Genomic DNA, 57,671 nt, shown 5'->3' on the forward strand with positions numbered 1-57,671 from the left:
GGCTCCCTACCCTCCTTCACCGACAGTGACCGACTGGCCGAGCCGCCGCCATTTCGGGACCTCTTTTGACATGTAGTCGAAAAAGTACGCGGCGTCACCCGAGACCGGCTCGCAAAAGAGCGAATTTCGCATCCGGCTGGCTACTTCCGGAGAACTAGATACTTTATTCACAGCCGCGCTGATACGCTCAATCACGGAGGGAGGAACGCCCTTCGGTCCGATGACTCCGTAGAACGTATAGTTTTCGATACCGTGCAACGAAGCGTTGTGAGATTCAGCGAGACTCGGGACTTCTGGCAAAGCGCTTAGCCTGTGGTTACCCGTGACTGCAATAGCCCGCAAGTTACCAGCCTTCAAAAGAGGAATGACAAACTGCGGCACGCTCAGTCCAACCTGGATATCGCCCATTGCGATTTCTTGAGTCAGTTCTTGATCCGACCTGTACGGAATGTGGGTCATCGAAATTCCAGCGACGCTTTTCAGGTACTCGACTTGGAGATGGCTGGCTGCGCCAACGCCCGCAGAGCCAAAATTCAACTGTCCGGGGTGTGCTTTGGCGTAGCCAATGAGATCGTCGATGGAATGAATATCTGTCGTAGGGCTGACCACGAAGACGCCTGGCGCCGTCGCAACCATCGAAATGAGACTGAAGTCTTTGAGAGGGTCATAAGGCAGGTCTTTCCTGACTCCCGGCCCCTGAGCCAGCGCGCTTCCGCTTGCGAGCATTAGCGTGTACCCGTCGGGCGGTGACGCCATCAGCATTCTGATCGCAACGAGAGACGACGCGCCGGGTCTGTTCTCGACAATAACCGTCGTATGCAACTCTTCTTGCAGGCCGCGAGCATACAGCCTTGCAATCGTGTCGGTACCGCCGCCAGCGGCAAAGCCGACCAGCAATCTGATGGTTTGAGCAGGAAAATCCTTCGCACCCACGCTGTCGAGCCCGACTAGACTCAACGAGAGCACGACAAGCATCCGAGCAACCTTCCTTCCGAGCATCCCCAACCTCACACGTCTTATCTGTTCATCACACTCGAGAGCCGTCGTACCTGCACCGCTACGATCCGTCGATCATGAATGTAAACACTACGGCCGTCACCGTCAATACTTTTGAAATTGGTTCCACTGATCGGAACTATCCACGAGCATTTATCGACGCCTGTCACGCGTGTAGGCAAGGGCGGGCATCTTAGGTGAATGGAACGGTAGAGCCGGTGGACAGCAGACACGGGCGTGGCGCCGCTGGAGCTGTTACCATCGGAACGCCATTCCATGTCGAACTTCGCATTGGAGCAAAGATGAAAGTCGATGGTCAATGTCACTGCGGTGCGATTAAGTATGAAGCAGAGGTAGAACCGGGCAACGTGGTCATCTGTAATTGCGCGGATTGCCAAAGGCAGTCCGGCTCGGTCTTTCGAGCTAATATCCCGGCGCCTGCGGGGTCCTTCCGAATTGTCTCGGGCACGCCTCGGAAATACCTAAAAATTTCCGACAGCGGAGCAAAGCGCATCCACGCATTCTGCGAGAACTGCGGAGGGCCGGTTTATGCCTGTGCTGCGGAAAACCCGCAGACATATTCACTGAGAATCGGGGCGCTGAATCAACGATATGAGCTAGGGTCTCCCTCGCGGCAGATCTGGATGAAGCGTCGATTCTCTTGGCTAACTGAACTCGATGACGTGCCTGGGTGTGAAGGTCAGTCGTAGTTTGCCTGCTCCAGCGCTTCCATGACTGGGCAGCACTTCAAGCGATTGCTCGCGGTGTTGTTCGCCGGGTTCGCCTGGTTCGTGCTGCCGCATACGAGTCTTGCGATCGCATCGCAGGTGAATCACGTCGGCAGCTCAACAGAGTCAACTCACGGAGGTTGCGAGCACCGGCTTTATGCGGAGCAAGCGTTTTCGCTTGGCGAAGCGCGGGATCTAGCAGGCGTGGACGCAATCGCTGTAAGGGTGCCAGATGAGGCGTCAGCCAGCTTGACAACAGCAGTCGGTGTTCGCGAATCCTCGCGTGTATGGCAAAGCGGCGCATGTTAGCCGATCGATGCAGCGCGAACAACTGGTGCCCGTGTAGGGGCGACCACATCGAACTTGGCTACGGGCACCAGTGCTGCATTATCTCGTCGAAAATCGGTACACTGGAACGGCCCGACGCCGACGCGTATCGTTAAGTATGCAGCGGCCTCTATGATGCGACGTGCTGAGTTAGCCACACCCCGATTTCGTGGCTATCTCTCAATCGCGCGAAGAAGCAAAACGCTGCTTCCCCCTGCCGTACTTCGTCGAGGCCGATACGATCTGAATTTCATCGTCCATCAAGCGGCCAATGTGTTCCACAACCGCAAGCGGCCGACCATCGAGGGTGATAGCGTCGCTACAACGTATGACCAGCGCGAACCCAAGCCGAATATTTATCAAATAGCGTGGAACGCCCTGGCCACTACAGACTGAGTGAATGTCAATCCACGCCCTTTCGGACAGCGTCGCTCAATTTCTCCAGTTCCTTCGATCGGCCAAATGCAGCGACCAGGATTTCTAGGTCGCTTTCGCTCAGGTTCTTTCCTTTAAGCACGCTCAGCGCAGCGTTGCCCACGAGACGGTTCGCCATTGCGCTAGCGCCGCCTTTGATAGTTGCCGTCCCGAATTCATCGAATCGATTCATCAAACCTCGTGCGAGTGACGAGCGGGAGTCGCTTTCTGTCAGCAGCTCATTGATCGTACGCTCGCTATCGAAGATTGCAGTGGAGGTCAACTCACTGTTTGGGACTGCAAGTGCATGCGGAATCAGGTCAATGAGCACGCTCTTTCCAAATTCTTGCGACCGAACAATCATTTGCCTCCAAAGACGCGAACGTTGTTCGTCCGCGATGCCGCCGTCGACCAGAAGGTTCCTTTGTAGGGCAAGTCCACCGTCACCCTGCGCCATGAGCCACAGGTTCAACGCGAGGTCTGCGTCGTCAACTACCTGTACGGGCCCTCGACGAAGCAGCGCCAAGGTAACTGCACGACGCGGTTCGGCTTCCATTTGTTGCGAAATCGCGCGCCATGCCTCGCGGAGAGATGATATATGTTCCGATTCCCGGACGTTTATCGTACTGACAAGCGCGTCGACCTGTTCGACCGATAAGTTCGGGTATCGTTTGATGAAGGGCAACGCGAACTTAGGATCCGCTCGCCACGCCGCGCACGCGACATCAACGATACGTGGGCGCCTATCCGCACCAACTATCTCACGGTCGAACATATCGGAAATGGAGAACAGCACATCGTCTTTCGCTGCGGCCGGCTGCCCAATCGCAAAAACACATGCTTCGTCGAACAACACAACTGGATCATATGGCGCGAGCGCCTGTGTTCGAGAAGGCCATCGACCGACCATTTGTCGATGGAGCATCCCGTAGTGACCAGGATGATTTTTTGCCTGTTGGAAAAGCTGCTGCAGTGAGTTGCCGAGGGTCGCCGGGGTCGCATGCGCGAGTGTTTTTACCACGGGCGGGAAGATGGCACCAAGGTATTTGGCACTCCCGCTTCGACTAGCGACATTGGCTAGTGCACTGTCCAGATGGCCCTTGAATGGGGCCTTGTCCCAAGTCGAATCGGGAAGCTCATCGACAAATGCTGAGTAGCGCGTTTCAGCGGCATCGCCAATCGGGTCCCGACTAAGGACGCTCGTCAACGCGTTCGCCGCCGCTCCCTCAATCTTCACGTCGCAGTCAGGTAGCATTTTCGCAAGTAGAACAAGGCAGGGAATCGGCAAGTCCGAAACGACTCGCGGTGCCCAGTTGCTCAGCACCTCTGACGCGACGGTGTTGTCTGCGCCTTGCAGTTGAGATACGACATCACATGCGAATTGGGCCACATCTTCGTCGAGACTCCATGATTTCGCGAGTTCAACGAGACTCTCAAGCGCACCCTCATCAAGAGAACCTACCCGAGCGACCAAGAGCTTGATGAGTTCAGGATTTGCGTCTTGCAGGCTGAGTTCCTCATCGTCGCTCTTATCCTGCTCTCGTAAGCGGTCCGCGAACGATCTCACGAACCCCGAGATTTCGCTGTCTGTGCCGAGTGTCTCGTTAGAGACGGCCGCCTGCCAAGCCATGCGGACTGCAGTCGGTTGGTGAAGGCTCACAAAACGAGCCAAGATCGGCCACATCACCCGTCGCGCCTCCTCACCGAGCGGCATCTGGGCGGTGAAGACGGAAGCCGCGCGTTGCATTGCAGTAGCCAGATTAAATGTCGCAGGTTCGTCCTTTTCAAGTTCGCTTGCGAGGGCCTCGAGATAGCGCGCGCCGAGCGAATCTGCAATGCGGCCGGTATCGGTGGCCAGCCACTGCTCCAGTTCATCAAATGCCAGCTGCTTGGACGAACTTCCGCTATGTACGTTGCGAGCTAACAACCAATCAAGAAACAACGCGTCGTCGGTTGCTTCGAGGCCTTCCCTCGACCGTACATCGATGGCAAGACTGACAATGGTCCTCACCATTTCAGACGCCTCATCTAAACTCGGCGTTTGACCCGAGTCCAAACTGAGCCTGACGTTACCGTCGCTCGTCATGGCATCTCCAACGAGGCGCGACGTCACGGCTCGTTGATCCGGACCGGCGGCTTTCGAGAGCAAGCCGGTAATTCTCGTCGGCCCCAATTGGGAACGCAGATTCGAACTCGCATCCAGTGCGCGACACAACTCATTCAGCACTTGCGTTAGTGGAGGGTCTGGAATCCGGTCGATCAAATCCGCAATGACACGTGCGCCGCTCGTGCGGCGAACTTCGGTCTCTCCCCGCAAGTTCTCGAACAAGTTGTACAGGTTTTTCGCTTGTTCAAGACTGAAAGGCGAAACATCATGCTGCCTTCCCAGTCCTTCCAGCACGCCGTCGGTGTCGCCAGAAATGAAAGCGTCGCGCAATGCGGCAATCTTCGGTCCCAGGCGTCGAGCGACTGGATCCTCCGAAAGAAGGAGCAAGCTCCCCAAAGGCTGAGCCCACCGGACCCCGACAAGCCCCGCAAGGAACTGGCGAAGCGGCCGATATTCTGAGCGCAGTTGTGGCTTTTTCTCAGTCGTCGAATCGCTGCCACCTGAGGCCGGCTCAGGCAGCAAATACTTGTCTACAAGGATTTGGCGTACAGATTCGGGACGTTCGGACAAACTCTGCCCCCTCACTACGACCTCTGTGAAATGGAAAAGAAGCTCAGGGTCGTCTTGGAGTTCACGATAGAAATCCGGGAAACTTACCTTCATGGCCGAGAGCGCACCAAGTGAGACAGGGTGGTCCGTCACGGCGCCCTCGTGCAGGCCACCTGCCCGGTCGCTCCCGACTCCATCGGCTTCGCGCCTCTTGGCCAGCCACCAGGCTTGCTCAAACGCGTTGACGATTTGCAGCGCATTTCGGGGATCCTGCACACCCGTGTGAATCATACGATCGATAATCGGGGCCAAAGGAACGCCGCGCTTTGCGAGGTCAGCTGCAGCGCCGTTCATACCTTCTAGCTTCCGAGTCGCGAAGTCCCGCATATCGTTCCGCGGCGGCGGTGGAATCTCGAGGCGGAATTGGAAAATCCGGTCCAGGTAACGACGGGCATCGAAACGATTGAAGACCGTCGCTGGCAGGTCGGCGGAACGGCGTCCTTTGGCCAACGCATCGGCGATCTTCCCCTCGTCACAGGAAATCACGAACACCAGGCCAAGTCCTTCTGGCAGCCGATCCTTCGGAATCTCCATGAACGTTCGAACGCCGTCCAGACCAAGCACCATTTCTTCGGCCGATAGTCGATCGAGGTCGTCGACGAACACAACGAGGCGTTCACACTTTTTCCCGTTACGCCCATCGGGCGACCGATCCTTCCCCTGCTTGTATCGAGCCAACTGCGCAAGGAGCATGTCCTCGTACTGCTCCGAACTGGTACTCGGGAGCGTGACACGAGTCATGGCGGAGGATGCCTTCACCTCAGGCGGCTTAACATGCTTGAGTACGTATGCAAAGAGGGCCGAGACGCAAAGAGTTAAAGTCGCCTTGACGGCGTCGTGTCCATCGCCCAGCGCCCAATTGCTCACAGCCAGTGTCAAGATCAATGCGAACATGACCAGCAACAAGGCCGGAAGCGGTCGCAGCCAGGAGCGCAGCGTTTCCAAGGAATAATCGAGCGTCGCCTTAGGCTGCTCTGTGACGCGGCTTATCTGGCGAAAAAGCCGATCTTGCAGATTTTCCTCGTGCCCACCCAGTTCGAGAAAGACGTGACGCAGAAGCGCCCGCTTGATGTCCTGGTCGCGACCGCCGAAGCGCCAAGCGTTGAAGGTGATGCAATTAAATTTCTCGGATCGCGTCCCGCCCAGCAGTTTCGTGACGTCGTTCTTCAACTCCGTCATGTACAACTCTTTAATACTGCTCTTGCCTGTGCCCCAGCCGCCCAGAAGACCGATACTGAACGGTGTTGGATGGCCTTCAAACTCAATCAGGCTGCGTAACGCCTGCGCAAAGTGACGGTGACCAAACGCATCTTGTTGGGTGTCCGAGATTTCCCGGTCCAGAACGGACGGCATCCCTTCGGCAGGCGGCACTTTTTTCACTTTAATTTTATTGTCTCGTTATTCTTGCGGAGGAGTCGAGAATGCCCGCGGGCCACAATCCGTTCGCTGGACCAGTCAAGGATTCCGACGTGCTTTTTATCACATTCCGGACGCAGCGTCGCCTACCTCAATCATCGACTACAAAGAGGCGGCATGGGAACACTTGCGGGACCTTGCCTAGAATATCCGCGCCGCTGTAGACGTGACAGCAGCGGTGGTATCAAAGCACCGGCATGCCGTGGGCATTTTGGAGCCGGCATTCTAGATTATTCGTGGATAGCCATCGGTGGCCGACCGCATGGCGCTCGCGGTCGCACCAAGGTGCCAGGAGCTGGGCACCTTCGATCTTCCGGTGGCTGTGCGCCTAACACCATCTCGACAAAGGCGGCGACCGCAGCGTACGTCGACGCGCTTTAACGGCGAGCCAAACTTCGTCGGGCGCCGTTTCGAAATACCGTCCGCCTTCTTCAGATACCATGGACAAATCAATCCAGGTCCCCTCATAAGCGACTTCAATCAATGAAGCGTCGGCGGCTTAGCGTAAACACAGCGTTCGCTGCAGAACAACCGCTCGGCTGCGCTGATATTGATTCGACAGCACACTTACTCTTCCAACTGCAGGAATGGCTCTCGAACGTATCAAGCCGCAAACCTTGAAGACGTCTTTGAAGGCATATCGCGCAACCATTTGAGGCGCGTCGTATTCCGCGGTATCTTCGAGCCTTGTCCCTCCGCACCAACCGACTCCCAAAATATGCAAGTGTCATCGGCAGTCGCAGACCTCGACCATCAGAGCCCGAAAGTCGGCACGCCGGCGTGGCTCCGATGCGAAGTGAAGCGCTACCTCGATAGTGGCGACTACGACAGCAACTTCACGGGCTGGCCGGGCGACAACTTTGTCGACGTTACGCAACGGACCACCCAGCGTCTGAAGACTGCGCTGGTGGAAGAGACACTCCGCCGAACGTACGGTTTCCGCGATCAGGCGCGGGTGCCGGGCGACTTGCATGCATGGGCCCGCGACAAGCTTTCGCCGATGGTCAATGGGCTGTTTCCCGCCGACGAACACTGCATCATCTTGGACACACTCGCTCGCAGCGTCGTGTTTCTCACCCCGGAAAACATCACCGCGATCCTCGCGCAGCAAACGTGGTTGTCGACAGCATGGGACGTGGCCAACATCTATCTTGCCAGCGTCGGTGCCCCTGCTCTGTCGCAAGAGGCGATCGACATCGTGGGGCTGAGCGAAGAGACAACTTGTTTCGTCTCTACGGTGTACTTTGAGGAAACTGACCCGTTTGCAGATTTCCTCGTCCACGAGGCGGCGCACATCTTCCACAACTGCAAACGAGCGACCGTCGGGCTGAACGAGAAACGTCACAAGGAATTCCTGTTGAACATCGACTACTGCAAGCGCGAGACTTTTGCTTACGCGTGTGAGGCGTACAGCCGGATCATCTCGCTGGCTGAAGGCACCCGACAACGGCAAGCGGCGCTCGCGCGTCACGCCAAAGCCTCGTTGCCGGCGGATGATCGTGTGGATCACGATGAGTATCTCGACATTCTCGGTGAGGCTGTGCGCGCCCGTAATGGATGGCAAAAAATCCCAAACGGTGTGCGCCGCGTCAGGAACGATGATCCTCACGTCTTGAGGTGCCGGAAGCGACACGTGGGTCTACCGACTCTCCGACCGGTGCTAGCGCGGACCAACGACCGGTCAGCGCTTCCGTTTTTCACAGGCTTGCCAACAAGCTCTGTGGATGAGCGGATAACCTCAAGGCGGGGCGGCGCCACACGAAAATCCGATTAGCCTTTGATTTCTACCTTCTCGCGCGAGTAACCCCAAACTGTGCAATGGCCACTGCTCGGATGACCTTGTCTTCGTTCACCCGCCGTCTACAATCCAAGCTATCGAGTGGTACCGTCGCTCCTCACCATACCCTACGCTAACACGCGTCGAAAAGGCCTACGGATGGGGCTACGAGATGCGTGTCTTTAGTCCCGGATTAGACTCCGGCAACAACAAGGAAAATTGCTTCCAGAGGAGCGGGAACCGGCAGGCTATGCTCAATTCGCTCCGAGATTCCATCAGGTAGGGTATGTGTTCTAGTTGTTCACACCCATCATCGGCTCAGCCTGAAGGTTGGGCCGTGCAAACACCGTGAGCTTGTTTTCTCGGCTGGCCATGTTGTTCTCAGAAGTTCAGCTCGTCGAGCTCGGCCGCGCTCAAGCCGCTCACTCGAGTTCTTCGTTCACGAGCAGCTTGCGCAAGTAATGCAGGGTCCTTTTGTTCGTAAAGACTCTCGAGCGTCGTTCCCGGCGCGATGCCTTCGAGGTAGCGGAAAATCTGCCCTACCGCGAGACCCGGATCTCCGTGCTCCAGCCGGTAGACAGTGTTGCGCGACAATCCAGCCCGTGCGGCTGCATCAGTTTGCTTGACACCGCGCGCGACGCGCAGGCGACTTAAAAGCTGGCCGAGTTGTCGGCTTTGTTCGAGCAAGAAGGGCGGAAGGCTAGCTGTCTGATCAACTTTCATGTTCGTCAAATCGGCCATTAGAGTCGATATGCTCGATTTAACGAGCAATTGGTCGAATAGAGTGCAAGCTTCAGCTGACGCTCCAATTGCATGTCAAATCTTACAATTTGGCTCACTACTCGAGTCGCGCGAGTTTCGGTGTTTGGACCCTGTCACCTTCGGCCGGGAGTCTGCTCAAAATGTTCTTTCCGAAACCCTATCCCGACGAACTCTTGGGAAGTCTATTGATTCGGTCTTCGCGTCGTCTCGGTCTTTCCTTGAGAACGATGGTTCAGTTCGCTGGACTGGTGCCCCCAGAATACCCCTCCTTCATAGTCCCTGGAAATCTGTCTCGAATAGCAGACTATACGGCTACGCCCGCTGCTGAACTGCTCGAAAAGCACACGCTCTTTGCGTTCGTATGTTTGACCTACGATTCGTCGGAGATCGCAATACTCAGATGTGCAGCAATTCATGGCGACGGAATTCAGTCGAGTTCTGCGTACCGGGCCCAATTTACAAATCGAAGTCGACGCGTATCGTTCAGGCGATATTGTTCAGCTTGTGCGGCTGAAGATGAGCGTGTGTTCGGCGAGGCTTATTGGCATAGGATGCACGCCGTTCCTGGCGTGCTGACATGTCCGGAGCATAATTCGCGGCTACTAGAAACCTCAGCATATCTTCTTGATGGTTTGCGCAATGAAACAGTTTTTCTGCCGAACGAAACTTGTGCATCACGTCCTTGGTTTTACGCATCCAAGCCCGTTTTACGGCTTCTGTCCGTGCTCGCTTCTGATGCCCTGAAACTCGAGCCGGGAAGTTGGCGGGACTGTGCCGACGCGTACGTTGCTGCGCTGCGCGCCGCAGGGTACGAAGACCTTCGCGATCGCGAGACGCGGCGGCGACTCATAATCGATTGTAAGGAATTTTTCGACGCGCGGTTCCTAGATGCCTTTGACCTGTCACTTGCACAGCCGGCTGCAACAACTTGGCTTATGCGAGTCACATCCGGTGAACGCCTGCATCGACAGTCGACTCTATCGCACCTTTTTCTTCGGTGCTTCCTGGAGGCGGCAAAAACTCTTCCCAGTTGACGGATCGGGCCATGTCCGTCTTGAAATCTGCTCCCTTCGAACCGCAACCTTCAAAATTGATTGGCTCCGCCGGTGACTGCGCGTGATGCAGACCGATTCACGAGAGACTTCGAATTACGCTGAGAGAGCGTCGAACCTTTTTTCGCGAGGCTGTCGGCCAACTCGTTCAGTTGGTGACCGGCGTAGCCACGGAGGTGGTGGAAATTGACGAGGCGGTGACGGTTGACTGCGTCGGAGAGGACATCCCAGTGCTCGAGATTCATCCCCTTCCTGAACTGACCGCGCATGGTTTTAACAACGTAGAGCGAGTCGGTATGGACGTCGACGGTCGAACCTTTTGGTAGGTCGTCCAAGCCGTATGCGGCAGCCCGAATCTCGGCGATTTGATTCGTCGCGTATCCAATGGCCTTAAAGCCCTCGCACACCACCGCTTCTTCACTCACCACCACCCAACCGCAGCCGGATGGTCCCGGATTCCGTATTGTTGAGCCATCGCAAAAGAGTGCAAACTTTCCGGCATCCCCATTGCGGAATTCCGCACTAGCTGTGGATGCCCCCGTTCTGCCCTCTGGCGTTTCCGGGACCTTCTGCTTCTTCGCAAGGAAGTCCGCCACAGCCCTGCTTCGTTGATGCACTAACGCATCGACGGCTTCCCGCAGGGCTCGCCTCGTGCGGCCGCTCGGTAATTTGTGCCACGCTAGCGCGGCTTGGACGATGTTGTCGGAGAGCGACGGAGAATATTTCACGGCAGCGATTTGCATGATTTTCTAAGTTTGCACAACACGATTGCGAGCTTCGACGTAACAGCGATCGACGAAAATACTCGGGTGTTTCGAGAAACGCTGCGAAGTATTCCGAGACAGCTTGGTTCGTAACGGGTACAAGAAAATAGCGAAACGAATTTATCTGGTCTCGCCCCGTTTTTCGATTCCGCGTCGAGCGCATTGTTGTGCTGTAGCATTCAGATAACGCTCCCCTTTTGCGAAGCTGCCATGTCGCCGCCGCGTAGAGGACCGCAAGCCCGTTGCCGCGCTCAACCCGCGCTGGAGACTCATCATGTCATTCCTGACTCAATTCGAATCTTTGATGCTCCAGCGAGGCGTCACGCTTGAAGCTTTGGCCGATCGCATGAGCATGTCGGTGCCTGTTATGAGTTCTGCCCTAGTCGGGATGGACAGCGATGCGAGCTCAGCATTAGCTGCGCTCGCCACGGCGATGGAAGCCGAATGGATCCTTGTTCCGAAAGAACATGTCCGAGAGTTAAGGCGATTGCTGGAGAGAGACGGAACAGCCCCAGACTATTCAGCGCTTAGCGCCGCTGAACTGTTTCTCCGGTCGATTTCTGACGGGCATCGTCCCTAAGCTTGCACTCCCGCTAAGCTGTTCAACTGCCTTTGTCATGATCGTTCCGGCATCGGGCCCCGGTCACCGATCGTCGATGCCGCCGGTCGTATGTCCGTCTCCTTGCATAGTGGTGTTTTGTCTCTTTCGCTTCCTAACCGATGACCTCGCAAGCGCATCCTGATTAAGCGAAGCAAAAGGAAAAGCTGCACGGCTATGCGCCTGCCGTCCAGGCAGGCAAAACCATTGTAAACAAAGACTCTTTTGAATAAACAAGAGACTCTTGAGTTTTGGGCAAAACTCCCCCTTAGCCAACCGGGATGCGGTTGAGCCGGGGGGAGTTGCGCCGTTTGATGGGCACCACGGTCGGCGTACATCACCGTGACTCAATCGAATTGTTCGAGGACATGTGCGCCTCGCTGTTCCCCTTTCGACTGTTCCTCCCAGGGCTGCACCCGTGAACGTCCGCTTGGTGCACTTCGCTGGCCGCGGCGTGTTGAGCCCCCTCCTCCAGCAAAGAAGGTAGGGAAGCCGGTTTATACCGTCCACGAAATCGCGAGTTACGCCGCGCGACGGACCGCGTCACACGGCGTATCTGTCGCGTTCTCGCGAAGCCACGACTGCAGTTGCCGCTGGGTGTTTATCGAACCCAAAGCCTCGTCGGCACGCGTCACGAGGAAGTTTTTCCAGCGGGCAAACGGGACCGCCGACACTGTCACATCAAGCGCAAGCCAGCGGCGGACACCCGAAGTTCGTGCGTGACGAAGAACGCGTAACACACGACGCTGTCCCTCCTCGTGACCGTCCAGCCCTTCGCTAAATAGCTTTGTGCTTCCGACAACCCGCTTTCGCAAGTCCGTCGGAAGAAGATTCGATGTGACCGTTTCTCCGAGGGTATCAATCCATCCGCAACTTAGAACGATCTGCACGGACGGATACGGGCGCAACAAATCGGAGAGCAACCGCGCATACTCGAAGGTTTGCTGTCCGCCGCGGAGGCGAATGTTTCCGTTTCTGTCCATCATCGCAGCGCCAACGTGAAGAACCCCGCCGAAGCCCAAGTAGATAACCGGCTTGCTCCAGTCAGCACAGTTCGATATTGCATGCATATCGTCGATTCCCGAGTCCTGTAGTTTGCGAGCACGGAGTGCTGGCAATGCGTCCGTGGAGGCATGCCTCGGTGTCGCGCACCTGAACCAGCGCATGCCGCTATTCCATAAACGACATAATCATCTCATATATGGGATTATAGGCGACATGTTTAGCCTTTGCAGGCGTTTTGCCTGAGTTAGATATGAGTCGTGGAGTGAGTCGAAAGCGGGTCAAGCGTGCTTATGCCGCGCTGCGCCTGCTGCGGCGAGCGCCGCCACAGGGCTACCCTCAGGGACGGTGGGTGAGATCGACTCTGAAGTCGGCTCTTCCAAGCGCCCGCATGCATTGGAGGAAGAACGCGAAGCTGAAGCTTCCGCGAGACAGTTTGTTCGCGATGGCGCGCTCTGTTTCTTCCACGCCGATGTCGGTAAGCATCCGCGCTAACTGGCGATAGCTCACGCCTTGCCGAGCGAGCTCTGCACGCAGGACGTTGCCAGCCATCTGATACCAGTCGGTCATCCGCATAGGGGCGAGAGAAAACGCACATTATTCCCCGCCCCAAGCTGCGTCGGCTGTACAATCCCATATATGGGATCAAAACATCTGAAATGGGATTTTTACATCTAAGCGTAGCCGCTGGACTTGGCTCGACGCTGCCCTGGCGTTGTTTCGACGTTCCTCCGAGCTTTCGCGCCGCATTACGCCGACTATCTCTCCCAATACCTCAACGACATTTAGGCGGTCGGCGCTCAGCATCAAACGATAGCGACCTGGAGCTCGCTCGTGAAGTTGGACGCCTGCGAAGCAGACACGCCCGAGAACCGCAATGTCGAGCCTTGCGTCGACGAGTTCCTGCGAGCATCCGGCCGATCTGCGGGTGATGAACGCCGTCGTTCGTCTTGCAAAGGGATACGGCGCTTCGGGTGCGATGTAGCCACCAGATTGCATCGCGCCTGTCGCCCGAGCCCAGATGCAGCGTCGAGGATCGACCTCGTCAATAGCCACATACGCTGGCGTATCTTTCAGCGCCATCGAATGGGCTCCAATGTAGATCGTCACAATCGTTCGGCTCCATTCTGACGCCCAGGCGCTTGCTACCTCACGTAACAAGCGGAATCGCACCCCGCTTCGCAACGCTTCGAGCGGAGCTTGTCCTCCCAGTGCTTCATGACCCGAGAGTAGAAACGAAAGCCGTACACTGGGCGGTGCAGGTCGGATGATCCTGCACAAAGAGAAAAGCTGGCGTCGGTCGACCTTTGGTTCCGACAGAATTGCTGGAAAGGACTTTTCTCCGCTGCCGAGGGAAAAGACGCTGCCCTTGGAAAGCAGCGAGTTGAGCACCTCCTCGCTTATACCCAAGCGCGCACGAAACTTCCAGCGAGTGATGATTTCTGCGCTAAGGTTCATTGGCCGTAGGCTTCGGAGGATGTGGCATAGCCCTGTTCTCATGTACCGTGCCGCAGTGTTACACGCAAACGGGCACGATCGCCTTGCGTTGCCCAGTCACTCGTCCGCCTCATGCAGCGCGATGACCGTCAGCGTCCCCGGACCGAAATCACAACAAAAATTGCAGCGCTCGCCGCGCCATGACCACTGCATCGTCGCCAACCACGTACTGAACGCAATAAGCGAATTTAGTCGCGCCAGACGGTCGAACAGTTACGTGCGCTACATCGACACCACACCGTACGTCAACGCGGGTGACGACTGGATCGACATCACGCGCAAGCATATCTCCAACTGTTTCGTAGACGAACAGCGTGGTCTGCGTTGCCGACGGATAAGGACCGGGTGGCGAGGGCTTCGCCAGCGCATCGAGCGCACGCGCCCAAATCGAGTCCGCAGTCGCATCTGACACACCATCGCATACAAGACTGACTGAGGGGCCATCGCAGTCGCCCAGATATAAAGAAACATGGGTGTAGCGATTGCAATCCGAGGAGATGCTTTCCCGCTCACTGCTCATGACCATCCGGAACAGTTGGACAGACGCGCCGTGCTCGCGATCAATACTGCCGGTTCACCCCGGTTCATCGGGGCGACTTCTCGACTGGCGCCGACCAGATCGTCGGAGCGACGGTTGCTGAAACAGCCATCTCCGCATCCGTCGGATAGTGCCGGAGCAGTCCGACGGCAACGCTGCGCACCAGCCCAGCGATGGATATCTGCTCGTCCTCGGCCAGCATCTGCAGAAACCAACGCGTGTCGAGCACCGCACGCGTCCGGTCACTTGGCGTAGTCATGCGATCCTCCAGGGCGAAAAGGTGCGTCGCGTCGAAGTGATCTTCGATGCGATTTCGAAAACAGTAAACGGACCACACGGATTCAGCTAGCCGGGACGAACCACTTTCGCCGTTTAGCCGATAGCAACGACCGGAGGTGGTGAGCCCCCTTCCATCCCTAGAGTCAAACGATAAGATTGGCGAACTTACGCGACCGACAGAAGTCGCTTCGTTGAAGCCGACGAAGTGGAAACCACCGCCTGGCATGACAGCCATCACACGCCATTCAATCAGCCTGATTTCCAGCTCGACCGACACCGAGCAAGTATCTGACGTTGACATGGAGACTCGAACCGGAACGAGCAAGGCCTGCCCTTCGTCTGCGAATTCGCTTCGAATTGCGGGCAGCCAGCTAGATGGGACGCGCGAGCTTGTGTGATTGGACTTGTAGCCTGCGACGAAGCGTGTATTTCTACACGTCATTCGCATTATATGCAATGTGTCGAAACTTGCAAGAAATCGAAGTCATCTGAACTTCAGGGGCTCGCCCTGCCAGCGAAGGCAGCACTGTTCAAGGATGAGAAGTCGAGAAACGACCGAACGCCCCCAAACCGGCAAACAGTCGCGCATTGAAAAAACAACGCCGCGGAAAAGGTCCCTTCCTCACCTTGTGCTTTCAGATTGTCCGGCTGAATCTCGATGCCGATCTCTGAGAGTCGCTGGGCAAGAAGCCGCCAATCAAGCCACGGCTGCTGCGACATCAAGTGACTCAGAAGGTTAGAGGCACGCTCCTCCCACGTACCTGCGCCCGCCAAACTTTGCGACCAAGCATCCGGGCAATCCACCCGCGCGGCCGCGAGCGCCTGAACGAAGAAGGTAAAACGAAAAGTACCTCGCTGTACTTTTCCTTCAACCGATCGGGCGGACTCTGGGACGCCCATTCGATTAAGCTCTGAGGCCAGTTGTGCATAGCTCACATCCTGCCGCGTGAGCGCGACACGAATCGCGCGAGAAGCCAGCCTCGCCCATGCCCCCTCCGACCCGTCCGCGTCTTTCGCTTGCATTTGCGTCGACATGTACTACCTTGGTGTGTATATCTGCACGCGTTCTCTAGAAGTCAAAGTCAAATTCAGAGAGCCCTCGACGTCGCTGTCTTAGCCGCCCCACTCGTCACAAACTTCAGCGCACGTCGCTTCACAGAAAACCGAGCCAGGTCTTTCATGAGTTCCGTCCTATATTTGGGCGTTGAGGGTGTCGTCTTCCCATGGCGGACACGCCCATTGGTCGCATGCGACACGTCAGCGTCTCGTAGGTCAGTCACAAACTCCGAACTTCTAGACAAACTCTCAGCCATAGCCGAGGCAGCATCTGACTTGGAAGTGGTTCTGAACGGTTCCTACGTTGTCGACATTGGTTACCGCAGAATTCTCAGCTTTTTGCCCCATGGGCTGGCCTCGCGGACGGTGGGTGCGACGACTTCTGGAAATCGGCTGCATCGGAAAACCGACCTGCGAAAGCGAGCGGACGTTCTTCGCGCAGACGTGACCCGCCGCAATCCCGGCACATTAACGATCGTCGATGCCTCGCGAAGCGCCATACCTTTCGAATACGTCTCCCGGTCAGTGCTCGTTATCCACAACGACTCGGCAGCACTCAAGCAGACGCTCGACCAAATTCAGCGCCTTCTGTTACCCAGCGTGACGGGCCCAAGACCAGAACCCTGACGACGCCCGTTAATACTCTCACATCTAAAGCCCTTGCGGAACCACCGACCTAAAACGGTAGTACCGGGCCGGCTGTCTCGCACCCGCGACTACTGGCGAACGCCCGACGATTCCAAGCTGCAGAACGGCGCACATAATTGTCCTACGCTGGTCACCGCCTGAATCTCCAGCGCTGTACACGGCCCACTTGCGACGCTTTCTAAAACAAATCTCAGGGTTTCGCGGCATCTAAAACGGTCGGACCTTTTGATGACCCGAAGCTGGCAGCGCTATACGCTCTATAACGCGGCGCCGCCGCGTGTCTTTGGTGGAGCTATGCGCAATGCCACGTGGTATCAAGAAGTGGACGGAGGAGGTAGTCGCACGCCGGATCCGAGAAGGGTATGGCGAAGGCGAGGGAGCACAGTACAAGCCGTGGGTCGGCACCGCTGACTTCTCCTCTTTGGGACGCACTCACCGTGCATACAGCCAAAGATTTGGCCGCACCATCGAGATGGTGTCGGATGTCGAGTGGAACACCTTCGTTTGCCTCGAATTCTGCAGGGCGGTGACAGCAGTCTACGAGGGCTTTCCATTGCCGCGGGAAACTACCATGGAAGTGGCGGCAGCCTTGGGCGTCAAGCACCCTACATACCCCGGCACTTCGGTTCCTGCGGTGATGACGGTTGATTTCCTAGTAGCGATCGAGCAAGACGGTGTGCCTTGTCTAAAGGCGTTCGACTGCAAGCGCTCCGAAGACGCCGAAAACGAGCGCGCCGTCGAGAAACTACAGATAGCCCATGCGTATTTTGCTGGCTGCGACGTAAAGCATCACCTTGTCTTTCATTCGTCGCTTCCGATGCAGAAGGTCCGAAATATCGAATGGTTCCGCGGAGCGATCTGGAAGCCCGGGCAAACATCTCCATCGTTTGAGCAACTGCAGGAACTATGCGCGCAGATGAAGAACGATTTCTCAGGTTCCACGCGGCTTGACTCACTTGCTGAGTATTGCAGCAAGTTTGACCGTCGTCACGGGATTACGTCCGGCCTAGGCTTACGTGTCGCACGCGTGCTGCTTTGGGAGCAAACGCTGCGCTGCGACTTGAACGTCCCCCACCTGGAACAGGCGCCAGTCAGCAGTTTTACGCTGAGAGCCGATGACGAGCGGCCTCCAAGCAGAGTTTCGATTGCCTGAAAACTGCTTTTCTTCAACGACTCGACACCAAGCCATGCTGCTCAGGAACGACCTCTTCGATGCTGCCGACCAGACGCGTTACCGCGTTCTCTCCATTGACCCCGAGGGGCATCGCGGGTGGGTCATGCCCGTGAGCGGCGCCGGTCGGTGGCCTGAATATCGGGACTTCGGCGTTTTGACGGGTCACGTGTCCGTCAAGGCGCTTCGCGGGTCGGACGCCGGTCAACAACCTGACCTCGCCTTTTATTCAGAAACGGCGAGAAGGCGAGCGTACAAGGCATATGACGCTATCGAGCCGCTCATCAACCATTCTCAAATTTTCGTATCGTCCGCTCGCGGCCCATTGGTCGAGGCGCGCGCGAAAGAGCTAGGCATATCCGAAACGACGCTGTATCGATACCTTCGACTATATTGGCGTAACGGGCAATCTCGGCTTGCGCTCGTCCCTGATTTTGACAAGATCGGGCGCTCGACCGAGAAGCTGACTGCCGGTCGCGGACGTCGGCCCAAGGATGGGAAGTACCGAACGTTTCAGATGACGCCCGCTGACGCCAAGAACGTTCAGACCGCAATCAGGAAATACTATCTTGACGGCGAGATATCGACCCTCGCCGGCGCGCACTTTCGCATGCGAGAGGAGTTCTACTCCTACCTCGACGGCAACGGCACGAGATATCTGCGTCCGGACGGAGAATGCCCGTCGATATTTCAATTCCGACATATTGCCCGAACGAAGTTCACGCTCACGGAAATTCTCCGGAAAAAGCGCGGATCGAAAGAATTCGACCGCGAGCATGGCGCTCATCTCGGAAGCGCGCTCGAAGAAGCTGTAGGCGTCGGCCACATCTACGAAATCGACGCAACCATCGGTGACGTGTTCCTTGTTGCGCTAGAAGACCGCTCGACCATTATCGGAAAGCCTACGCTCTATCTCATCTATGACCGCTGGAGCCGACTCGTAGTTGGTTTCTATGTCGGCCTCGAGAACGCCTCGTGGACAGGCGCAATGCTTGCGATTCTTAGCGTTGCAGCGGACAAGCAAGCGTTGTGCGCTCGGTATGGCATCCCATACGACCCGGAAGATTGGCCTGCCGACGCTACTTTTCCGGAAAAGTGGGTCGGCGACCGCGGCGAGATGAACAGCAACAACAGCTATCGGATTTGCGATGGAATGCAATCGACTGTCGTTAATACCCAGTCCCTTTTGCCGCATCGAAAAGGTACTGTCGAATGCGGGTTTAGGCTGCTTCACGCGTCGATCGCAGATGTGACGCCTGGATATGAGCCGCCAATGAACGCCATCAAGCGTCGACAGCGGCGCTACTATCATGACGCGTCTCTGACGTTGGATGAATTCACGTCGATAGTCATCAAGCATGTCATCGCGCACAATCGAAAGGTCATGAAGGGCTATCGGCTGGAGCCGCGGCATGTGCTCTCTGGCACGCCTGCCGTACCGCTTGATTTGTGGAACGACGACGTCGCACGCCGCAGTGGCGCGCTTGCTCGGTATGACTATGATTTTCTCCGCCTACAACTGCTGCCGAAAGACAAGGCGACAGTGACGCAAGACGGAATTAAGTTTAGGCGGCTGGTGTTCGATTGCCCGTCGGCAAGCGAACTCGGATGGTACGTACAAGCGGGAAGGCGAGGCAACTTTGCCGTCGAAGTGTCGTATGACCCTCGCTCCGCGTCCTCCATCATCGTTTATAACCCCGCAGACCGTCGACAGACGTTTGAGTGCAAGCTCGCGCCTGTGAGCAAGGAATTTTCTGGCTACTCGTTCGCCGAAGTCGAGTATATCTTCCGTCGAGCTGAGCTTAACAATTTTGAGAATAAGGCCAGTGCCGATCAGGCGAAGGCCGAGTTGCGTCAGCACATCAGACTTCTGAGTGCGAGCGCGGTTGCAGAACGCAAGGCTGCAAGCAAGGGTAAATCGCGCTCTGGAAGACGGGCGGACACTGCTTTCGCTCGCGCAGCCGAACTCGCGGCGCGTCGGCGCGAAGATGCCGCTATGCCGGTAATTCCCGAATCGCTTCCCCAAAACGTCATCCCTTTGCAAACGCAGATGACGACCGCAAACCCAGTGCATTTTGACGGTGGCGAATCCCAGCCGACACCGGGGTTGGAGCTAGGCGCCACTGCGAGTCCCACCGGGGGTAAAACGTCATCGCCTTTGCGCGACATGTTACGCCGCAAGGCTCAGGAGAAATTGAATGCACGCAATGAATAACAAGGTTGTTGTTGAGGCACAGTACTCGCCCCAACGTATTCCACGCTATCGTGGAAACCCTCTCATTGAAGCGTTGCCTCCGTCTGTGGACGATGACACGCTTATCGATAGGCTGATGGTCGTCCCTGATTTTGACGAGCAGCAGCGAGAATGGGAGACGCACGAGCGACTTCAAATGGTTGCCGGTCTGTCTTCGTTTCTCCGACCGATGGAGCGGCACGTCCAGCTCGCACGTGCGTTCGACACTCTTATTCGTTCCGGCTATGTAGGGCGACGCCCTTCATCAGCGGAACACGTTCGCGTATTTCAACAGCTGTACGAGGCGATGCAGGCCGGTCGAGCCTTCAACGCCCCCTATCTGCCTCCTACCGAGGAGCAGCTGTCGTCGCGTGTCGTGGGGATGTCTGGTACGGGAAAGACGACGACGATACGTCGAATTTTTTCGTGGTATCCGCCAGTGATTCACCACGAGAAATGGCATTGCTACCAGATACCTTACCTGCACATTGAGGCTCCCCACGATGGCATGTCGACGAAGGGACTCGCTGCCTCGATACTGCGCAAAATCGACCAGCTCGTTCCAGATGCCGGGTACTTCGACATGCACGTCAACCGACGTGGCAACAGCGGAGAACTGCTTCTAAACCAGGCCGCTCGCGCCATGCATAACCATTTCGTCGGCGTAACCGTGGTCGACGAAATCCAAAATCTGAGCAATGCTGGTACGTCGAAGCAGACGCTGATGTCTGCCCTGGTCACAGCGTCGAACGAATTGGGCGTTCCGATGGTCTTTGTAGGTACCCATAAAGCGTCCGAACTTCTGGGGCTCGATTTCAGACAAGGCCGACGCAGCGCGGGGCACGGTTTTCCCACTTGGTCGACCTTTCAACCGAGCGGTGACCTCAATGAGCCCGGAGAATGGGAAGATTTTGTTACCGAATTGTTCGCGTATCAATGGAACAAGAAGCCCGTCACCCTAACTCAGGGCATGTCAAACACGATGCTGGCTTGCTCGCAGGGAGTGCCCGACATCGCAATCAAATTGTTCGCTTGTGCCCAATGGAGAGCGATGCTTGATCGCAGTGAGACATTTTCTAGCGCGACCATTACCTCCGTATTTGAAGCCGAGCTCGAGCCAGTGAAACGGATGCTGAACGCAATGCGCACTGGTGACGCGCAAACGCTGCGTACATATAAAGACATCCCGCCTGTGCACTTGACATCGCTGCTCGATGACACGCTTGCCACCTTCGAGGGCACTCGCCAGCGTGGCGCCAGTGTGCGCCCGGGAGATAAAGCATTCGTGCCGGCAGTCGCAAGTGTTTTGCAGAAGGCGGGCGTTGAAGACGACAGGGCGGTCTGGGCGGCAAGGAAGGTCGATTCTGCCGGCAAGGTCACCGGCATCGCTGCCGGCGCAGAGGCAGCCTTGGCGTTGACGAAGCCGCGCGCTATTACGAAAAGCAGCAAGAAGAAGCTTGACGAGCCACCCGTGACGCTTGCTCCGGACGACTACCGCCAGGCGATATTACGGGCAAAGGCTGACGGTAGCAGCGCGTTCAGTCATCTGGTGGCGATGGGAGCGGCGTGCCGACTGGATGAGGTTTTGGGCCTCTGAGGCTGCATATCGCCTGTCCCAGTTGAACGTTTTTGCGGCGCCAGGCGAGGCCCGCAGGCGCCGACGCTTACAAGCCTGGCTTCGCATCAAAACTGTGCGGAAAAGGCTAAAACGGATCCCTTACACGCCGAGCCCAACCACACTGCAAGGACACAGAAAATGACCCAAGCCATCAACCAAAGTGCAAGTCGTCAACGCGACGCCATTACTATTGTTGACAACATCGCGTTGTTCGACGAACTTGTAGCTTGTGCGGAGCACGCTGGTTTGGCCGCGTGCGCTGCAGTAGCCAAGGTTTTTCTCCCAAAAGAGTTGCAGCAAGCGATTTCAGAGACACATGTTTTGGCTTTTGCCGTTCCTTCCAACGAAGACATTGACTGGGACGCACAAGCTGCGAACTTGCTCATCCCGCATAACGAAATCGACTTCGAGCACCGCCAAGCAACATCCTTGTTTCTTCTTGGGAACGGCCCTATCGCGTTCGAGCCGAAGTACGGATTTCAACCTCTCTTCGGCTCCGATGGCTCACTCTTCGTTTTCTTCCTGCATCGGGCCATCACCTATTTGGTCCGCTACAACTGGAGCGAGCGCTTCCTCAATACGTGGGAGGCACTGGAGGTGTCGGCCGGAGAGAACTATCAACACGACGACGAAAGAGCGGCACGGAGCATCTTAGTCCTCGGGTCACCCGTCAGCGGAGCGGCCGATAATATCGCTATCGTACCGGCCGCATATTTCGAAATCGGAAACGATGGACGGCTGGCCCAGTATTTCGCATCGGCACGTGCTCGGTCGGCACCCGACCTTTTCGCTGAGCAGTGTCCCGACGTGTGTTCTTGGAACGAATAAGCGTCACCAGCGTACGACGCTCGGTCGTGCACGAAGTCCCCGCTGAACTATCACGTTTCTTTTCGCGACCGTCGTGCCTCGAGCTCGGCGGTCGTTTCTTGCGAGTCAATGCCGACGAATCGCTTACGCCAACCGCCATAGGTTGTTACGTCAGCGACGAAAATTCGTCGCTCACTACACACGAGTGCGCGTCAAAGGAAGGACAGCATCAATGCAATCACATCAGCGAATCAGCGATAACGCCATTCATCCAGCCGATCTGGAAAGCGGCATTACAACTAATAATGTCGTTGAGCTTATTCGCGCGACTAGCGGCACAGAAAGGCAACGAACGTTTTTTATTGCGGCGAAAGATCTTCCGGTTGGCGTGGGTCAGCAAGACGACAACCCGCCCTGTGTCGCAGTTCTCGCAGAGCCTTGCGACATCGCCAACATCTCTAGATATTTTGAAATTAAGTGCTATGGCCCCCCGGAAGAGCCGAACCGGAATGTTTTAATCCTGTTGGGAAACTCGTCAATCGCGATGGACGTTGACTCGCTCGAAGTCAACCTGCTCTCTCGGCAATGCTTTTCGGTCCTCTTCGTGCATGCAGTCGGGTGGACGATCGCGAGGTTCGACGTCACGGACGGTGACCGGCAGCGACTGCTTGCAGCCTTTTTCGGAACGTTTGGGGACATCGACTGCAGCTCCTTCAGTCAGTCGGAGTCAATGCTTCCAAAAAATGTCCGATTCGGCTCGCTTGAGGTTGATTGAATCCTCTTCTATGCGTCGGGCGGCTTACCGTCTAAGCCGAGAGGCAATACCGCACGATCTCGGCCTGAACACGCTCTTTGCAACAGAGCGGGACTACCCGATTGGCGGCAGTGGCGCTCCAGGTCGGAATACGGCGACCGTCGCATCGCCCATCTCGCCCGCTTGGTTCCGAAACGCGGCATGTCACCGAACCAGTCTAAGCGGTACCGCGAGCGGAGGAGCGCACCGCCCGGGTGGCTGTACGCGTGTCGGCAGAGACTGTCGTCGAGCGTCTGAATTTGTGCGCGCTCGGTCTGAGACGGCGGCTGAACCGACCCATCTTGGACATGGGACGCCGTGCGATCAGGCGGCAAAAGGCTAGACAATGGCTTAGTCGGTTCAGTCGGTGTTTGGCTGCCACGGCTCCTTTCGCGATAGATTCGCTTGCCATCTGCATTGGGACTGCCTGGACTTTAACGGCGTCTTTTGATCGCTCGACTGCGCAGTCATCGGCCTAATTTTCTTTTGACAAGGCATACGGACATCCGGCTGCTGCAGCCATTTTAGATGAGGCGGTCGCTATACGTTCCACAATCAAGGAGCGAAAACATGTGGCTGCATTCGATTGAACGCAAGGACGGGCGACTAGAGGGAAAAGTCATTCACAGCGACGGCGACATAAGTTGGGTCGACGCATCGTCGTTATGGCAATTGCAGATGCCAGAGTCTGGTAAGTCTAAGCTTAGGCTTACGACGAATCTTGACGATTGGCAGGCCTCGGACTCAACCGAATATTTAGCCTTATCGGGCATGCAATACCACCTGCGGGATGACTCTCATGAAATCTACGTCGCTCGCCATTTAGGCTTGCGCCTGCTGATCCCTGCTTTAGTTTTAACGAGGGCGCTCTTTATGCCGAATGCTATCTTTTTCAATCATCTTTATCGTCCGTCAAGCCTCGACCAACTTGTCGCGCCGGTATTGCAGGCAACAGGCCTTGTTTGCGCACCGTTACATCGTGACTTAAGGCGCCGCATAGGGGCGGCAGCGTCTGGACCAACGCGTGTGCAGTGGATGTACTGTTTTCCATCGGCACGTGAGGCGTTTGCTTCCGTCTACGCGAACGCTCTGCGTAGAGCGATTCGCCTTGCACTGCCGAAGCTGGTCGGAGATGCAGTGCTCACTGGTACGCTTCATGGGCGGGTTTTTGTCGCCTCAGCGATGTCTCTGCATCGCTTGGAACCGAACGAACACGCTTTCTCGTGGGCGGGCGAACAACCGACTCAATTCATCCTTCCGTCTGCCGATCGCTCCGGCACGCAACTAAATCCCGTGTTGAAGAAATCCGAGCTCATTGAAGGACCAAATGGCTGGCGCCTCGCAGACTCCGAATGGTTGCGATTGAACCATATCATCCGCGCCAACCCCGCAGACGGCCCAAACGATGACCGAGCGATAGTCGATGCGATACTCATCAAACTTGCAACGGGCATGGGATGGCGCAGCGCGAACGGAATGGTAGAGGGTGCAACTAGAGTCAGCTCCTTTTACCAAAATCTTCGACGATCTGGTCGATGGGAAGATTTCGAAGCCGCGCTACTCTGTTTGCGACAAGGAAAAAAACTACCCCCCTTGAGGCCGCGCCAAGACGCTGTGCTGTTCCCGCATAATCCAAGAATAAGGTTGCGTCCACGCAAGACGCTTTAGTCTGACCTCTGGTGCTTTCCGTACTGAAGCGACATCCTTACGAGGCAGCCGCGGCCACGCCAGAGCATATGTAATGGCCTGTTCTTAAATTCGTTTGCTGATGATTGACGGCTAACGTGCCGGACGTTCAACCTAAGCACGTCCGTCGAGCGCGGCGTTGACGTTTGATTCGATTGCAACTTTTTGGCACCAGCGAGACTGAGTGTGGCATAGTCGCACCATTAAGTTCACTTGAGCGGAGGAAAGTCATGGCCACTCTCGGGGCGTTGCGCGAGAAAATTGCAAAACTAGAAGCGCAGGCCGAAGCGCTTGCGAAAAAGGAATCGGCGAGCGTCATCAAAGAGATTCATGCTTTGATGAACAAGCATGGGCTCACTTTTACCGACATCGACAACGGCAACGCATCAATGGCAAGCGGTCAAAGAACTAGCGCCAAGGCAACGTCAGGCGGCAAACCAAGTCCTGCGCCAAAGTATCGCGACCCGAAGTCTGGGTCAACCTGGAGTGGTTTCGGTCGAGTTCCGGGTTGGATTGCGAACGCAAAAACCCGCGACGCGTATTTGATTGTCGACGGTGGGGCCAGTGCGTCAGCTGCCTCAAAGGCTCCAAAAAAGTCTGGTAATTATCCGAGGGGGCCGCAACCTGCGAAGTACCGGGATCCAAAGTCTGGTGCCGAATGGAGCGGTCGGGGAAAAGCCCCGGGGTGGCTTGCCAACGCGAAGGATAGAACTAAATTTTTGATTGAGGGTGCAGCCGATGCGTCAGCCTCAGGGATAGAAAACACGGCGTCAAAAACGTCTTCTGGAAAGCGGATTGAGCAAAAGCTTGCTACGAAGTCCGTCGCAAGCAAGAAGGCGCCAACAAAGAAAGCTGCCACGAAAAAGACGTCTGCCAAGAAAACTGCGAGCAAACGCGCGCCTGTTGCACAGTCCGTCGGGAAAGAGTCGGAAGCTGGAATTGCTTCGAAGAAGACGCCCGCTAAGAAAGTCGCCTCGAAGAAAGCATCGGCGAAGTCAGGCGATACGCCAGGTACGGGTGCCGATTTTCTGCAGGCAAATGATTCCAGCGACGTAACATCAGCAAGCTAAGTGCAGGCTGTAGTCGACTGATCGCAAAGGAGTTTTGCCCAATGGATGCTTTTTTAGCGGCTCATTCACGAGGTGTCGCTATCGAACGAGTGACCCGTTCGCGAAGGCGCAGAACGGGTCATTGTCGCAGCTAGTACGACACCTTGCACGCACCGGGCAACTAAATTGGGATACTCACTGCCCTAAACTCGTCGGGGCCTATGAATCTGCTGACAGTTCTTCGATGTTTGCCTCACGCAGAAGAGAGGACTCTATAGCCGCGATACAGGATGCAGTGTTAAGCAGATAGTCAAATACGAGCTTTCTCTACCCAGTCTTACTCTTCGCGACCGTGGTGCACAAGTGTGCAAAACAAAGCGTCGTCGCCCTCTCCGAGAGCACACTCAGCATTCTTAATGAAGCGTCTTCGCTACGTAGTTCGCAGCAATCGTTCGCTCGTTCGACGGAGTGTTTCTCATCTGCTGCGCGATGCGACTTGTCATCAGTACGTTGATTGAATCGCACTGGTTCGAAGCTGTTTCATGCTTTTTGCGCATCCGAATAACATCGCTTCGTGCTTCAATCATTGCCCGTACCAAATCTGAATTACTCGTCTTCGTCGACTCGAGACTGGCTGGCCGCAATTCTTCCAACTCGGCGGCAACAGCAAATTCGACCTTGCTAAACAAACAATCGTAGGGCGCACTTTCTGGTAGCATGAATGCGAAAGCACACTCGTTGGACGCTTCCCAGACTTTAAGGGCCGACCAAAGTTCTCTGGCACCAGCGTCACACAACCAATGGACGCGAAATGCGCCACTTGTCAGCGTCAAATGAAACACTCCGGAAGAGGTATCCTTCATTTTCTGCGCCTTCAGCGACACCGGGCCGTTCGCATCTACCGCGTCGGCCAACGCTAAGTAATCAAGATGCTCCAGCGACGCGGTGAAGACCGGAAAGTCTGCTGGCACCGACCGTGCGATTGGAAATCCTTCTTGGAAAAACTTTGCTTCGACCACTTGACCTACCGAAAAAACGCCGCTGTTGTCATCGGGCTTGTATTTCATGATGCGTCTCGCATTGTGTGGAATGCCGCTGTACGCGGTTTTAAAGTTACCCTTTTGGTCGACGTACTCCGCCGTGACGGCGCAGTTGCTTCCTACCTCATATAGCGATCGACCACACTCGCGCGCATCTAAAATGCGGACCCCGGCGTTTCTAAGATGTATTCGTCGGTTTTGACGGGCATAGTCGGGAAGTGCTTTCAAGATTGTGGACCTTCCCAGCAACCGTGCGACCTTTCGAAACGCTTTGGAGCACGGTACCCATCAGCACATCCCGTGTTGACCGGACTTCATCAGACATCGAAGATTTTTCGTAATAGACTGTAGGAGACGCGCCAGTGTCCTTCGGAGTCTGTCACGGCGATCGACGCCGTTTTCGAGTTCAGTCTGACGACAGTGCCGACACGCTCGTTCAGATGCTTGTCGGTGAATCCCACGGTGTCGCCGATGAAGAACTCTTCGGAGCGCGGACGCGCTGGCGGCGCTTCATTTTGAATTGGGGCTGCAGTGACATCGAGGAGAATCGCCGCATACAACATTGCGCATCGGCGTCGAGTCATGTTGTCCTGTACGACCGCTTGCGTATGCCGCAGCTCGGTGATAGTGCCTTCCGAAGGCGGTCCCAACGGATTGTCACCGATGTATCGGACAGTCATGCCGATGTGCATTCGTTGACGGACCTCGAGAACGCGTCGGGGGTCATCGAGCATTTTGCCGATGGTCAGATAGAGGCGATACAACTCGGCGCTGGGCGCCTGCCGAAGGGAGTCCAGGATATTCATGAATGTCGGGGTATTTAGCGGACAAGCGGCAACAGTTCATGCACGCGATTGACGGGATGCGATGGCAACTTCTCCAGTGTCACTTTCAGCCACGCATAGGGTTCTAAGCCGTTCACCCGAGCCGTGCCGAGCAGCGGGTACATGGTGGCCGTCGCACGAGCGCCTCGCGGCGAACCTGCGAAGGTCCAGTTGGGTCTTCCGGGAGCATTCCGCCTGATCTGCCGATCCAACGCATTCTTGTCCGGTAGCAGGACTCCGCTCTCTGTATAGCGAACCAGTGCTTGCCAGTGCCGTAACGCGTAGCCAAACACGTTGGCGAGCGGTGCCTGAGCCGGCAAGCAGATGATGTTGCCTTCCAGCCATTGACGGACCTTTGCAAGTACCGGTAAGGCCTCAGTTTGCCGCACTGCATATTTAACGTCGGGCATCCAGTGGTTGATTCGCGGCTCGATGGCGTATAGCTGGGCGATCCACTGCAGCGCCTGTGCCGCGAGCCCCGGGTTGCTTTGGGTCTTGGCGGTTTCAAAAAACCGACGGGCGCAATGCGCCCAGCAAGCGACCGCGATGATGTCGCCCGCGCGCGACTCTGCGAACTTGAACACGACCGCCGGAGGGTGATCGACCCAGACGCCGTTCCCCTCGAGTTGGCCCGTACCAAGGTAGCCCCATAATCGCGCAGTGCGGATGATCTTACGACCCTTCTCGAGCAAAGGCAGTATCGTGTCGTCGACGTGCATGCCCGGTGCCTGCAGTTGGTGTGAACGCAGCGACGGCATTAGCACGCCGACCAGGTCTGCTGCGGCCAACTTCCATTCACACAGCGTGGCCCGCGGCAGGTGAATACCGCGACGCGCAGAGCGCATCTCTTGCCGATTCAAGGGTAAATGATCAACGTAGGTATTGACCAGGATGTTCGCGAGCAACCTCGCGCTCGCGTTACTCTTCGGCAACGGCGAGGGCTGAGCGCTCGCCGTCACGATGGTCGACTCGCCATCCTTCTTCGCCGCATACTTGAAGCGGATATGTCCATGACTGTGAGCTGTGACGGCTCATAATGCAGCGTCTCCCTACGCTCTTCGCCGATACACTCAAGCGCGTCGAATGCGGCCTTCTGTTCCTCGCTAAGGTCATATTTGACGCGTGCGCCTGGCAGGTCCTTTCCTTTGACAATGCGGGGCGTCCCCGGCGGGCGTACCTCGTGACAGGGACCTTCGCCGGCTCCGGAGGGATAGGCATGTCCATGGCAGCGTCGAACAATTCGGACTGACCCGGCAGGCGCTCAGAACTCGCGCCGAAGCGAGCGCGATTGAGCTGCGACATCTGACGCTGCAGGCTCTCCAGTTGCTCCCACAAAACGCATGCGAGCCGGTTCTGTTCGAGTGCGAAGGCTTACAGCGCCTCGAGCTCGAGTGCAAGATCCCCGGCAGCGATGGCGGCGGGCAACATACCAACCATAATGCCGATTTCGTGCGACGTTCACAAGCTCCATGAGCCCTGAATTACGCGCAATTCAGGCGCTTACCCAACGCGCGTCACCGCGACGGCGAGATGAGGTTCGCGCGCTGGAATCTCTGTACCTTGAGCCATGCATTGATGCCTTCTTGCGAAATTGGATGAGTCACACAAGCGTCACCAAATGCAGCTCGCCAAAGGTCGAACGCATTCCTGTCTTCTACTTGGGCGATGCTGAGGCGGAGCTCTGGCAGGCGCAATCAAAAACTGGTTTTTACCGGCTTTGGGCGGGTTGACCCCGTCGCTGTCGTTTCCACGCACACTCCTTTGCGGCGAGCATGAGCCCTTTTATACTCTGCTGTTGAAATTATCCGACGTTAACAACAATCGCCGAGAGGGCCCATGGAAGAGTTTGAGCAACAACCGTTCGTCGACGCGGAGCTTTTGGAGAATCCGGAGCCCCGCTGCCCGTGCATACTCTTGCTGGACACGTCGGCATCCATGCGCGGCGAGCCGATTCGGCACCTCAACGAGGCGTTGTCACTTTTTAAAGACGAGCTGTATGCGGATTCCATGGCGGCCAAGCGGGTGGAAGTTGCGATCGTCACGTTCGGGCCTGTCGCGGTTCGGCATGACTTTGCCACTATGGATGGCTTCTTCCCGGAGGCCTACGAGGCGAATGGGTCGACGCCAATGGGCGAGGCGATTACGCAAGCCCTTCAACTCCTGCGCGAGCGCAAAGACCGCTACCGCGCCAACGGCGTGAAGTATTACCGCCCATGGGTGTTTCTTTTCACTGACGGCGCGCCGACCGACCGCTGGGAAGAAGCTGCGCAGCAAGTGCGCACGGGCGAAGAACGGAAAGAGTTTATGTTCTACGCGGTCGGCGTCGAGCAGGCCGACATGACCCTGCTCTCTCAAATTGCTGTTCGCCAGCCTCTGAAGCTCCGTGGCCTCGCGTTTCGCGAATTCTTCTCGTGGCTGTCGGCTTCCTTGGGTTCGGTATCCAGATCCAGCCCGGGTGACCAGGTGCCGCTGGCCAATCCGACCGCGCCGGACGGGTGGGCAGTTGCAGGCTGACAAACGCTGGCGCTGGGCGGCGGCGTCACGCGTCGGGACGTCTCACGTTAGGCAGGGGACGCGAAAGCAGGACGCTTTCAGCGTCTCACTGTCTGCTCAGGGCTCACTTTGCGCGGTCATCTCCGACGGTGCGGGCAGCGCGAGCCTTGGCGGAGAAGGCGCTTCGCTGGTCTGTCGGGCTTTGTCTTGCCACTTTCGCGAGTGGTTTGATCGGAAGGAGCGTCTTCCGGGCGACGGCCGAATCGTGTGCTGGATCGATGATTTGCGAGATCGCTTGGGACGCGCCGCCTCCAACAGAAACGTAGAACGCCGCCAACTCGCCGCTACGCTCGTTCTTCTGGCTGTCTGCGGCGATGAGGCGTTGTGCCTGCACATCGGCGACGGCGCGGTGGTCGCAAGGAAGGGCAGCCAATGGGAAACCGTGTCGACTCCGGAGAGTGGCGAATTTGCATCGACCACGTTTTTTGTGACGGACGACCCTGAGGCGCGATTGCGCGCCCGTCGTATCGACACGGGATACGACGCTTTCGCGCTATTTTCTGACGGCATTGAGTCTGTGGCCTTGGAACAAGCAACACTGGCGCCCTCGCCGCGTTTCTTTGAGCCAATGCTGCGGCCTATCGACCAGGCGAGCGAGCAAGGCCGCCTCGGCGCCCTGTCGGGGGCGTTGGGCCGCTACCTGGACAGTAAAGCAGTCTGCGACCGGACCGACGACGACAAGACCCTCATTCTGCTTTCAAGCCGATGAGCGCGCCGTCAGTTTTAGTCTCGGGAAAGAGAGTGCGCCTGGGCGGCCTGCTGGGCCGCGGCGGAGAGGGCGACGTCTACTTCATTGAGGGACGTCCCGGAGAGGCCGTCAAGCTTTACAAGAGCGACTTGCGCGCGCCGCGCGAAGACAAAGTGTCGGCCATGGTAGGGAGCCGACTGTCGGAGCGCACCAGCCTTGTCGCCTTCCCTTTGGAAATCGCCGAAGACGAGTCGGGGCGCTTTGCCGGGTTCGTCATGCGGCTGGTGTCCAAGCACCGGCCAATTCACGAGCTGTATGGGCCAAAGTCCCGAAAGATTCAGTTTCCAAGCGCGGACTATCGATTTCTCGCTCGGACTGCTGCCAACGTCGCGCGCGCAGTCGCTGCGGTCCATGAAATGGATTGCGTGATTGGCGACTTCAACCATTCCGGAGTGCTCGTCAGCCCGAGCGCCACCGTGGCGCTCATTGACGCCGACAGCTTCCAGTTCCGGGCGCAAAGCCGTCTGCATCGCTGCATCGTCGGAACAGAAGACTTCACGCCGCCCGAGTTGCACGGCGTGCGATTGGGAGACATCGAGCGAACGAAAGCGCACGACCATTTCGGGCTCGCGGTCGCGATTTTTCAGTTGTTGGCGATGGGGCGGCACCCCTACGCCGGCCGCTGCTCGGACGCTGATCTGAGCCTTGGGGAATCTATCGCGCAAAACCGGTTCGCCTTTTCGATCGCCCGCCGAGCACAAACCCGGACTGTCCCGCCTCCGGGGTCGATTAGGCTTGAAGATTTTCCTGCGCCCTTGACCGCAGCGTTCGAAGCTGCCTTCGGCCTCGATCCCGCCAGGCGCCCAACAGCGGCTCAGTGGGTGAACCTCCTCAACGGGCTCGAAGCCGATCTGCGGCAATGCGCGGCGGTTCCCGCCCATTACTTTCCGCGCTCCTCCGGCGATTGCCCGTGGTGCCGACTGCTTGCGCAGTCGGGCATCGACATGTTCCCGGCTTTGTCCTTCCCAGCGACCGGTCAATCGAACGCCGATCAGTTTGACATTGACGGCGTTTGGGTGGCCATCAAGGCGCTCGCCCTTCCGCGCCCGGAGGACCTCATCCCCGTTTCGTGCGCCGACGCGGGCGTCTCGAAACCCACGGCGCAAGAAGCCTTGGCGGAACGGCAGAAGCGCAGAAACGCGCGCTTGTTCTGGATCATCCCCGCTTTGATCGCATTGGTCACGCTGCCGAAGCTGTTCGTAGTCTGGGCTGTTTGCGGCTTGGCCGCGGCCCTTTCCGCCGCAGCGGCGAAGGTTGACCCCGAGCCATTAAAGAGAGCATTCGTCACAGCGGACGAGCAGGTGCGCGCAGCGGCTAGCGATTGGTTAAAGCGGATCGGCTACGTCGACGCCTTGGCTCTTCGGGCCGACCTCGAAAGCGCCGTCGCCGAGCATCGAACGCTCAACCAGGAACTTGCGCGCGCGCTCAGCGATTTGCAAAGCACGCGCGAGTCGCGGCAGAGGGCTGCCTATCTCGACGGTTTTCTCATTCGGCGCGCGAAAATCTCCGGCATCGGCCCTGCCAAAACGGCGACTCTGGCATCTTTCGGCATAGAGACCGCGAACGACGTTACGCGCAACGCGGTTTTACTAGTGCCCGGCTTCGGCGAAGCCTATACGGCGCGATTGCTTGCGTGGCGCCAAGGCCATGAGAAGAACTTTCGCTACAACCCGAACCGCGACGCCACCGACGCGCAGGCAGAGAGCGCTGCGAAATCGGCGTGGGCGGCCAAGCGCGTCGCCATCGAGAATAAGCTGCGGGCAGGAATTGTCAACCTGAAAGCGGCGCCGACAAAGTTCGCCGCGGCCAGCCCAATCGCATTTCCTCCACTCAGAGAGGCGCTGGAAAACCGCGAAGCCGCCCGGCGCCACTGCGAGCAGTTAGGCATCGCCCCCCCGTCGACGCGACCCGTCGAGATCGTCGTCCCAAAGCGGTCGCCGCCATCTTCTGTTCCGGCTAATTCGCCTCGAATCGTTCCGTCGACCGCTCGGGCGTCGCAGCCGACCACAGCACCGCTGTGCCCCAAATGCTCGTCGGCCATGCTTCTTCAAACCGCCCGTAGAGGCCGAAACGCTGGAAAGCAATTCTGGGGCTGCCGCCGATATCCACAATGTGACGGTACTCGAAACGTTTAAGCCCACTCAATGAAGGGTATTTGCTCCCAGGTTTGCGAGCGGCGCGCTCGCAATCGAGCCGGTATGCCCAAAAAGCTGCGCAATGCTGCTCGTCAGCAGCACGGTGACCAGATGGTGCGGACCTGACGCCCCCTTCCCTTCGGCCTTGCCACGTTTAAGACGGTTGCCAACCTCAACCATGGCGGTCATCAAATCGTGCGAGCGTGATGCTGCCGACTGGGCTTTCTCGGATTGTGACGTTCCAGTCAGTGCCGGCATGCTAGTGTCCAGCGTGCTGAAAACGCAATTGTACGGGGCACTGTCGGGCAGCAACAGACCAAAAGCAGTTTTCCCGAGATTGCTCCAGGTCTGCATCGCGGAGTAAATTTCCGGGGCGTTCGGGTCAGACAACCAATGGACATGCAGCTCTGGCATCCTGAGCGTGTGCTGCCGCAACGTAGCCGAAGGATGCGGAACTAACTGAGACGCGAACGACACGGGACTGTCTGCGTTCAACGAGGCATCTAAAGCGATGTAATCGGGATGCTCAAGTGACGCGGTTAGAACAGGGAAATCTGCAGGTACAGACCGGGCCGCCGGGAATCCGTCTCTGAAGTGCCAAGCTGCGGCAATCTCCCCCACCGCGAAAATTCCGCTTTTCTGGTCGAGTTTCTTTTTCATAGCTTACCTTAATTTCGTGTTGACTTCCGGTTGTCCACCGGTCAAGAAATTTACGTCTAGGACAGCTGTCGTTTTTGAGAGGACGAGGTTGCTTCCTGGGACATATAGCGATTTACACCACAATCGTTCTTCTAAAACCAAAAACAATGGTTATCTAAAACGGATGGGGTATTGCGAAGCAGCGCCATGAGCAATCGATGCCTTTGCAACATCTTTTATTTGGAGGCGGAGTAGCCCCTAGCGCTGCACCTTGCCTACAAGTTGAAGGTCACAGCACCGGCATCGTTGATAGAGCCGTAGACTTGGCGCTGGCGAATGCCGTCCTTCGATAGCTTCGGGCGCTTACGGTAAGCCGCGCACTCCGCGACCATGGATGCGTACAAATTCGTCGCCAGGAACAGTCCTTCGAGGGCGTCCAGCAGCAAGGCATTCCATCGGTAGCGTACCGATGCGACGCAATCTGGAAGCACGTAAACTACGGTTAAAGCGTCAACCGCCCGCTCGAGGATTGGTGAGGCCGCGACGTAGTCGAGCGCGATTGAGCCGGTGCCGAGCCGAAGCATTGTTTGCACTGGCCCACCGTTTCAATCAGACGAGTTGAATGGAATGAGCCAATCTGCAGTTTGGTGAGGCCAATCAACTTCGACGTGCTGTGGAACGGTCACAACCATCAGGGCATCGTCTTCTACCGCGAGACGCGGTAGTCCGCGGAAGAGCTCCCCACAAGCAGTGAAGATCCCGACGTCGCCACACTCAGTCGTGGTGCTGAGTAGGTCATTGAACTCCGGGGTCTGGACGAGGGACACGCGTTGCGCATCGGTAGAAGCGGCGGCATATCCAAACGGCTGTATTCCGAGCATTGAAATAGTCCTCTTTGTTGGCGAGGACGTATAGGGCGGCGCTTTATATGCATTTCGGTCGAAACTTTTGGGGCGTGTCCACGAGTACCTACTCAGACCTCCGTCTGCTTCTCCCCTGTCACATTTTAAGGACGATATGCCCGTTGGAGATGTAGTTGGATGGCTCTCCGCTACATTCACTGATGGCGACGAAGCCCCGTCGTCGTGCCGTAAGTCATCGGCCCGAGACCCCCTAAGTTCGGACCGGCCCCTTCGAGTGAAATCCTAATATAATGCCGGCGTTAACGTCTCCGTCCCGTGTTTCAAGCCGCAATAGCGTCAGAATTAAGCTTGCGCGACGGAAGATAATTTCATGTTGATAAGCGGAGCTTGAACCTCAAGGTCAATAAATTTCAGCAATTCGTCATCAGCCCTGAAATCCAGATAGCCGCTCGGCCAGACTGCTTCACTCAAGTGCTTTTGATGTTTCGAATATTCGACATCTGAATCGGTGCCAGGAAAATTGAACGACAGCGTCGAAAATTGCCTGTCTATTGCAACAAACTCACAGTGTTGCCCCGGCGCCTTCTGTTTTTGCGTCCATGGGTAGCTGATGAAGCTCCACTTATCTCTTCCAACGAATAGCACTGGCAGACGCTCTACTCGGTCGACAAGAGCATTTAGCACTTTGGAAGCGCGGAGCGCGACCTGCTTGCCTCCCAACAAGAGTGTTGTGAACGAAAGCTTCTCTTCCAAGTCGAGAAATTCCGTACGCACGGCCTCATCGTTTCTCAGTCGCTTATGACTGTGGTCGAAAGAATCCGGCACAAACACGCACAAACAGTAACGCTCAGGTGTAACTCGGTAAAGCATATCAGGCAGCCAACTTGCAGAAGCGACTTCACATTTAGGCTGTGATGTGCTTGACGCCCTAAAACTATCGAGATAACGGTTTGTAGCTACGCCCGCAACATGGAATGACCTGCGAGATGACGGCTCGAAGTCGGAAGTTGAGCGGAATGACTCACGCATCGAAACCAATGGTCTCAACAAGGCGTTACGGTCCACTGCAGATGCAGAATTAGCGGTGAGGACGATATTGACGCTCTCGTATTTTCCCTCACCCGAGTTCATTGAGCATCCTTTGCCGTACCCTTCAGATTCGACAAACCTAGTGGCGGCATCAAGAAACCTATTCGCGTTATATGAAACACTATAATCGTAGGCGCGGCAGTCGATTTCTAAACCCATACGTCGCACCGAATCGTACTCGTAATCTTCGAGACTGATTTCTGCTACGCACGACTCAACGCCGGCCAGCATGATTGGAATATTTCTTCGCTCGTCCCAATCCGCGATTGCTCGAGCAATATAGCGGTCCTTTGGGTCAAGAATCCATTTTACAACTGCGCAACCTAAGTCAACGGTGACCTCAACAAGTGTGTAATCAGCAAAATCGAATTGACGAATTCTCAGCCGTGACTCTTCGAGTTGGTCGAGGCCCCATTCTTTTTCAGTCATTTCCATGCGGCCCAACATTTGACTGTCGCTACAGTATGCTGTAAGCATAGTGCCGAAAAGCAGTTTCTTCCACGTAAAATCTTCGCCCAAAAAGGCAGAAGCATCTGAGAGGCAACCATAGCTTAACGTCGCCGACTTTTCAGATGTCACTTGTTCTTCGTTAACTGAAATCATGTCTATTCTCGAATCTGTAGCAGAGTGTTTGCGCAATAGTCTTTAACGGCGCTTTTACGCCGTCGAATCGGTGCCGCTCTCAATTGGGTCTGAGACAGCGTGGGAATGTAGGGAAGCGCGTTTATACCCATTCCTAAATCCACTGCGCTTCTCCCCTGTTCGTTCTTTATTCGCTCCAGCGCTGCGGGTGCGGCTGAGTACGGGGAGTGTTTTCGCCTCTACCGAATTCATCTAAAACGGTTCGACTATGCTCCGGCGTGCGTCTGGCGATAGCTATGCTGATTCGAAAGCAGCTAAAACTTGTGAGAGGAAAGCAGTGTTACTCAATAGGTAAGGCTCGCACGGATTCCTCGCGCGATACATGTTTTCTTGCCGAAACGCTCGGAGTCAGTAAAGCGACGACAGTAGATCGATCGCGTGCATACCCGCGAGCTCCACAAACGGCAGCCAGAAAGCCTGAGTCTAAAACTTCTGCGCTAAACGCTACGTAGCCTTTGCGACAAGTATCAAACTTAGGTCGAAGGCCCCCGTTACTTTCACAATCTAAAATCAGAGCATGACGACAGCCACAAAAATCTCGGACATCGAACTGGCCCTTTTCCAGGCCATTCGCCTATTCGAGCACATGGACGCCAGCACGTATCAGGAAAGGCCAATCGATGCGCCGGAGATTATCTATTGGGCGCTCACGAAGCTACAACCCGAACTTTGCGCAAGGCTGTACGCATCACGGCAAGACAATGAAGTGATTCAACTGCTGATGTACTACCGCTCGCTGAGAAACCGGTCCGACGAACTGTTCATGTCACGGGGAGCCGATTATTGTCCAATGGGATACCCTTCCCTTAATCTTTACGAGATAGCGGGCACGCTGGAAACGGGAGCGTGGACTTGTCACGACAAGCTTGCGTACCGCACCCTCACAACCGTCATTCTTCCAAATTTCCAGAAAATCGCGGAAGAAGTCGAGAGCAAACATCGACGTTGGGACATTGATAGCCATTCAGCATGCGTGCATCGGCTGCCATCTAAACCTATGCCTTTCGAGCATTCGCTGGAGCGAAAGGATTCTCTTGTTCCTGAAGGCCTTTCGGCATTGGTTACGCAGGCGCTTGCTCAGGCCGAGCAATGTCTCATAGCATGTGATGACGGAAGCGGTCGGCAATTCTGGCGCCATAACTACGCCTCCGTCGCCTTTGACTGGATTGCCATCGAGCAACCTAAACTTGCGCAACTTATTTTGACGTCCAACAGCAGTATTGAGCTTAATTCGGCATATAAGGCGCTCGTGGAGCATATGCGGACTGTGGAGTGCCTGTGGGAGCGTCTAAGTCAGCCCATTCGAACGCTGCTGCTGCAAAATCCCGAACAGGAAAGTATTAACGTTTTACTAACCGTATTGAAAGAGAACACTCGTTTTAGCGTTGCAGACCAAGAAGTCTTTGCACGGCATGTATGGCTCATGGTGAAACGGAGGGCTGCACCGCCTGAAACACCGACCTCCCGGCTGAAATTCACTGAACGCTCCAGCCCAATGCTGGACGAAATTTGGCGAGATAGTAGAAATACATCCGCTTGTTTTGTCGTTGACACAGAAAAACTTCCACCAGACTTAAGTGCAAAAATCAGTGAAAAATTCTCATTGGTGGTGAAGCTCGGGCAAGCATGGATGCAACAGCGCGATATGCTAGAGGAGCAAAACTACGTGTTCCAAGCATGGTTCGGCGACGGCGAAGAGGAGCGCTGCGTTCTCGCCATCAGCAAGGCATTCTCGTGCCGTTACGCCGAGATATGGCCGCACATGCAACGATTCCGACGACAGATTCCGGTCATATATCTCTTTGAACACAAGCGTGGACTTGTCTCCTATGACTTCGCGCATTTCACTGAGTTACCGGAGATAGCACGACATGGAAGGGATGTTCACGAATATCTCCGTTTGCCGGATGACGGTGAGGCGCCCGTTCCCGTCGTTGCGTCCGAGCTCGTTGACATGTCTTCTCAGGGACGGCCCACTCCGTTCACTATTGCTGTTTGGGAGGACATTGTTGAACGTCTTCGCGAAGACCCTGATGCGGATTGGGACACGGAGAACAAAGAGAAAAAAGCGTTTTGGACCTGGAAAAACGGTTTGTGACGAAAAACTAATGACGATGGCGCTTGAATCATTTGGGGGGGTGACGCTGCTAAGCAGCGGTACCCCCATCTGTAGACGATTCATTGCTCAACGGCTGTCCATGCCGGGCACCTGCCGGCTGACGTGCTCGACCGCATCGAGGTAGTGGTCCGGCATGTTTTGGCTTGGCACTGTCTACGTATGCCAATAAGAAGCAGTTAGCATCCTTTGACGCACAACAAGGCGAGCTGTCGGCAGAAAGTTAAGATTTTTCGAGCTGACCGGTCGAATTAGGGCTTGGAGTTAAGGTTTTTCGTGAAATGTTAGAAAAACCGAGCGGTTGGAGGGCTCCGCTGCTGCCCCGGTGTTGAGCTGGAACAGGCTTATTGGCGCACCGCCACGATTGGGGAAACCGGTGGTCATTGCGTCCCACGGCGAATGGGACCGACTCTGTCGCCCGCGCGCGTTACCAGCAATAGTGGTTGTCCAACCCCCGGAACATGGTTGAGTGGAAGTTTCCGAAAGCGATTTTGTGATCACTCGGTCGAGGACCACTACCGATTGCATGGGGCAAACAACGCACGGCAGTATCGTGACGTATATTCCCGATAGAACCTTTTATGGCGTAGACAGGATGACCTACCGTGTTCAGTCGCCATATGCGGACGCGTGCACGACGCTGAAATTACTGTGCATTAACCAACGAACATGCTCGCCTCCCGATTGAGTGGGGGCAACTCCAAGGTAGATCGCTCCGGCAATCGGCCAAGACAGGGGACTGCGTCCGGACCTTCCAAGTGCTTCTCCGGGATTAAGGTCGGACGCTGATGCATTTCGGCAGGGAGGAGTTCTCTTTTCGCTGTCCATGCACGGGTGGCCGAACAGGGTCAACGTCATCGGACGTTGGCCCTGTGCTATATGACAACCGCGATGGCGTTAAGTCTCTTGGAGAACTAGCGCGGACAAACAAAATCGCGGCCCATTAAAGCCGCGATCTCTAATCATTCTGACATCAATGTATCGACATTCCCCCATGTGCAATTACAGGCTTGTTGCGCGTCACTTTGCCGTTCAGGAATTGCTGCTGAGGGGGACTCACAAGTAGATTGACGATGACCTGGTCTAACGAGGTATCTGGAATATCGGTAGTAGCCCGGGCCTCGACAATTCCACTACTCGCAACCTCGCTGACCATGTCAAAGAAATCTTGCGAAGGGACCGAACGAATTTCGTTTCTGAAGCGGTCGAGCGTCATGCTGTCTGCAGCATAGTCTATGACTACATAGGCCATTTGGTCTGAGTGGCCAATTGCGATGGGAACCTGCCCTCGCTTTCTCTATGCATCAACTGCGCGCAACACATCCCTGTCAGACATGTCTGCGAGCCAGTAGAGCTGCACTCCACCAACTTGAAAACGAATGGTCATAATCTGCATCGCGTCGCCTGCTTGCGAGGGGCTGGCCATACTTCCAAATCCGAAGCAGCTAGGAGCAGTTCCGTTTCGATGTGCCTGCATGAAGGTCGTGAACTCCGAAGGGTCCAACGTTGCATTCAAAACAGGCAAGTTTCCCGGAAGTTGCTTCGCCATCCGGCACGAAGACTTGAACTCGGCGTTCGGGGTAAGGCCGCCAATTGCGAGAGCAGAGAACGACATGGCGAGGAACGCGCAGGAGAGTGCTGATTCAACGAAGCAATCGCTCGACCGGGCATCGCACGCTCGTAACCGGCGCGTCGAGCTGGCGTCAGTAGCAACGGGCGCCCAATCCTCCGTGGGCCAAATGCCCTTCTCGCAAGTGTCTTTATAGGGTTTGTCGGTTCGATTTTCCGGGGCATCGGCGCTGGGTACGCTATCTGCCCAGCGACGACGAACAAGCCGTCGGGCGCAGCGTGAAGTCGCGGCATTCGCAACAGAGTTTGCCAACGAGCGCGATTCGAGCGCCGCTAACTGGCATGATGGAACGCAGTTCCAGTTTCAACTAATCCAGCGTTCCGCCGACTCGCTCGCGCAAACCGCCCAATGGCGTTGCGACTTTATTGCCGACGCGCAAGATGACGCCGGTGAACAAATTGATATCGCCTTAAAACGGGCATTGCTTTGAAGTCGAGTGCCAACCTGATTAGCTGTGCCAACCTCCTGACCGGAACGCTCCCAGCGCATCTTGCAACGGAGAGCCATCAGAGAAGGTTAGCCTGACACTGCGCTGCGTGAACCTGATCGAACTCTAATCCGTTAGCCTACTTAAGCTAATGGGCACGCCGCCGTTTCTGGCAATACTGGCATCCGAGTGTCCGCCGTTCGCCAACCCGTCGAGTTTGACGCGGCAAGGCTTTCCGCAGACTCATATCCCTTACGCGCTCCGCCGCCTCGCAGAACGCCCAGACGCGCTTCTCGGCCGCAACGTCCGTGGTCAGGACGGCCCGAGCCATTAGGCGCATCAGCAGCCATGAGACGGAATGAGACCGTGCAATGAGCGCGTCGCGGCAGTGTATGTCGGACGCCAAAAAACTCGGATGTCAGGGAGTGTCAGACAGAGTGGTCCCGGCCACGGCAGCTGCGTTTCCGCTAAGGTCATACTGCCCTTCATGGCGCATCGAGAGACGCCGCATCGGCTTGATACACCGCGTCCAAAATGGTGTGATAGTCGTGGCGCTCGGTATCCACCATGCACATGCAGTAGTTCGGCACACCGGTCTCGCCGAACCTCAACTCTAGTTCCGATTCCAGTTCGCCATGGATGGCATGGGCGATGGCCCGTTGCCGAGTCCTCGTCGATACGAACGCAACGAAGCCCACACGGCGCAGCTCATCGGCGAGCGCGCCAGCATCGAGCTCACTAGCACCGCCTTCGTAATGGATCGATATGTGAACGCTCACGCCGCGCCTCCCTGAACGCTAATTGACGGAGCCATTTTAGACGCATCTCCGGCGGAGGAGTTCGCAGTAACGGCGGTCGGCCCGCCAGTCGGCGTCTTTGTCGCCCTTGACCAGTTCGGCTCGCGGATAGGCGGGGGCCGCCGTCATGCTGGTTGAACGTGCCGGGCTGCTTATAGAGTTCCGCCGTATGCGTCGCTGTCTGGGATGTCCTTCAATCGCCCAATTCTCACTTGGGCATACACATGCGTGGTCGAGATGTCCGCGTGTGCCGGCATCGCCTAGGGTGAACCGGATATCGAGTGCGTTCTCTAGCTTCAGCGTCGCCACCGTGTGCCGGAATAGTAGCACCCGCCTTGCGCTGTGTCGTCACGAACAACGTGCCGTCCCCACCGGCCAGCGCCCACTGCAGCCGCGCCCCGTCGGGATGCCGGGCAACCTAGGCAAGCGTACGATCCCCGGTCGGCATTATTCGGTCCTTCTTGCCCTTGCCCTTGCCCTGCCAGATCATCACCGTCCCGCGCTCAAAGGTCATGTCGAACAGCTTCAGCCCCAACAGCTCCAAGGGACGCATGCCCGTGCTGTACAGCGTCTTCAGGATCCCACGGTCCGCACCGAGGCGTCGCTCTACGGGTGCATCTCAATGACGGACCGCGATGAACAATTGCTCAATGCAACGCGCACTCCGCGCAACTGACTATACGGCGAAGATCGCGCCAAAGTTCAAGCGTGGCTCCGGCGCGCGATCGCCGAAACCCTGCAAATGCGCCGCGACGATAACGCGCGCCGGGAGTGGCGAGAGCGATTTCTAGCAACCACGCTCCGGGCACGCGGCCGACGACCAACGAAGCAAGTCGTCGCGACCGCACCCCAACGACGCTTTGCCGAACCTGCCATCATCACCTGAAGAGAAACGGGGTCGACTACTTGCGCAGTAGTGACCGCAGTTTGCCGTAAACTTTGCCGATCACGGCTCTGATCCGGTCAAGATAAGACGGCAACTTTGCGTCGATGGCAGCATTTGCGTCCCTGTCGGCATGACGTGATATCTGGTTGCGCATAACAGACGCTGCTATGGCATCTGAAAAAGCAGGAAGCCACTCAACGTGACCTGCCGTGATGTAAAAGTGCGACTTGCAGGGCGCGTCACACACTGCGATAGACGGACGAATTGTCGCCAAGGTGCCGTCAGACGTTATCTGATGGCTATCAGGCACCAGGAGGCTGACGCGATGACCGCAACCGCAAGCGCAAAGCATTGCGCCGACCTCGAACTCGTGGCTGTGATAAACGACCCCGTTACTGAGTTGCTTAGGCAGGCGGTCAACGGCTTGATAAACGAATCTCATCGCACGGCCTTCTCTCAGTCGATTTCGAACGTCACAGAATCGAAAATGTCTGCTGTCGCCGCGCTTTCCCGGTCGAAAAGGCCGAAATGCTGCTTGAACCTGATGACAGCCATCGTTGCGTTCAGCGCATTCAATTCAGTGATCTGAGCGCGCTTGCTATATTCGTCGTCCTTGGCATTTTCAGTAGGCAACCGCACCGTTCCGGCATTGTCGTCAAACGCTTTACGGTCAACACCGGTGATACGCACAAAACCGCTGAGGCCAACAGTCGAGCGAGTAAGGCCCATCCCACAATCGACGAACGGAACACCGTTGGAACTCAACCAGTCGACGATCAGCAGGCGCGAAGGCCCGTCATCGACCGAAACAAAGACAAAATCAAATACCTTCAGGCGCTCGACGTTTTCTACTGTGATACGCTCAACAACCGGCTCGATTCCCGAGCGCCACTGCCCGTATTGCTGAGCCAGTGCTTCGACTTTGAGCTTTCCAATCGCATTAGGAATGAACCCTGGAAGCCTGAATATAGTGTGGACGTGCACCTTGTCATCGTCGAACAATGCAATCTGCTGCAGATGCGTGCGTGCAATGAAATCGAGGATGTAGGAACCCGTTCCTCCGAGTCCGATGATCGCCACTTTTTTGCCGCGCAGGAGCGAGGACAAGTCGTTGATGTGATACCTCGAAGACATGGTATCGGGATACCTAAGCGGAGAGTCCTGCGCAGCGGCGCCGACCTCAATGCCACGAAAAGGACTAGCACCCGGGTAGGCGTTCAGTGCAGGCGCCGTGATCGTATCGAGGTAAGTCCTAACCTTCTCCTCAAATGATTGGTAGACGCGGGCTACGCCGTTTTCGTCAAGCAGCTTGTAGGAAAAGGAACAGTCACTGACAAGATCGGGCGTGACCGTGATGCGGTCCGCTCCCCCACCTAGTCTTAGCTCGCGCCCTTGCTGATCACAAGGCCTGGTACCGCGCCACCACGCTTGGTGATTCGAGGGCGGGCTGATGACCGCCCCATTCAAGTCAAGGGGACTCACCCAGTCACCATGCTGGAGAGCTCCATCTTTATCGAGATAGGGAAGCCCGTAAAAGACCAAATACGTGCCGACGAAGTCGATCAGGTATCCGGTCTCCTCAAGATCCCTAATAAAGGCGTTATGATTCGCCAGTTCCTGCAACCCGAAAGCGCATGCCATCTTTCACCTTCACAATTTGACCGGGCGGCAGCGTACCGCTCGGGTTGTCGACGGGACCGTGTGAATACTTGACGAGATATTCATTTGACGGCTTTCCACCACTGCCAACATAAAGATCAACGACACGGATGTATGAAATCTCTTTGGTGTCGATCTCATGATCATCGCCATTGACGAGGATCTTCAACATCTTCTGACTGTAGAAGTGCGCATCCTGCGGCAAATGAAGCGGTGTCTCATCACGCGGAATGCGCTCGTCTTCATCGTCGCCACCAACCTCGCGGTAGAGTCTCTCGTTCTTGCCCACGTCGGCGAGAGCGTAGAGCGCCTCCCCAGACGTCGGATTGGGCGATTTGTACGGCTCTCGATTAATGTGGACGCGCGTCAGGTGCGCATCGGCAATATCAGTCATCTGTTTTCCCTTCCGCCCACGGCGGAGTTTGCGTTTCCAACTCACTTCCCACATGAAATTGTGAGCTTTTCGAAAGCAATTCGTCAGCAAGTCCTACCGTTCGGAACGCCGAAAACCGCCGCGGACGGCCACTACATATTGTGCTCGCCCCTCATCGCCGAGGCATATGCAGTATGCCGCAAAAACAATAAATCTACTGATTTCGGCAAATAATTTATCGGTACATGTTACCTATTCGAACGCGATCGCTGCGGGCGGTAACGTGCATTCGAATAATTCCGAACAACGTCGCGTCCGGCTTACAGTCACCGGCGACGAGGCTTGTACCCTATCACGGCGCATTGCACAGTGCTTCGGTGTGGCGATCTCCCAAAAGCGGCTCCGGGAACCTCCACCGCCCCATCGTGGCAGCTTTTTTCCGCTACTCCGAACAAGTCTGAATTTTGCGTGCGCTTGATCGCAAAGTCAACAGCTTTTTTCGGCGATGGCTGTTAGAAAGTTCGGAATCGTGGTACTTTTCAGGGCATGTGTTTCGGAGGACCACAATGGCCACAAGGCTCGGCGAAAAACTTCGCGAGTTGCGTAAGGGAAAAAGACTGACCCTTGAGGCTTTGGCTACGCAGGCAGGCGTGAGCAAGAGCTATCTATGGGAACTTGAAAATCGTGAGTCGCAGCGGCCGTCCGCTGAAAAATTGCTTGCACTCGCAGACGCCCTCGGAGTTAGCTCCAATTTCCTAGTCGAGGATGACGTGCTGACGCCGGAACAGCACCATCTAGACGAAGCGTTTTATCGTAACTACAAAAAGCTCGATTCGGAATCGAAAGAGCGACTTCGAAAGATCCTTGATGCCCTGAAAGATTGAGATGCAATCGACTCCGTTGACGCCAGAAAAAGCAGCTTTCAAGTTGACGAATGTGCTCAATGTTCTGAGTGCGACCCATGGTGACAAGCGCTTCCCTGTCGACGTACCTCGTCTTGCCGAGGGATGTCACGAGCTTTTTCAATGGAGCGACCCGATCACGAAGGTCGTGGGCGCGGACCTGCCAGGCTTTGACGGTTGCTTGTCTTTTCGCGGGGAAGGCAAAGGATGGGCGCTCATCTATAACGAAACGGCAGGGTCTGCCGGACGGATTCGGTTCACGCAAGCTCACGAGCTGGGGCACTACATCCTTCATCGGAAGACTCGAACAAGCTTCGAGTGCACTAGCGACGACATGGATGACTGGCAGGCTCACGACAGAGCTATCGAAAATGAGGCCGACAGGTTCGCAGCAAACCTGTTGATGCCTCTCGATGATTTTCGCAAACAGATATCCAAGAGTGTAGATTTCGATCAAATTGCTGTTTGCGCCAGCCGCTACGGCGTCTCTTTAACAGCTGCAGCGTTGCGCTGGGTCGACGCGACCGACGCGAAGCTAGTCCTCGTCTCATCGGTGGACGGCTTTATTCGCTGGTCGTTTTCGAGCAAATCAGCACGGGAATCGGGGGCTTTCCTTAGGGCACGCAAGAGCGTTGTCGAGGTGCCGTCGGGCTCTCTTGCCGCAGAGATTAGCGTCAGTCGCGAGCCGGAAGGCGTCCCGATCGACGCAAGACTTTGGTTCCCCGATGCCCACGCTAAAACAAAGGTCCGAGAGATGAAGATTGCCTCGGAGCAGTTTGGAATTCTCTCGTTAATCGAACTTCCGCGTACCGAGTCTGTGTGGGCTCCATGGGAAACGAAATAGTGATGATGGCGGCGGCGAGGTCTGACGCACTTTCTTAGCTACGGTCGGGGCTTCAGCTGATGCTCGCCGTGTCTATGAATCGGTAATGCGGTACGCGTCCGTGACTCACTCGCATGCAAGTGCTAGCAGTGTTGGCAGGTGTGAATCAGTGCGAACGCCGTGATCGTTCCCCCTGCGGACCGCACGGCACCTAAAACCAGTTCGCTCGCGTCGCTTGTTGGCAACAGGCAAAAGTCGATGCGTGGCCTCGATAAGCTCTGTTACGCGGGTCTCCAACTTACGTGCCAGAACAGTTTTTATTTGCCAATCCGCTCGACTAGACATTACAAGCCGGATCAAATTTCTTTGCACCGGTCAAAAGGTGAGGTCAAAATAAACCACTACAAATCAACAATTTATAATCCACCCTAGACCACATTTCTTTTGCAAACTACCACGGCGTCGCTCGAACCCTCTACTTCGCGAGAACGATGTGTGTGGCCCGGTCGGTCGGAACATGCTCGACGGTCCGGTATCCCAGTGCACGGAGATCCAGGCCGTGAAAGAGCGGTTCCCCTTGACCAAGCGCAACGGGAGCAACAGCGAGGTGAATTTCATCCACGTAGCCGGCCTGAATGTATTGCCTGACCGTCCCGGCACCGCCGCCGATCTTGATGTCCTTCGCGCCTGCCGCTTCGCGCGCCTTTTGCAGTGCAACCTCGATGCCGTCGGGAACGAAATGAAATGTCGTTCCACCCAGCATCTCGATCGGCGCTCGTGGATAGTGCGTCAGCACGAAGGTCGGCGCGTGATACGGCGGATTGTCGCCCCACCATCCTTTCCACTGATCGTCAGGCCATTCGCCCCGCACGGGTCCGAACATGTTGCGCCCCAAGATGAAGGCGCCGAAACCTGCCATTGCGCGTTGGGCGAACTGGTCATCGAGGCCGGTATCGCCGCCCTCTTTGCCCAACATCTGCCGAAAGGTCTGCGTCGGGAAAAACCACTGAAAGAGTTCCTCGCCTCGCACGCCAAGAGGATGATCCAGACTCTGATCGGTTCCCGCAGCGAAGCCATCGAGCGACACGCTGAACCCGGCTACTTTTACCTTTGTCATTCACGTCTCCGTCGGTACTGTGAATCCTTATGGTAGTGGAATCGGCATTCGTCCGTTCCGACGTCCCCAATCCCGCACGCTGATGCGATGGGATCGCGAGCGCGCGGTGATTCGGTTGACAGCGATCATCGCCCCATACTTCAGGCAAGACTCAGCGGTGAAAATACGCAGCGGCCGCCTCGGTCAGCGCGATATCGTGCAATTCGTCCGGCAATGCCAGACGCGCGGCGACGATCTCGCGGTTGTCGAGTCGCAACTCAGGCATTGAATCGAGGTGCAGTTCGAAGAAGTGCACGGTGTCCTTGCGCCCGTCCCATATGCCGCAGGCGTTGCCCACAGGAATCAACGCGTGCGGTGTAAGCCCGATCTCCTCCTGTATTTCGCGCACGGCCGCTGCATAAGGCGTCTCACCAGGACTGACGCTTCCGCCGGGCAAGTTCCATTCGCGCCGATACGATGGCTTCACCAGCAAAAGCGCCTGCCCTATGTAGATTGCGACGAGCGCGCCTTCATGATGAGGCTGTCGAAGGCCCCACCATGCGCGAGCGAGTCGGAATCCGACACGGAGCATCACACGCCAGACAGAATCGATCAGCATTGCCGGCCTGCGACTAAGCATCACAATCAACGATGAAACGTCGGGGAATACGCTTCGGCGCGAGAAGCCCTTCCGTCGACTCGTTGATTGCCCCCAGGAGCTTGTGCTCGCTCCGCTTTTCTCGTGCTTTGGCCATGACCCGCTTTCTGGTTGTTCGATTAAGCGAATTATGACGAAAGTCTGGGCGATATGTCTCTCGCTTCGGCTTGTGTTGCAAAGCGGCCATCAGCGCGCCGATGACCGCCGTGCGAAGATGCGCGGATCGTTGTGATCGATTCGGGAGCGAAACCGATGCTTTCAGATGTCTATCGGCAATACATTGCCTGTCTGAACGCGCAGGATTGGGCCAGTCTCGGCATGTTCGTCCATGATGCGCTGCAGTACAACGGACGCGCGCTTACGCTCGACGACTACCGCGAAATGTTGAAGAGAGACTTTCGCGAGATTCCGGATCTCTTCTTCGATATTCGACTGCTCATCGAGGAGCCGCCGCGCATCGCTTGCCGTTTGCGGTTCGAATGTACGCCGAAAGCCGATTTCCTCGGTTTGCATGTCGATGGAAAACGCGTCGTGTTCTGCGAGAACGTCTTCTATGCGTTCCGCGACGGGAAAATCGACAACGTCTGGTCGGTGATCGATAAAGCGGCGATCGAGGCGCAGCTTTAAGCGGCCTCCGTAAAAAACCCATCGACGATATCATCCCGCAGCGCCGATACCCCGCGATCCCCCACCTTCCGCGGCCTCGGCAGCGAAACATCGACCACCTCCCCGATGCGCCCCGGCCGCGCCTGCATCACCACGATCCGGTCCGAGAGCAGAACCGCCTCCTCCACATCGTGCGTGACGAGCACCATCGTGATCCGCTCGCGTTCCCATATCCGCTGCAGTTCGACCTGCAGACGGCTGCGCGTCAGCGCATCGAGCGCGCCGAATGGCTCATCGAGCAGCAGCAAGCGCGGCCGGTTCACGAGCCCTCGCGCAATCGCGACCCGCTGCGCCATGCCGCCCGACAACTGATGCGGATAGTGCCGCTCGTATCCCTTCAACCCCACGAGCTCGATGTGTTCGGCCACCGCGCGCGCCTTGTCGGCCTTCGATAGCGGCGCATTGCGCAACGCCACCGCGACGTTCTGCCCGACATCGAGCCACGGAAACAGCCGATGATCCTGAAACACGATGCCGCGCGAAAGATCCGTCGTCACGACACGCTCGCCGCCGAAGTCGATCTCGCCGTCGTAGTCGCCGTCGAGTCCCGCGATGAGCCGCAGCAACGTCGACTTGCCGCATCCGCTCGCGCCGACGATGCTGACGAACTCGCCGCTCGCAATCGACAGATCGATGCGGTCGAGCACCGGCGCCGCCGCGTCTCCGTTGAAGCGCTTCGTCACATGCCGCAGCGTCAGACCGCTGTCCTGCTCGATTTCCGTCGTCATTTTCAGTCTCTCCTCAAATCGCGCGCGACGCGCCGAACCAGCGCCGCTGCACGCCGCGCGCGAAGGCATTCAACGCCCACCCCGTGAAACCGACCACGATCACGCCGAACACGACGAGATCCATTCGAAACTGCTCGCTGCCATCGACGAGCGTATTGCCGATCCCGCTGCCCGCGACGAGCAGATACTCCGCGCCGAGCGTCGCGAGCCAGGAATAGATGAGCGCGAGATACACGCCCGTGAAGATCGAGGGCAACGCGGCGGGCAACACGACGTGCGCCAGTGTCTGCAACCTGCCATAGCGATACGCGCGCGCCACGTCGAGCCAGTTCGCCGGCACGGCGCGAATGCCGTCGCTCGTATGCATGACGACCGGCACGAGCGCGGCGAGCGACAGGAACACGACCTTCGCGACATCGCCCAGACCGAACCACACGGAAATCAGCGGAATCCACGCGAACAGCGACACTTGCTTGAACGTGTTGAAGCTCGGTGCGATCGCGCGATTGGCCAGCTTCGATATGCCGAGCAGCGCGCCCAGCGCAAGCCCGAGACTCGTGCCGATCGCAAAGCCCGTCAGTTCGCGTGCAAGCGATGCCGACAACGCGCGCACGAGCGCCCCGCTTCGAACCTGCTCCACGGCGGTGTCCCATACCTGCGCCGGCGAAACCATTACGCCGTGGCCGGCTTGCGCGCCTCGCGACACGAACCACCACGCGGCCAGCGCGAGTATCGGCAGCACCGCACCGCGCCACGAACCTTTGACGGTTCCCGCTTCCCAATCCAGAGTCGACATAGGCTGATCCTCAATTCGCGCGGCCGCGCTGAAGCCTGCGCTCGAAGGCATTGAGCAGGCGATCGGCCGCATAGCCGATAGCGCCGACGATCAACACCGCAGCAAGCACGAGATCGAGCTGAAAGAGCTGACGTCCATACACGATCAGATAACCCAGCCCCTCCGACGACGCGACCAGCTCCACGACGACGAGCGTCAGCCACGCCTTCGTGAATGCGAGCCTCACGCCCGTGCCGATGACGGGAATCGCGGCAGGCAGCGTCACACGCGTAATGACTTGCCAGCGCGTATAGCGATACACCGACGCCACTTCCCGCAGCGCGCGCGGCGTGCCGCGAAAGCCTTGCAACGTGGAAAGCGTGACGGGCACGAGCGCCGCATGCCCGATCAACAGATACTTCAACGGCTCGCCGATGCCCACGACGATCATCAGAAACGGCAACCAGCCGAGCACGGGCACCTGCACGATCGCGTTGAAGCTCGGCAACACATACGCTTCCAGCGTGCGCGACAGCCCGAGCAATCCGCCCAGCACGATGCCGAGCAGCACGCCGCCGCCGAACCCGAGCGCGACACGCGTCATGCTCGCCCACAGATGCAGCCACAACTCGCCGTTCTTCACGAGCGCGCCGAGCGTTTCGAACACGAGCGCGGGCGGCGGCAGCACTTGCGCGGAAATCCATCCGTACTGCGAGCCCGTCATCCACAGCAACGCGCAGAGAATGGGCACGATCCACGGCAACGCAGTCCAGCCGATCGTGCGCAGCGTATCGTTCGATGCAGGCCCGCGCGCACGATCCGCAGGCAGAAACACACGCGTCAGCGCATTGGCCATTTATCGATTCTCCGCAAGACGTTCGCCGGCAGGCTTGCCCGATGCATCGAACCGCGGCCAGTACGCTTCGAGCTTAAGCGACTTCAACGCCTGCTCCAGGTACTTCGGCTCGAACCATCCGTTCACGCTGACGGGCTGGCGAATCAGGTTCAGGCGCAACGCATCGTCGGCGACAGACTGATAGCGCGCGACGAGAAACGGATCGATGACCGGCGACATGCGCTCCTTCAACGACTGGTTCGCATACTCGGACGCCCACGATTCGACCGGCACGCCGCTCTTCGCCCACAACGCGAACAGCGCATTGCGATTGGCTTCCTCGGACGACCATTGCGCCGCCTGAACCACGGCGGTCACGACCTTCTGCACCGTGTCGGGATGCGCGTGCTCATAGTCTTCGAGCACGAGCAGATGCGCCTGACGCGTGAGTTGCACGCCGTCATCGCGCGATGCATGGACGATCTTCGCGAGCCCCTGACGTTGCAGCTTGAAGAGCGAGTAATCGAGGAACACCGCATCGACGCCCTTCGATGCGAGCGCGGCCTGCGCGGCGGCGGTATCGAGATTGATCACGCGCAGATCGCGCTCGGCGAGGCCGTTTTGCTTCAGCACGTTATCGGCGACGAGTTGCAGATTCGTGCCGCGAAATATGCCGACGCGCTTACCCTTCAGATCCTTCACGCTCTTGATGTCGGAATCGGGCGGCACCGCGAGATACACGCCCGCGCGCACGTTCGACGCGAGCAGCAGATGCGTCTTCAGTCCATTCGCGCGGCCGATCACGGACGGCAGATCGCCCTGATACGCGAAGTCGACTTGCCTGTTCGCGAGCGCTTCGTTCACCGCCGGCCCCGCGCCCTTGAAGAAGATCCATTCCACCTTGACGTGCTCTTGCTGCAACGCGTCCTCGACGCGATGCTGCAAGAGCGCGGTCGCCGCGGGCGAGCCGCCGAAAACAGGCGGATCGCCCGTGCCCTGCTGCGCTACGCCGATGCGCACCACGGCCGGATCGGCGGCATGCGCGGGACCGATGAGCGCGGCGAACAACGTCGCCGCGCCGAACAAGAGCTTGAATCGTAGTGTCATCGTGCAATGAGAGTGTGTGGAACGCTGGCGATGAAGCGTCATCGCCGGAAGATGAGGCGCAAGGGCGCGCGTCAGACGGTGCGCGTTTCCTGCCTGACGATGCGGCTCCTGCGCCCGTCGATGCCCGCGGGCACGTCGCCATGCACGGTCGCGCGGCGCACCACGCGATGCGCGTCGCCGTAGTCGGCCACCGCGTAATGCTGGGTCGCGCGGTTGTCCCAGATCGCGACATCGCCTTGCGTCCAGCGCCAGCGCACGGTGTTTTCGAGGCGCGTGACGTGATCGTGGAAGAGTTCGATCAGGCGATCCGAATCGCGCTGCGACAGGCCGATGAAGCGCTGCACGAAATGGCCGAGCACGAGCGTGCGCTCGCCCGTTTCGGGGTGCACGCGCACGACCGGATGCTCCGTTTCATAGAGCGTCGACGTGAACTGCTTGCGATACTCGCGCTCGGAATCCGTGTCGGGCACGTTGCGCGTCGCGGCGTAGTCGTAGGCGTTCGAATGCAGCGCCCAGAGCGTGTCGGCGAGTTCGCGCAGAGGTTGCGGGAGATTCGCGTACGCGGCCGCCGTGTTGGCCCATACCGTATCGCCGCCGGCAGGCGGAATCACCACGCCGCGCAGAATCGAAATCTTCGGATACGCATCGACGAAGGTCACGTCCGTATGCCAGGAGTTCGCGCGCGTGCCGTGCTTCGAATCGAGTTCGAGCAGGCGGCTGCCGCTCGCAAGCGAAGGCACGGTCGGATGCGCGACGGTGTCGCCGAAGCGCGCGGCGAAGGCTTCCTGCGCGACGTCGTCGAGATGCGACTGGCCGCGAAAGAACAGCACCTTGTGTTCGAGCAGCGCCGCGTTGATCGCGCCGATGGCCGCGTCGTCGAGCTCGGCGGAAAGCGTCACGCCGCGCACTTCCGCGCCAATGCGCCCGCCGATCGGGCGGACCTGAAACGGTTCATTCGACGTGACGGGGGCGAGCGTGGACTCGGCGGCGAGCGTGGGGAAATCGGACATCGAAAATCTCCGTTGGTGTGCGTTTGCGTTTGTCGGATGCAGGCCGCATTGAGTGCGACGGAAACATTGAAGCATCGACAGAGCGCTCGACCAACGAAGCGTTTCGACTATGCATATCGCTGCAAGGCCGCGATGCTTTCCCGCAGTTCCGCTTGCAGCCGCGCCATCAATTCGGCGGCGGGCAGTTCGCGCGCAAGCGCGGCGGCTTGCCCCGCCCATTGCGCGCCGTAGCCGAATTCGCCCTTCGCCTTCGCCGCCGCGTGCAGCGACTTGCCCGCATCGTAGGTGACGGGATACGCGGGAATCGCGGGCGCTTGCGCGCGCCGTCCCAATTCGGTGAACTTGTTGACGAGGCCGCGCGCCTTGCGGCCCGAGATCGCCGAGGTGAACGTCGTGTGGCCGGCCGCGTCGCTCAATATCGCGCGACGATACCCTTCATCGATCGAGGTCTCCGTGCACGGCACGAACGCCGTGCCGAGTTGCGCCGCCTGCGCGCCGAGCGCCAGCGCCGCCGCGATGCCCGCGCCGTCCATGATGCCGCCCGCCGCGATCACGGGCACGTCGAAACGGGTTGCGAGAAGACGCGTGAGCGCGAAGGTGCCGAGGTTATCGTCGTCGGCCAGGGGGTCGAAGATGCCGCGATGGCCGCCCGCCTCGATGCCCTGCGCGACGATCGCATCCATGCCCGCCGCCACGACCTGCTCCGCTTCGCGCACATTGGTTGCGGACGCGATCAGCTTGATGCCGGCGTTGCGCAACGCGTCGATATATTCCTTCGACGGCAGGCCGAAATGAAAGCTCACGATCGCGGGCTTCTCTTCGATGAACACGTTGAGCATTGCCTCATCGACGACGAAGCTCGTGTAGATCTCGCTCAGCCTCTCGGGCGGCGTCGCGCCGTACTGCGCGAACACGGGCGCGAGCCAATCCGTCCATGCCCGCTCGACGGCGGCATCGGCGCTGGCGGGCTCATGACAGAACACGTTTATGTTGAACGGCTTGCCGGTGAGCGCGCGCGTCTCGCGAATCACCTTGCGCGCGCCTGCGGCGTTCATCGCGCCGACGCCGAGCGAGCCGAGTCCGCCCGCATTCGATACGGCCGCCGCGAGCGCGGGCGTGCTCACGCCTGCCATCGGCGCCTGAATGATCGGCGTGTCGATGCCGAGTAGCGATGTCAATGCGTTCTTGCTCATGAATGTGCGTCCTTTAAACGTTGCATGATTCAACGCGTGGCGAGCTTCTCGACGACGAAGTCCACAAAAGCCCGCACGCGCGACGACAAATGTCTGCCATGCGGATACAGCAGGATGAATGGCCGGCTGCATCCGCCGAACTCGCGCAGCACTTCGGTGAGCGTGCCCGCGCGCAAATCCGCTTCGACGGTGAAGCGGTAGGTCTGAAACAGCCCCGCGCCGTGACAGGCGAGCGGAATGCCCGCGAGCGCATCGCCGGAAGTGCCGTAGCCGCCTTGTGTCGTGATCTCGACGAGTTCGCCGTTCTGCATGAAGAGCCACGGCACGGCGCGCCCGGTGCTCGGCATCTCGAACTGGATGCATTCGTGCTTGGGCAGGTCTTCGATCGTCTTCGGCATGCCCGCGCGCTTCAGATAAGCCGGCGACGCCACCACGACGAGCTCCGCGTCCTCCAGCTTGCGCGCGATCAATCCGGAATCGCGCGGCGCGCGTCCGCGTATCGCGAGATCGAAGCCTTCATCGGCGAAGTCGATGTTGCGGTTGCTCAGATGCGCCTCGACGGTGACATCGGGATAGCGCTTTCTGAACTCGGCAAGCAACGGCAGCATGCGATAGTGACCGTAAGGCGTCGGCATGCTGATGCGCAGCACGCCCTTGGGCGTCGTCTGTTGCCCCGTGGCTTCGCGCTCCGCTTCCGCAAGACGGCTGAGCGCGTCGCGGCATTGCTCGAAGTAGCGGCGGCCCGCATCGGTCAGTCGAATCTGGCGCGTGGTGCGCACGAAAAGCCGCACGTCCAGGCGCTTTTCGAGTCGCGCGACGGAGCGGCTCACGGCGGCGGGCGTGACGCTCGCCGCGGTGGCCGCGAGCGTGAAGCTGCCGAGTTCGGCCGCGAGGCAGAAGAGTTCGATGCTGCCGAGAAGGAGGTCGTCGAATTGCCGCTGCATGTCGATGGGCTTCGCGTCGTCGTGGGTGCATCTTCGCTGCTTGCAATCGCACGGTCAACCGACGCCGCTTCACTTGAGTTGTGACGCACAGGAACAGATCGCTTTCGACAGGCCCCAAAGCAATCCGCCCGCTTCTTCCATTCAGGAAAAAGCGGGCGAGATTCATACGCTCGGCGCACGAGCAGGGTTCGATGCCTTACTTCGCGGTCGGCATTGCGAACTCGGCGCCCTTCTCCGTGCTTTCGGGCCAGCGCTGCATGATCGACTTCTGCTTCGTGTAGAAGCGCACGCCTTCCTCGCCGTACGCGTGCATGTCGCCGAAGAGGCTGCGCTTCCAGCCGCCGAAGCCGTGCCATGCCATCGGCACCGGAATCGGCACGTTGATGCCGACCATGCCCACTTCGATGCGTCGGCCGAACTCGCGGGCGATATGGCCATCGCGCGTATAACAGGCGACGCCGTTGCCGAACTCGTGCTCGTTGACGAGATCGACCGCTTCGCTGAAGTCCTTCACGCGCACGCAGGCGAGCACCGGACCGAAGATCTCTTCCTTGTAGATGCGCATCTCAGGCGTGACGTGATCGAACAGCGTGCCGCCCGTGAAGAAGCCGTCTTCATGGCCGGGCACCTTGTAGCCGCGGCCGTCGACGACGAGCTTCGCGCCTTCGTCGACGCCCAGCGCGATATAACCTTCGATACGCTCCAGAGCCTGGCGCGTGACGATCGGGCCCATTTCCGCGTCGTCTTCCATGCCGTTCTTGATCTTGAGCTGCTGCGCGCGTTCCGCGAGGCGCGGCACGATCTTGTCGGCGACATCGCCGACGAGCACCGCGACCGAGATCGCCATGCAGCGCTCGCCCGCCGAACCGTAGCCCGCGCCGATCAGTGCATCGACGGCCTGATCGAGATCCGCATCGGGCATCACGACCATGTGATTCTTCGCGCCGCCGAGCGCCTGCACGCGCTTGCCGTGCTTCGCGCCCGTCTCGTAGATGTAGTTGGCAATCGGCGTCGAGCCGACGAAGCTGATCGCCTTCACCTGAGGATGCGTGAGCAGCGCATCGACGACGACCTTGTCGCCCTGCACGACGTTGAAGATGCCATCGGGCAGGCCGGCCTGCTTGAGCAGATCGGCCATGAACAGCGACGCCGACGGATCGCGCTCGCTCGGTTTGAGGATGAACGCATTGCCCGCCGCGATCGCGACCGGGAACATCCAGCACGGCACCATGCACGGAAAGTTGAACGGCGTGATGCCCGCGACGATGCCGAGCGGCTGGCGCGTCGTCCAGTTGTCCATGCCGGTCGAAACCTGCTCGGTGTAGTCGCCTTTCAGCAGTTGCGGAATGCCGCACGCGAATTCGATCACGTCGATGCCGCGCGAGACTTCGCCCTGCGCATCCGAAAACACCTTGCCGTGCTCGGCCGTGATGATCGCGGCGAGTTCGTCGCGATGCTTGTTCATCAGTTCGAGGAACCTGAGCATGACGCGCGCACGGCGGATCGGCGGCGTGTCGCGCCATTCCGGGAACGCGGCTTTCGCGCTCGCGACGGCTGCATCGACATCGGCGGTCTCGCCCAGCACGAGCTTGCGCGGACGCTCGCCCGTTGCGGGATTGAACACCGGCTGCGTGCGCGTGGCCGAGCCATGCGTGCGCTCGCCGTGAATAAAGTGGACCACGTCGGCCGTATCGTTGAACGCTTGCATCTCGACTCCTCTCACTGACTGGTTTGGCGATGGACACAGTGTAAGAAGCGATGCGCCCCCTGCAAAGACGCTATGATTGAACTCATTGTTTATATCGGCAAACAATCAGCAGATGGACGAGCAAAAGATCGAAGGTCTCTGGACCCATTTGCACTGGCTCACCGTGCTCGCGGAACAAGGCAGCTACACGGCGGCGGCCGCGCGGCTGAACGTGTCGAAAGCGGCGATGAGCCAGCGCATCGCCGAACTGGAGCGCGCGGCGGGCGTGCCGCTCGTCACGCGCACGACGCGCAGCGTGCGGTTCACCGAAGCGGGCCGCAGGCTCGTCGACAATACGCGCGAGCAGTACCAGCACATCGCATCGAGCTTCCTGAGCGTGAAGGAGACGGCGGGCGTCGCGCGCGGCCTGATCCGCGTGACCGCGCCGATGGCCTTTTCGCGGCAGCAACTCGTGCCGCGCATGTCGGGATTTCTGCATGCGCATCCCGAAGTGCGCGTGCAGCTCGAAGCGTCGGACAAATTGAGCTCGATCGCGACCGAAGGCTTCGATCTTGCGTTGCGGCACAGCGCGCAGGTGCCGGATACGCACGTCGCGTGGAAGCTGTGCGATACGCATTCGGTGATCGTCGCGACGCGCGCTTATCTGAAGCGGCGCGGCACGCCCGTGACGCCCAATGATCTCGCCACGCACGATTGCCTCGTTTATCCCCGTCCGCAGGCGTCGAGCATCTGGTCGTTCCAGCGCAAGGGCGGACGCAAGAGCTCGGCCGGACCCTATACGCTCGCGGTGAACGGGCCGTTCGCGGCCAACAACAGCGAAGTGCTGCGCGACGCGGCGCTCGACGATCTCGGCATCGCGCTATTGCCGGATTTCACGG

The 57,671-nt window shown here is 57.7% G+C and carries 53 protein-coding genes (1 of these 53 running past the window's edge); 20 read left to right on the top strand and 33 right to left on the bottom strand.

The annotated features are described in order from the left end of the window. Positions 1-6: 6 nt before the first annotated feature. Complete coding sequence (locus U4Y90_RS14130) at positions 7-975, bottom strand: Bug family tripartite tricarboxylate transporter substrate binding protein (protein ID WP_321795256.1); 969 nt, start codon at positions 973-975, stop codon at positions 7-9. 323 nt (positions 976-1,298) lie between these two features. On the opposite strand from U4Y90_RS14130, the gene U4Y90_RS14135 reads away from it, so the two are divergent. Beyond that, a complete protein-coding gene (locus U4Y90_RS14135) occupies positions 1,299-1,706 on the top strand; it encodes a GFA family protein (RefSeq protein ID WP_321795258.1) in 408 nt (135 codons plus the stop codon). A 748-nt stretch (positions 1,707-2,454) separates the two neighbouring features. Here U4Y90_RS14135 and U4Y90_RS14140 read toward each other — a convergent pair. Further along, entirely contained in the window at positions 2,455-6,561 is a 4,107-nt protein-coding gene (locus U4Y90_RS14140) for a P-loop NTPase fold protein (protein ID WP_321795259.1), read from the bottom strand. An 832-nt stretch (positions 6,562-7,393) separates the two neighbouring features. Between U4Y90_RS14140 and U4Y90_RS14145 the strand changes: the two genes are divergently transcribed. Beyond that, positions 7,394-8,371 carry a hypothetical protein gene (locus tag U4Y90_RS14145; RefSeq protein WP_321795260.1) on the top strand — a complete coding sequence of 326 codons (978 nt, stop codon included), beginning with the start codon at positions 7,394-7,396 and terminating at the stop codon, positions 8,369-8,371. Between the two features lie 384 nt (positions 8,372-8,755). Here the strand turns inward: U4Y90_RS14145 and U4Y90_RS14150 are convergent, their stop codons facing one another. Further along, positions 8,756-9,115, bottom strand: coding sequence for a helix-turn-helix transcriptional regulator (locus tag U4Y90_RS14150; protein ID WP_321795262.1), 360 nt, complete (start codon positions 9,113-9,115; stop codon positions 8,756-8,758). Between the two features lie 161 nt (positions 9,116-9,276). On the opposite strand from U4Y90_RS14150, the gene U4Y90_RS36140 reads away from it, so the two are divergent. Then, complete coding sequence (locus tag U4Y90_RS36140) at positions 9,277-10,170, top strand: TniQ family protein (RefSeq protein ID WP_415749344.1); 894 nt, start codon at positions 9,277-9,279, stop codon at positions 10,168-10,170. Positions 10,171-10,220: 50 nt separating this feature from the next. Here U4Y90_RS36140 and U4Y90_RS14155 read toward each other — a convergent pair whose 3' ends face one another. Beyond that, positions 10,221-10,931 (bottom strand): ribonuclease HI, encoded by a 711-nt coding sequence (locus U4Y90_RS14155; protein ID WP_321795263.1) that lies wholly within the window; start codon positions 10,929-10,931, stop codon positions 10,221-10,223. 295 nt (positions 10,932-11,226) lie between these two features. On the opposite strand from U4Y90_RS14155, the gene U4Y90_RS14160 reads away from it, so the two are divergent. Then, positions 11,227-11,532: a transcriptional regulator gene (locus U4Y90_RS14160; protein WP_321795265.1), complete on the top strand. Its 306-nt coding sequence runs from the start codon at positions 11,227-11,229 to the stop codon at positions 11,530-11,532. 539 nt (positions 11,533-12,071) lie between these two features. Here U4Y90_RS14160 and U4Y90_RS14165 read toward each other — a convergent pair. The 6 genes from U4Y90_RS14165 to U4Y90_RS14190 all read right to left on the bottom strand — a co-directional run bounded on the left by U4Y90_RS14165 (position 12,072) and on the right by U4Y90_RS14190 (position 15,901). Further along, positions 12,072-12,620 carry an HAD domain-containing protein gene (locus U4Y90_RS14165; protein WP_321795267.1) on the bottom strand — a complete coding sequence of 183 codons (549 nt, stop codon included), beginning with the start codon at positions 12,618-12,620 and terminating at the stop codon, positions 12,072-12,074. A 271-nt stretch (positions 12,621-12,891) separates the two neighbouring features. Next, positions 12,892-13,122 carry a DUF6471 domain-containing protein gene (locus U4Y90_RS14170; protein WP_321795269.1) on the bottom strand — a complete coding sequence of 77 codons (231 nt, stop codon included), beginning with the start codon at positions 13,120-13,122 and terminating at the stop codon, positions 12,892-12,894. Positions 13,123-13,197: 75 nt separating this feature from the next. Continuing rightward, entirely contained in the window at positions 13,198-14,010 is an 813-nt protein-coding gene (locus U4Y90_RS14175) for a hypothetical protein (RefSeq protein WP_321795271.1), read from the bottom strand. A 148-nt stretch (positions 14,011-14,158) separates the two neighbouring features. Further along, positions 14,159-14,569 (bottom strand): hypothetical protein, encoded by a 411-nt coding sequence (locus tag U4Y90_RS14180; RefSeq protein ID WP_321795272.1) that lies wholly within the window; start codon positions 14,567-14,569, stop codon positions 14,159-14,161. A gap of 64 nt (positions 14,570-14,633) precedes the next feature. Continuing rightward, on the bottom strand, positions 14,634-15,167 hold the full coding sequence (locus U4Y90_RS14185; RefSeq protein ID WP_321795273.1) for a BPSL0761 family protein: 534 nt from the start codon (positions 15,165-15,167) through the stop codon (positions 14,634-14,636). Positions 15,168-15,361: 194 nt separating this feature from the next. Further along, positions 15,362-15,901: a DUF6471 domain-containing protein gene (locus tag U4Y90_RS14190; RefSeq protein ID WP_321795274.1), complete on the bottom strand. Its 540-nt coding sequence runs from the start codon at positions 15,899-15,901 to the stop codon at positions 15,362-15,364. A 970-nt stretch (positions 15,902-16,871) separates the two neighbouring features. Between U4Y90_RS14190 and U4Y90_RS14195 the strand changes: the two genes are divergently transcribed. The 7 genes from U4Y90_RS14195 (at position 16,872) to U4Y90_RS14225 (ending at position 25,948) form a co-directional block, all read left to right on the top strand. Beyond that, on the top strand, positions 16,872-17,723 hold the full coding sequence (locus tag U4Y90_RS14195) for a TnsA endonuclease N-terminal domain-containing protein (RefSeq protein WP_321795276.1): 852 nt from the start codon (positions 16,872-16,874) through the stop codon (positions 17,721-17,723). A 34-nt stretch (positions 17,724-17,757) separates the two neighbouring features. Further along, a complete protein-coding gene (locus tag U4Y90_RS14200) occupies positions 17,758-19,956 on the top strand; it encodes a Mu transposase C-terminal domain-containing protein (RefSeq protein WP_321795277.1) in 2,199 nt (732 codons plus the stop codon). Next, positions 19,940-21,571 (top strand): ATP-binding protein, encoded by a 1,632-nt coding sequence (locus U4Y90_RS14205; RefSeq protein WP_321795279.1) that lies wholly within the window; start codon positions 19,940-19,942, stop codon positions 21,569-21,571. Before U4Y90_RS14200 ends, U4Y90_RS14205 begins: the two co-directional genes overlap by 17 nt. A 159-nt stretch (positions 21,572-21,730) precedes the next feature. Beyond that, complete coding sequence (locus tag U4Y90_RS14210; RefSeq protein WP_321795280.1) at positions 21,731-22,420, top strand: hypothetical protein; 690 nt, start codon at positions 21,731-21,733, stop codon at positions 22,418-22,420. Between the two features lie 211 nt (positions 22,421-22,631). Beyond that, positions 22,632-23,174: a hypothetical protein gene (locus tag U4Y90_RS14215; RefSeq protein ID WP_321795282.1), complete on the top strand. Its 543-nt coding sequence runs from the start codon at positions 22,632-22,634 to the stop codon at positions 23,172-23,174. A 588-nt stretch (positions 23,175-23,762) separates the two neighbouring features. After that, complete coding sequence (locus U4Y90_RS14220; RefSeq protein ID WP_321795283.1) at positions 23,763-24,860, top strand: hypothetical protein; 1,098 nt, start codon at positions 23,763-23,765, stop codon at positions 24,858-24,860. 248 nt (positions 24,861-25,108) lie between these two features. Continuing rightward, positions 25,109-25,948 carry an H-NS family nucleoid-associated regulatory protein gene (locus U4Y90_RS14225; protein ID WP_321795284.1) on the top strand — a complete coding sequence of 280 codons (840 nt, stop codon included), beginning with the start codon at positions 25,109-25,111 and terminating at the stop codon, positions 25,946-25,948. A 392-nt stretch (positions 25,949-26,340) separates the two neighbouring features. Here U4Y90_RS14225 and U4Y90_RS14230 read toward each other — a convergent pair whose 3' ends face one another. From U4Y90_RS14230 to U4Y90_RS14245, 4 genes are all read right to left on the bottom strand, one after another. Further along, positions 26,341-26,994 (bottom strand): hypothetical protein, encoded by a 654-nt coding sequence (locus U4Y90_RS14230; protein ID WP_321795286.1) that lies wholly within the window; start codon positions 26,992-26,994, stop codon positions 26,341-26,343. 290 nt (positions 26,995-27,284) lie between these two features. Then, complete coding sequence (locus U4Y90_RS14235; protein ID WP_321795287.1) at positions 27,285-27,773, bottom strand: hypothetical protein; 489 nt, start codon at positions 27,771-27,773, stop codon at positions 27,285-27,287. 14 nt (positions 27,774-27,787) lie between these two features. Next, positions 27,788-28,696, bottom strand: a complete 909-nt coding sequence (locus U4Y90_RS14240) for an IS66 family transposase (protein WP_321795289.1) — start codon at positions 28,694-28,696, stop codon at positions 27,788-27,790. A gap of 13 nt (positions 28,697-28,709) precedes the next feature. Continuing rightward, positions 28,710-29,093, bottom strand: a complete 384-nt coding sequence (locus tag U4Y90_RS14245; RefSeq protein ID WP_321795291.1) for a transposase — start codon at positions 29,091-29,093, stop codon at positions 28,710-28,712. A gap of 534 nt (positions 29,094-29,627) precedes the next feature. Here U4Y90_RS14245 and U4Y90_RS14250 point away from each other — a divergent pair. Genes U4Y90_RS14250 through U4Y90_RS14260 form a run of 3 tightly spaced genes read left to right on the top strand, consistent with a single transcriptional unit; the run spans position 29,628 to position 33,227 of the window. Next, positions 29,628-30,305, top strand: coding sequence for a vWA domain-containing protein (locus U4Y90_RS14250; protein ID WP_321795292.1), 678 nt, complete (start codon positions 29,628-29,630; stop codon positions 30,303-30,305). After that, the gene (locus tag U4Y90_RS14255; RefSeq protein WP_321795294.1) at positions 30,247-31,053 is read left to right on the top strand and encodes a PP2C family serine/threonine-protein phosphatase; all 807 of its coding nucleotides are present in this window, start codon (positions 30,247-30,249) and stop codon (positions 31,051-31,053) included. The genes U4Y90_RS14250 and U4Y90_RS14255 overlap by 59 nt, the downstream gene beginning before the upstream one ends. Positions 31,054-31,085: 32 nt before the next feature. Next, entirely contained in the window at positions 31,086-33,227 is a 2,142-nt protein-coding gene (locus tag U4Y90_RS14260; protein ID WP_321795296.1) for a hypothetical protein, read from the top strand. 6 nt (positions 33,228-33,233) lie between these two features. On the opposite strand, the gene U4Y90_RS14265 is transcribed toward U4Y90_RS14260, so the two are convergent. The 3 genes from U4Y90_RS14265 to U4Y90_RS14275 form a co-directional block, all read right to left on the bottom strand. Beyond that, positions 33,234-33,887 carry a hypothetical protein gene (locus U4Y90_RS14265; RefSeq protein WP_321795298.1) on the bottom strand — a complete coding sequence of 218 codons (654 nt, stop codon included), beginning with the start codon at positions 33,885-33,887 and terminating at the stop codon, positions 33,234-33,236. 254 nt (positions 33,888-34,141) lie between these two features. Then, positions 34,142-34,459: a hypothetical protein gene (locus U4Y90_RS14270; RefSeq protein WP_321795300.1), complete on the bottom strand. Its 318-nt coding sequence runs from the start codon at positions 34,457-34,459 to the stop codon at positions 34,142-34,144. 612 nt (positions 34,460-35,071) lie between these two features. Next, entirely contained in the window at positions 35,072-36,421 is a 1,350-nt protein-coding gene (locus U4Y90_RS14275; protein WP_321795301.1) for a hypothetical protein, read from the bottom strand. Between the two features lie 556 nt (positions 36,422-36,977). Between U4Y90_RS14275 and U4Y90_RS14280 the strand changes: the two genes are divergently transcribed. Continuing rightward, positions 36,978-38,558: a hypothetical protein gene (locus U4Y90_RS14280; protein WP_321795303.1), complete on the top strand. Its 1,581-nt coding sequence runs from the start codon at positions 36,978-36,980 to the stop codon at positions 38,556-38,558. A 991-nt stretch (positions 38,559-39,549) separates the two neighbouring features. Here U4Y90_RS14280 and U4Y90_RS14285 read toward each other — a convergent pair. Further along, positions 39,550-39,792 (bottom strand): hypothetical protein, encoded by a 243-nt coding sequence (locus tag U4Y90_RS14285; protein WP_321795304.1) that lies wholly within the window; start codon positions 39,790-39,792, stop codon positions 39,550-39,552. Between the two features lie 553 nt (positions 39,793-40,345). Between U4Y90_RS14285 and U4Y90_RS14290 the strand changes: the two genes are divergently transcribed. Then, on the top strand, positions 40,346-40,636 hold the full coding sequence (locus U4Y90_RS14290; RefSeq protein WP_321795306.1) for a hypothetical protein: 291 nt from the start codon (positions 40,346-40,348) through the stop codon (positions 40,634-40,636). A 482-nt stretch (positions 40,637-41,118) separates the two neighbouring features. Here the strand turns inward: U4Y90_RS14290 and U4Y90_RS14295 are convergent, their stop codons facing one another. The 5 genes from U4Y90_RS14295 to U4Y90_RS14310 form a co-directional block, all read right to left on the bottom strand. Beyond that, complete coding sequence (locus U4Y90_RS14295; RefSeq protein ID WP_321795308.1) at positions 41,119-41,412, bottom strand: hypothetical protein; 294 nt, start codon at positions 41,410-41,412, stop codon at positions 41,119-41,121. A gap of 436 nt (positions 41,413-41,848) precedes the next feature. Then, positions 41,849-42,010 (bottom strand): tyrosine-type recombinase/integrase, encoded by a 162-nt coding sequence (locus U4Y90_RS14300; protein ID WP_321795532.1) that lies wholly within the window; start codon positions 42,008-42,010, stop codon positions 41,849-41,851. A 322-nt stretch (positions 42,011-42,332) separates the two neighbouring features. Next, positions 42,333-42,758, bottom strand: a complete 426-nt coding sequence (locus tag U4Y90_RS36145; RefSeq protein WP_415749345.1) for a DUF6527 family protein — start codon at positions 42,756-42,758, stop codon at positions 42,333-42,335. A 14-nt stretch (positions 42,759-42,772) separates the two neighbouring features. Continuing rightward, positions 42,773-43,957, bottom strand: coding sequence for a ThiF family adenylyltransferase (locus tag U4Y90_RS14305; protein WP_321795310.1), 1,185 nt, complete (start codon positions 43,955-43,957; stop codon positions 42,773-42,775). After that, positions 43,917-44,369, bottom strand: a complete 453-nt coding sequence (locus U4Y90_RS14310) for a multiubiquitin domain-containing protein (RefSeq protein ID WP_321795311.1) — start codon at positions 44,367-44,369, stop codon at positions 43,917-43,919. The genes U4Y90_RS14305 and U4Y90_RS14310 overlap by 41 nt, the downstream gene beginning before the upstream one ends. Positions 44,370-44,914: 545 nt before the next feature. Here U4Y90_RS14310 and U4Y90_RS14315 point away from each other — a divergent pair. Further along, positions 44,915-45,232, top strand: a complete 318-nt coding sequence (locus U4Y90_RS14315) for a helix-turn-helix transcriptional regulator (RefSeq protein WP_321795312.1) — start codon at positions 44,915-44,917, stop codon at positions 45,230-45,232. A 1-nt stretch (position 45,233) separates the two neighbouring features. Further along, entirely contained in the window at positions 45,234-46,094 is an 861-nt protein-coding gene (locus U4Y90_RS14320) for an ImmA/IrrE family metallo-endopeptidase (protein WP_321795314.1), read from the top strand. A gap of 454 nt (positions 46,095-46,548) precedes the next feature. Here U4Y90_RS14320 and U4Y90_RS14325 read toward each other — a convergent pair whose 3' ends face one another. Together U4Y90_RS14325 and U4Y90_RS14330 are read right to left on the bottom strand one after the other, a co-directional pair. Continuing rightward, entirely contained in the window at positions 46,549-47,190 is a 642-nt protein-coding gene (locus U4Y90_RS14325) for a dihydrofolate reductase family protein (protein WP_321795315.1), read from the bottom strand. A 151-nt stretch (positions 47,191-47,341) separates the two neighbouring features. Further along, entirely contained in the window at positions 47,342-47,788 is a 447-nt protein-coding gene (locus U4Y90_RS14330) for an NUDIX hydrolase (protein WP_321795316.1), read from the bottom strand. Between the two features lie 291 nt (positions 47,789-48,079). On the opposite strand from U4Y90_RS14330, the gene U4Y90_RS14335 reads away from it, so the two are divergent. Continuing rightward, a complete protein-coding gene (locus U4Y90_RS14335) occupies positions 48,080-48,454 on the top strand; it encodes an ester cyclase (RefSeq protein WP_321795318.1) in 375 nt (124 codons plus the stop codon). Here U4Y90_RS14335 and U4Y90_RS14340 read toward each other — a convergent pair. The 8 genes from U4Y90_RS14340 to U4Y90_RS14375 form a co-directional block, all read right to left on the bottom strand. Beyond that, positions 48,451-49,221 (bottom strand): ABC transporter ATP-binding protein, encoded by a 771-nt coding sequence (locus U4Y90_RS14340; protein WP_321795320.1) that lies wholly within the window; start codon positions 49,219-49,221, stop codon positions 48,451-48,453. The genes U4Y90_RS14335 and U4Y90_RS14340 overlap by 4 nt on opposite strands. A gap of 13 nt (positions 49,222-49,234) precedes the next feature. Further along, positions 49,235-50,017: an ABC transporter permease gene (locus tag U4Y90_RS14345; protein ID WP_321795322.1), complete on the bottom strand. Its 783-nt coding sequence runs from the start codon at positions 50,015-50,017 to the stop codon at positions 49,235-49,237. 10 nt (positions 50,018-50,027) lie between these two features. Next, positions 50,028-50,852 carry an ABC transporter permease gene (locus tag U4Y90_RS14350; protein ID WP_321795323.1) on the bottom strand — a complete coding sequence of 275 codons (825 nt, stop codon included), beginning with the start codon at positions 50,850-50,852 and terminating at the stop codon, positions 50,028-50,030. Beyond that, complete coding sequence (locus U4Y90_RS14355; RefSeq protein WP_321795325.1) at positions 50,853-51,938, bottom strand: ABC transporter substrate-binding protein; 1,086 nt, start codon at positions 51,936-51,938, stop codon at positions 50,853-50,855. Between the two features lie 71 nt (positions 51,939-52,009). Next, positions 52,010-52,948, bottom strand: a complete 939-nt coding sequence (locus U4Y90_RS14360; protein ID WP_321795327.1) for a TauD/TfdA family dioxygenase — start codon at positions 52,946-52,948, stop codon at positions 52,010-52,012. Positions 52,949-53,055: 107 nt separating this feature from the next. Further along, positions 53,056-54,141 (bottom strand): nitronate monooxygenase, encoded by a 1,086-nt coding sequence (locus tag U4Y90_RS14365; protein ID WP_321795328.1) that lies wholly within the window; start codon positions 54,139-54,141, stop codon positions 53,056-53,058. A 29-nt stretch (positions 54,142-54,170) separates the two neighbouring features. Continuing rightward, a complete protein-coding gene (locus U4Y90_RS14370) occupies positions 54,171-55,085 on the bottom strand; it encodes a LysR family transcriptional regulator (protein ID WP_321795330.1) in 915 nt (304 codons plus the stop codon). 196 nt (positions 55,086-55,281) lie between these two features. After that, positions 55,282-56,793: a CoA-acylating methylmalonate-semialdehyde dehydrogenase gene (locus tag U4Y90_RS14375; RefSeq protein WP_321795332.1), complete on the bottom strand. Its 1,512-nt coding sequence runs from the start codon at positions 56,791-56,793 to the stop codon at positions 55,282-55,284. A 112-nt stretch (positions 56,794-56,905) separates the two neighbouring features. Between U4Y90_RS14375 and U4Y90_RS14380 the strand changes: the two genes are divergently transcribed. Further along, positions 56,906-57,671 carry the 5' portion of a LysR family transcriptional regulator gene (locus tag U4Y90_RS14380; RefSeq protein ID WP_321795333.1) on the top strand. It continues 176 nt past the right edge of the window, so only the first 766 of its 942 coding nucleotides appear in the window; it begins with the start codon at positions 56,906-56,908; its stop codon lies off the right edge, out of view.

It is taken from the genome of Caballeronia sp. J97, from assembly GCF_905220305.1.
Lineage (GTDB): Bacteria > Pseudomonadota > Gammaproteobacteria > Burkholderiales > Burkholderiaceae > Caballeronia.

Coding starts and splice junctions, on each gene's coding strand:
- U4Y90_RS14235 (WP_321795287.1), bottom strand. CDS start 27,773: ATGAATATCCTGGACTCCCTTCGGCAGGCGCCCAGCGCCGAGTTGTAT.
- U4Y90_RS14160 (WP_321795265.1), top strand. CDS start 11,227: ATGTCATTCCTGACTCAATTCGAATCTTTGATGCTCCAGCGAGGCGTC.
- U4Y90_RS14220 (WP_321795283.1), top strand. CDS start 23,763: ATGTGGCTGCATTCGATTGAACGCAAGGACGGGCGACTAGAGGGAAAA.
- U4Y90_RS14285 (WP_321795304.1), bottom strand. CDS start 39,792: ATGACGCTCGACCGCTTCAGAAACGAAATTCGTTCGGTCCCTTCGCAA.
- U4Y90_RS14325 (WP_321795315.1), bottom strand. CDS start 47,190: ATGACAAAGGTAAAAGTAGCCGGGTTCAGCGTGTCGCTCGATGGCTTC.
- U4Y90_RS14330 (WP_321795316.1), bottom strand. CDS start 47,788: ATGCTGATCGATTCTGTCTGGCGTGTGATGCTCCGTGTCGGATTCCGA.
- U4Y90_RS14265 (WP_321795298.1), bottom strand. CDS start 33,887: ATGAAAAAGAAACTCGACCAGAAAAGCGGAATTTTCGCGGTGGGGGAG.
- U4Y90_RS14205 (WP_321795279.1), top strand. CDS start 19,940: ATGCACGCAATGAATAACAAGGTTGTTGTTGAGGCACAGTACTCGCCC.
- U4Y90_RS14165 (WP_321795267.1), bottom strand. CDS start 12,620: ATGCATGCAATATCGAACTGTGCTGACTGGAGCAAGCCGGTTATCTAC.
- U4Y90_RS14365 (WP_321795328.1), bottom strand. CDS start 54,141: ATGAGCAAGAACGCATTGACATCGCTACTCGGCATCGACACGCCGATC.
- U4Y90_RS14350 (WP_321795323.1), bottom strand. CDS start 50,852: ATGGCCAATGCGCTGACGCGTGTGTTTCTGCCTGCGGATCGTGCGCGC.
- U4Y90_RS14280 (WP_321795303.1), top strand. CDS start 36,978: ATGACGACAGCCACAAAAATCTCGGACATCGAACTGGCCCTTTTCCAG.
- U4Y90_RS14245 (WP_321795291.1), bottom strand. CDS start 29,093: ATGTCGCAGCTCAATCGCGCTCGCTTCGGCGCGAGTTCTGAGCGCCTG.
- U4Y90_RS14315 (WP_321795312.1), top strand. CDS start 44,915: ATGGCCACAAGGCTCGGCGAAAAACTTCGCGAGTTGCGTAAGGGAAAA.
- U4Y90_RS14130 (WP_321795256.1), bottom strand. CDS start 975: ATGCTTGTCGTGCTCTCGTTGAGTCTAGTCGGGCTCGACAGCGTGGGT.
- U4Y90_RS14200 (WP_321795277.1), top strand. CDS start 17,758: ATGCTGCTCAGGAACGACCTCTTCGATGCTGCCGACCAGACGCGTTAC.
- U4Y90_RS14335 (WP_321795318.1), top strand. CDS start 48,080: ATGCTTTCAGATGTCTATCGGCAATACATTGCCTGTCTGAACGCGCAG.
- U4Y90_RS14340 (WP_321795320.1), bottom strand. CDS start 49,221: ATGACGACGGAAATCGAGCAGGACAGCGGTCTGACGCTGCGGCATGTG.
- U4Y90_RS14360 (WP_321795327.1), bottom strand. CDS start 52,948: ATGTCCGATTTCCCCACGCTCGCCGCCGAGTCCACGCTCGCCCCCGTC.
- U4Y90_RS14275 (WP_321795301.1), bottom strand. CDS start 36,421: ATGATTTCAGTTAACGAAGAACAAGTGACATCTGAAAAGTCGGCGACG.
- U4Y90_RS14215 (WP_321795282.1), top strand. CDS start 22,632: ATGCAATCACATCAGCGAATCAGCGATAACGCCATTCATCCAGCCGAT.
- U4Y90_RS14345 (WP_321795322.1), bottom strand. CDS start 50,017: ATGTCGACTCTGGATTGGGAAGCGGGAACCGTCAAAGGTTCGTGGCGC.
- U4Y90_RS14310 (WP_321795311.1), bottom strand. CDS start 44,369: ATGACTGATATTGCCGATGCGCACCTGACGCGCGTCCACATTAATCGA.
- U4Y90_RS14230 (WP_321795286.1), bottom strand. CDS start 26,994: ATGAAATACAAGCCCGATGACAACAGCGGCGTTTTTTCGGTAGGTCAA.
- U4Y90_RS14150 (WP_321795262.1), bottom strand. CDS start 9,115: ATGGCCGATTTGACGAACATGAAAGTTGATCAGACAGCTAGCCTTCCG.
- U4Y90_RS14375 (WP_321795332.1), bottom strand. CDS start 56,793: ATGCAAGCGTTCAACGATACGGCCGACGTGGTCCACTTTATTCACGGC.
- U4Y90_RS14305 (WP_321795310.1), bottom strand. CDS start 43,957: ATGGCATGCGCTTTCGGGTTGCAGGAACTGGCGAATCATAACGCCTTT.
- U4Y90_RS14225 (WP_321795284.1), top strand. CDS start 25,109: ATGGCCACTCTCGGGGCGTTGCGCGAGAAAATTGCAAAACTAGAAGCG.
- U4Y90_RS14355 (WP_321795325.1), bottom strand. CDS start 51,938: ATGACACTACGATTCAAGCTCTTGTTCGGCGCGGCGACGTTGTTCGCC.
- U4Y90_RS14210 (WP_321795280.1), top strand. CDS start 21,731: ATGACCCAAGCCATCAACCAAAGTGCAAGTCGTCAACGCGACGCCATT.
- U4Y90_RS14190 (WP_321795274.1), bottom strand. CDS start 15,901: ATGTCGACGCAAATGCAAGCGAAAGACGCGGACGGGTCGGAGGGGGCA.
- U4Y90_RS14135 (WP_321795258.1), top strand. CDS start 1,299: ATGAAAGTCGATGGTCAATGTCACTGCGGTGCGATTAAGTATGAAGCA.
- U4Y90_RS14370 (WP_321795330.1), bottom strand. CDS start 55,085: ATGCAGCGGCAATTCGACGACCTCCTTCTCGGCAGCATCGAACTCTTC.
- U4Y90_RS14195 (WP_321795276.1), top strand. CDS start 16,872: ATGCCACGTGGTATCAAGAAGTGGACGGAGGAGGTAGTCGCACGCCGG.
- U4Y90_RS36140 (WP_415749344.1), top strand. CDS start 9,277: ATGTTCTTTCCGAAACCCTATCCCGACGAACTCTTGGGAAGTCTATTG.
- U4Y90_RS14320 (WP_321795314.1), top strand. CDS start 45,234: ATGCAATCGACTCCGTTGACGCCAGAAAAAGCAGCTTTCAAGTTGACG.
- U4Y90_RS14155 (WP_321795263.1), bottom strand. CDS start 10,931: ATGCAAATCGCTGCCGTGAAATATTCTCCGTCGCTCTCCGACAACATC.
- U4Y90_RS14185 (WP_321795273.1), bottom strand. CDS start 15,167: ATGTCAACGTCAGATACTTGCTCGGTGTCGGTCGAGCTGGAAATCAGG.
- U4Y90_RS14180 (WP_321795272.1), bottom strand. CDS start 14,569: ATGAGCAGTGAGCGGGAAAGCATCTCCTCGGATTGCAATCGCTACACC.
- U4Y90_RS36145 (WP_415749345.1), bottom strand. CDS start 42,758: ATGAGATTCGTTTATCAAGCCGTTGACCGCCTGCCTAAGCAACTCAGT.
- U4Y90_RS14170 (WP_321795269.1), bottom strand. CDS start 13,122: ATGACCGACTGGTATCAGATGGCTGGCAACGTCCTGCGTGCAGAGCTC.
- U4Y90_RS14175 (WP_321795271.1), bottom strand. CDS start 14,010: ATGAACCTTAGCGCAGAAATCATCACTCGCTGGAAGTTTCGTGCGCGC.
- U4Y90_RS14250 (WP_321795292.1), top strand. CDS start 29,628: ATGGAAGAGTTTGAGCAACAACCGTTCGTCGACGCGGAGCTTTTGGAG.